Annotated in this window: 43 protein-coding genes and 3 pseudogenes; 28 read left to right on the top strand and 18 right to left on the bottom strand. The window is 37.9% G+C overall.

Annotated features, from left to right (window positions below; all coding sequences use genetic code 11):
* Nucleotides 1-648: 648 nt before the first annotated feature.
* From ACFINS_RS06880 to parA, 7 genes are all read right to left on the bottom strand, one after another.
* A complete protein-coding gene (locus ACFINS_RS06880) occupies nucleotides 649-867 on the bottom strand; it encodes an EexN family lipoprotein (RefSeq protein WP_375613558.1) in 219 nt (72 codons plus the stop codon).
* 3 nt (nucleotides 868-870) lie between these two features.
* Complete coding sequence (locus tag ACFINS_RS06875; RefSeq protein WP_375627922.1) at nucleotides 871-1,140, bottom strand: EexN family lipoprotein; 270 nt, start codon at nucleotides 1,138-1,140, stop codon at nucleotides 871-873.
* Between the two features lie 44 nt (nucleotides 1,141-1,184).
* Nucleotides 1,185-1,397 carry an EexN family lipoprotein gene (locus tag ACFINS_RS06870; protein WP_375621543.1) on the bottom strand — a complete coding sequence of 71 codons (213 nt, stop codon included), beginning with the start codon at nucleotides 1,395-1,397 and terminating at the stop codon, nucleotides 1,185-1,187.
* Nucleotides 1,398-1,400: 3 nt separating this feature from the next.
* Complete coding sequence (locus ACFINS_RS06865; protein ID WP_375651217.1) at nucleotides 1,401-1,667, bottom strand: EexN family lipoprotein; 267 nt, start codon at nucleotides 1,665-1,667, stop codon at nucleotides 1,401-1,403.
* 189 nt (nucleotides 1,668-1,856) lie between these two features.
* Nucleotides 1,857-2,144: an EexN family lipoprotein gene (locus ACFINS_RS06860; RefSeq protein ID WP_375638604.1), complete on the bottom strand. Its 288-nt coding sequence runs from the start codon at nucleotides 2,142-2,144 to the stop codon at nucleotides 1,857-1,859.
* A gap of 1,089 nt (nucleotides 2,145-3,233) precedes the next feature.
* On the bottom strand, nucleotides 3,234-3,464 hold the full coding sequence (locus tag ACFINS_RS06855; protein WP_375613561.1) for a plasmid partition protein ParG: 231 nt from the start codon (nucleotides 3,462-3,464) through the stop codon (nucleotides 3,234-3,236).
* Nucleotides 3,461-4,090, bottom strand: coding sequence for a ParA family partition ATPase (parA, locus tag ACFINS_RS06850; RefSeq protein WP_375613562.1), 630 nt, complete (start codon nucleotides 4,088-4,090; stop codon nucleotides 3,461-3,463). The genes ACFINS_RS06855 and parA overlap by 4 nt, the downstream gene beginning before the upstream one ends.
* 996 nt (nucleotides 4,091-5,086) lie before the next feature.
* On the opposite strand from parA, the gene ACFINS_RS06845 reads away from it, so the two are divergent.
* Nucleotides 5,087-5,416 (top strand): TIGR01244 family sulfur transferase, encoded by a 330-nt coding sequence (locus tag ACFINS_RS06845; protein WP_375612199.1) that lies wholly within the window; start codon nucleotides 5,087-5,089, stop codon nucleotides 5,414-5,416.
* 2,112 nt (nucleotides 5,417-7,528) lie between these two features.
* Here the strand turns inward: ACFINS_RS06845 and ACFINS_RS06840 are convergent.
* Nucleotides 7,529-8,530 (bottom strand): bifunctional riboflavin kinase/FAD synthetase, encoded by a 1,002-nt coding sequence (locus ACFINS_RS06840; protein WP_375706021.1) that lies wholly within the window; start codon nucleotides 8,528-8,530, stop codon nucleotides 7,529-7,531.
* Nucleotides 8,530-9,375, bottom strand: a complete 846-nt coding sequence (locus ACFINS_RS06835; RefSeq protein ID WP_375681978.1) for a TIGR01459 family HAD-type hydrolase — start codon at nucleotides 9,373-9,375, stop codon at nucleotides 8,530-8,532. Before ACFINS_RS06835 ends, ACFINS_RS06840 begins: the two co-directional genes overlap by 1 nt.
* Before the next feature lie 1,194 nt (nucleotides 9,376-10,569).
* On the opposite strand from ACFINS_RS06835, the gene ACFINS_RS06830 reads away from it, so the two are divergent.
* Entirely contained in the window at nucleotides 10,570-10,929 is a 360-nt protein-coding gene (locus ACFINS_RS06830) for a helix-turn-helix domain-containing protein (RefSeq protein WP_375686163.1), read from the top strand.
* Nucleotides 10,930-11,942: 1,013 nt separating this feature from the next.
* Here the strand turns inward: ACFINS_RS06830 and ACFINS_RS06825 are convergent.
* Nucleotides 11,943-12,071 (bottom strand): annotated as a pseudogene (locus tag ACFINS_RS06825) (hypothetical protein); the annotation flags it as partial.
* Nucleotides 12,072-13,220: 1,149 nt separating this feature from the next.
* A complete protein-coding gene (locus tag ACFINS_RS06820; protein WP_375638527.1) occupies nucleotides 13,221-13,946 on the bottom strand; it encodes a hypothetical protein in 726 nt (241 codons plus the stop codon).
* Nucleotides 13,947-14,344: 398 nt separating this feature from the next.
* Here ACFINS_RS06820 and ACFINS_RS06815 point away from each other — a divergent pair, with 398 nt between their 5' ends.
* From ACFINS_RS06815 to ACFINS_RS06715, 21 genes and pseudogenes are all read left to right on the top strand, one after another.
* Nucleotides 14,345-14,668, top strand: a complete 324-nt coding sequence (locus ACFINS_RS06815; protein WP_375613587.1) for a TrbC/VirB2 family protein — start codon at nucleotides 14,345-14,347, stop codon at nucleotides 14,666-14,668.
* Complete coding sequence (locus tag ACFINS_RS06810) at nucleotides 14,669-14,977, top strand: type IV secretion system protein VirB3 (RefSeq protein WP_273723684.1); 309 nt, start codon at nucleotides 14,669-14,671, stop codon at nucleotides 14,975-14,977.
* 22 nt (nucleotides 14,978-14,999) lie between these two features.
* Complete coding sequence (locus ACFINS_RS06805) at nucleotides 15,000-17,354, top strand: VirB4 family type IV secretion/conjugal transfer ATPase (protein WP_375706020.1); 2,355 nt, start codon at nucleotides 15,000-15,002, stop codon at nucleotides 17,352-17,354.
* Nucleotides 17,351-17,836 (top strand): type IV secretion system protein VirB5, encoded by a 486-nt coding sequence (locus ACFINS_RS06800; protein ID WP_375646890.1) that lies wholly within the window; start codon nucleotides 17,351-17,353, stop codon nucleotides 17,834-17,836. The genes ACFINS_RS06805 and ACFINS_RS06800 overlap by 4 nt, the downstream gene beginning before the upstream one ends.
* Nucleotides 17,823-18,809, top strand: coding sequence for a type IV secretion system protein (locus ACFINS_RS06795; RefSeq protein ID WP_375610597.1), 987 nt, complete (start codon nucleotides 17,823-17,825; stop codon nucleotides 18,807-18,809). Before ACFINS_RS06800 ends, ACFINS_RS06795 begins: the two co-directional genes overlap by 14 nt.
* A 210-nt stretch (nucleotides 18,810-19,019) precedes the next feature.
* Complete coding sequence (locus ACFINS_RS06790; protein WP_375706019.1) at nucleotides 19,020-19,322, top strand: type IV secretion system protein VirB7; 303 nt, start codon at nucleotides 19,020-19,022, stop codon at nucleotides 19,320-19,322.
* Nucleotides 19,276-19,980: a virB8 family protein gene (locus ACFINS_RS06785; protein ID WP_375610599.1), complete on the top strand. Its 705-nt coding sequence runs from the start codon at nucleotides 19,276-19,278 to the stop codon at nucleotides 19,978-19,980. The genes ACFINS_RS06790 and ACFINS_RS06785 overlap by 47 nt, the downstream gene beginning before the upstream one ends.
* Nucleotides 19,977-20,843: a P-type conjugative transfer protein VirB9 gene (virB9, locus tag ACFINS_RS06780; protein WP_375612192.1), complete on the top strand. Its 867-nt coding sequence runs from the start codon at nucleotides 19,977-19,979 to the stop codon at nucleotides 20,841-20,843. Before ACFINS_RS06785 ends, virB9 begins: the two co-directional genes overlap by 4 nt.
* Complete coding sequence (gene virB10, locus ACFINS_RS06775) at nucleotides 20,836-21,996, top strand: type IV secretion system protein VirB10 (RefSeq protein ID WP_375627908.1); 1,161 nt, start codon at nucleotides 20,836-20,838, stop codon at nucleotides 21,994-21,996. Before virB9 ends, virB10 begins: the two co-directional genes overlap by 8 nt.
* Nucleotides 21,993-23,063, top strand: a complete 1,071-nt coding sequence (gene virB11, locus ACFINS_RS06770; RefSeq protein ID WP_375706018.1) for a P-type DNA transfer ATPase VirB11 — start codon at nucleotides 21,993-21,995, stop codon at nucleotides 23,061-23,063. Before virB10 ends, virB11 begins: the two co-directional genes overlap by 4 nt.
* A 65-nt stretch (nucleotides 23,064-23,128) precedes the next feature.
* Nucleotides 23,129-23,344, top strand: a complete 216-nt coding sequence (locus ACFINS_RS06765) for an antitoxin VbhA family protein (protein WP_375646341.1) — start codon at nucleotides 23,129-23,131, stop codon at nucleotides 23,342-23,344.
* Between the two features lie 10 nt (nucleotides 23,345-23,354).
* Nucleotides 23,355-24,989: a BID domain-containing T4SS effector gene (locus ACFINS_RS06760; protein WP_375706017.1), complete on the top strand. Its 1,635-nt coding sequence runs from the start codon at nucleotides 23,355-23,357 to the stop codon at nucleotides 24,987-24,989.
* A gap of 155 nt (nucleotides 24,990-25,144) precedes the next feature.
* Nucleotides 25,145-27,061, top strand: coding sequence for a Ti-type conjugative transfer system protein TraG (gene traG, locus ACFINS_RS06755; RefSeq protein ID WP_375706016.1), 1,917 nt, complete (start codon nucleotides 25,145-25,147; stop codon nucleotides 27,059-27,061).
* 516 nt (nucleotides 27,062-27,577) lie between these two features.
* Nucleotides 27,578-29,206 carry a BID domain-containing T4SS effector gene (locus ACFINS_RS06750; RefSeq protein WP_375706015.1) on the top strand — a complete coding sequence of 543 codons (1,629 nt, stop codon included), beginning with the start codon at nucleotides 27,578-27,580 and terminating at the stop codon, nucleotides 29,204-29,206.
* Between the two features lie 247 nt (nucleotides 29,207-29,453).
* Nucleotides 29,454-29,636 (top strand): annotated as a pseudogene (locus tag ACFINS_RS06745) (type IV secretory system conjugative DNA transfer family protein); the annotation flags it as partial.
* A gap of 1,196 nt (nucleotides 29,637-30,832) precedes the next feature.
* On the top strand, nucleotides 30,833-32,431 hold the full coding sequence (locus tag ACFINS_RS06740; protein WP_375706014.1) for a BID domain-containing T4SS effector: 1,599 nt from the start codon (nucleotides 30,833-30,835) through the stop codon (nucleotides 32,429-32,431).
* A 310-nt stretch (nucleotides 32,432-32,741) separates the two neighbouring features.
* A complete protein-coding gene (locus ACFINS_RS06735; RefSeq protein WP_375638521.1) occupies nucleotides 32,742-33,953 on the top strand; it encodes a BID domain-containing T4SS effector in 1,212 nt (403 codons plus the stop codon).
* 342 nt (nucleotides 33,954-34,295) lie between these two features.
* Entirely contained in the window at nucleotides 34,296-35,120 is an 825-nt protein-coding gene (locus ACFINS_RS06730) for a BID domain-containing T4SS effector (RefSeq protein WP_375638520.1), read from the top strand.
* Between the two features lie 354 nt (nucleotides 35,121-35,474).
* Entirely contained in the window at nucleotides 35,475-36,761 is a 1,287-nt protein-coding gene (locus tag ACFINS_RS06725; RefSeq protein ID WP_375706013.1) for a BID domain-containing T4SS effector, read from the top strand.
* A 304-nt stretch (nucleotides 36,762-37,065) separates the two neighbouring features.
* Nucleotides 37,066-39,030 carry a BID domain-containing T4SS effector gene (locus tag ACFINS_RS06720; RefSeq protein ID WP_375706012.1) on the top strand — a complete coding sequence of 655 codons (1,965 nt, stop codon included), beginning with the start codon at nucleotides 37,066-37,068 and terminating at the stop codon, nucleotides 39,028-39,030.
* Nucleotides 39,031-39,347: 317 nt separating this feature from the next.
* The gene (locus ACFINS_RS06715) at nucleotides 39,348-42,578 is read left to right on the top strand and encodes a BID domain-containing T4SS effector (RefSeq protein WP_375706011.1); all 3,231 of its coding nucleotides are present in this window, start codon (nucleotides 39,348-39,350) and stop codon (nucleotides 42,576-42,578) included.
* Nucleotides 42,579-42,793: 215 nt separating this feature from the next.
* Here ACFINS_RS06715 and ACFINS_RS06710 read toward each other — a convergent pair whose 3' ends face one another.
* Nucleotides 42,794-42,973 (bottom strand): hypothetical protein, encoded by a 180-nt coding sequence (locus ACFINS_RS06710; protein WP_375706010.1) that lies wholly within the window; start codon nucleotides 42,971-42,973, stop codon nucleotides 42,794-42,796.
* A 394-nt stretch (nucleotides 42,974-43,367) separates the two neighbouring features.
* Here ACFINS_RS06710 and murJ point away from each other — a divergent pair, with 394 nt between their 5' ends.
* From murJ to ACFINS_RS06690, 4 genes are all read left to right on the top strand, one after another.
* The gene (gene murJ / locus ACFINS_RS06705) at nucleotides 43,368-44,939 is read left to right on the top strand and encodes a murein biosynthesis integral membrane protein MurJ (RefSeq protein ID WP_375700949.1); all 1,572 of its coding nucleotides are present in this window, start codon (nucleotides 43,368-43,370) and stop codon (nucleotides 44,937-44,939) included.
* Nucleotides 44,940-44,999: 60 nt separating this feature from the next.
* Nucleotides 45,000-46,070: a tryptophan--tRNA ligase gene (trpS, locus tag ACFINS_RS06700; RefSeq protein ID WP_375706009.1), complete on the top strand. Its 1,071-nt coding sequence runs from the start codon at nucleotides 45,000-45,002 to the stop codon at nucleotides 46,068-46,070.
* Nucleotides 46,071-46,132: 62 nt separating this feature from the next.
* Complete coding sequence (locus ACFINS_RS06695; RefSeq protein WP_375612177.1) at nucleotides 46,133-46,624, top strand: universal stress protein; 492 nt, start codon at nucleotides 46,133-46,135, stop codon at nucleotides 46,622-46,624.
* Nucleotides 46,625-46,683: 59 nt separating this feature from the next.
* The gene (locus ACFINS_RS06690) at nucleotides 46,684-47,262 is read left to right on the top strand and encodes a NifU family protein (RefSeq protein ID WP_375612176.1); all 579 of its coding nucleotides are present in this window, start codon (nucleotides 46,684-46,686) and stop codon (nucleotides 47,260-47,262) included.
* A gap of 470 nt (nucleotides 47,263-47,732) precedes the next feature.
* On the opposite strand, the pseudogene ACFINS_RS06685 reads toward ACFINS_RS06690, so the two are convergent.
* The 3 genes and pseudogenes from ACFINS_RS06685 to ACFINS_RS06675 all read right to left on the bottom strand — a co-directional run.
* A pseudogene (locus ACFINS_RS06685) lies at nucleotides 47,733-47,813 on the bottom strand (DUF4102 domain-containing protein); the annotation flags it as partial.
* Nucleotides 47,814-48,689: 876 nt separating this feature from the next.
* On the bottom strand, nucleotides 48,690-49,025 hold the full coding sequence (locus ACFINS_RS06680) for a zinc ribbon domain-containing protein YjdM (RefSeq protein WP_273790940.1): 336 nt from the start codon (nucleotides 49,023-49,025) through the stop codon (nucleotides 48,690-48,692).
* 1,076 nt (nucleotides 49,026-50,101) lie between these two features.
* Complete coding sequence (locus ACFINS_RS06675) at nucleotides 50,102-51,730, bottom strand: alpha-D-glucose phosphate-specific phosphoglucomutase (protein WP_375706008.1); 1,629 nt, start codon at nucleotides 51,728-51,730, stop codon at nucleotides 50,102-50,104.
* 217 nt (nucleotides 51,731-51,947) lie between these two features.
* Between ACFINS_RS06675 and ACFINS_RS06670 the strand changes: the two genes are divergently transcribed.
* Nucleotides 51,948-52,472 carry a peroxiredoxin gene (locus ACFINS_RS06670; protein WP_375621555.1) on the top strand — a complete coding sequence of 175 codons (525 nt, stop codon included), beginning with the start codon at nucleotides 51,948-51,950 and terminating at the stop codon, nucleotides 52,470-52,472.
* Between the two features lie 882 nt (nucleotides 52,473-53,354).
* Here the strand turns inward: ACFINS_RS06670 and ACFINS_RS06665 are convergent.
* From ACFINS_RS06665 to pyrF, 3 genes are all read right to left on the bottom strand, one after another.
* A complete protein-coding gene (locus ACFINS_RS06665; protein WP_375613583.1) occupies nucleotides 53,355-53,888 on the bottom strand; it encodes a replication protein in 534 nt (177 codons plus the stop codon).
* Nucleotides 53,889-54,478: 590 nt separating this feature from the next.
* The gene (gene hisS, locus ACFINS_RS06660; RefSeq protein WP_375706007.1) at nucleotides 54,479-55,963 is read right to left on the bottom strand and encodes a histidine--tRNA ligase; all 1,485 of its coding nucleotides are present in this window, start codon (nucleotides 55,961-55,963) and stop codon (nucleotides 54,479-54,481) included.
* Between the two features lie 348 nt (nucleotides 55,964-56,311).
* Nucleotides 56,312-57,157, bottom strand: coding sequence for an orotidine-5'-phosphate decarboxylase (pyrF, locus tag ACFINS_RS06655; protein WP_375612171.1), 846 nt, complete (start codon nucleotides 57,155-57,157; stop codon nucleotides 56,312-56,314).
* Nucleotides 57,158-57,671: the final 514 nt, after the last annotated feature.

Genomic DNA, 57,671 nt, shown 5'->3' with positions numbered 1-57,671 from the left:
ACAATTAAGATAAAAAAATAACAAGGAAAACCCTTGTAAACTCAGAAAAGAGAGAGGAGAAAAATGAAAAGATGTGGAGAGCGCTCAATTCCTCACACATCCAGCAAAACCGTCCTAGCAAAACTGTCTCACAACTTAACTAATGTTATAATATTCTCAAATCAAAAGAAATTTTTTAAAAATAGTTCGAGAAAAACATTTGAGTATGAAACAATAATAATTCTATTCAGAATGTTTTTCTCTTTATTAAAACAGAGAAAGTAATTTCCAAACAAATGTTTCCTCCTAATTTTTCCGAAATTAGCCGCAACACTTAAAGACGATCTTAGTGTGATGAAACATTTATTTGTGATAAACGCAAAAAAACACCCCAAAGATAGATTTAATCTCATATTTTAAATACATGTAACCAAAACATTAAAAAATTAGCAGTAACACGTAACAACTCATTGGGAGGCAATACTATCTACAATTGAAAGCACTTTTGAGCTGAACAAATGACAGTATAGCATACGTTTACACAAAGAGTACTGATCGTAAACGACTAATTCTTGAAGCCATAAAAAGACTCTCTAAAAGTTAGAGAGAGCCTAAAAACGCAATAGAATCAAGAACTAAAAAATTCCTTATTTATTGAACTGTATGTTTTTAATTAATGCCAAACATAAGTTCCATATATGCTTGTCTGGCATGTTGGCAATTTTTAGATTTCTCCATAGAAGATTGATCCAGCTTTTCACATTTTTTTGCCCACTCTTCGAGTAATGTTTTATCTTTCTTAAATTCCGCTACGCTGTAGTTTTTTTCGCAACCAGCAACGACAAGTCCAGTACAAAGCAGCAATGCTGTAATAATAACTTTATTCATGATTTAATTTCCTTCCTTTTTCTCTTCAGTTTTTTTCTCGTCATCATGTACAAAGCTTGAACCAGGCCAATCTCGGGCATGAACTTCACGATACGCTTTATCTGCGTTTTTACAATTTTGAGAATCTAAATCCTCTGATATCATGCATTTCATTGCCCATTGCTCGAGTAATTTGGGATCCTTCTTAAATTCCGCTACGCTATAAGTTTTTTCACAACCAGAAACGACAAGTCCAGCACAAACCAGCAATGCTGTAATAATGGCTTTATTCATCAATAAATTCCCCTTTTTCAAATTTACAAAGTTTAGGACACAATTTAGGGCCTTAAAAAAAGTTCTACATATGCTTGTCGAAGGTTTTTACAATTTTGAGAGGATTTGAGCGGTGAATCATCGTTCTCACATTTCTTTGCCCATTCCTCGTATAATTTTTCATTTGTTTTAAATTCTTTTACACTATAAGTTTTTTCACAACCAGTAACAGCAAGTCCAGTACAAAGCAGCAATGCTGTAATAATGACTTTATTCATAATTTAATTCCCTTCCTTTTTATCTTCAGTTTTTTCTTGGTCGTCCTTTCCAGAGCCAAAAATTCCCCATTTTTTACGAGTTTCTAATTCAGCTTGTTCTGCGTTTTTACAATTTTTTGAATCAAAACTTCCTGCAATAAAACATTTCTCTAACCACTGATTGAGTAATTTTGGATCTTTCTTAAATTCCGCTACGCTATAAGTTTTTTCACAACCAGCAACGACAAGTCCAGTACAAACCAGCAATGCTGTAATAATGGCTTTATTCATCAATAAAATTCCCCTTTTTTCAAATTTACAAAGTTTAGGACACAATTTAGCACCCGATTAAAATTGTACATTCGGTTCATTGTGCATTTTCAAAAATTTAAAAATCTACTTCTGTACGCGATTTTTCCGAACCTATGATGATAAATCGCGTACAAAGAAAAATACCGCTATCAATATATTTTTTATGATTTAATTGTTGTCCTGCTTTTTTTCAGTTTCATTCCCCTTTTTGCTACTTTCACGAAGTTCCTTTGCAAGATTTCTATAATGCTCTTGAAAAAGTTCCATATCGGCTTGCATGACATTTTGACAATTCTTGGTTTCAAAAGCAGAGGGGCCCATTTTATCGCATTTCTTTCCCCATTCTTGCATCAATTTTTTATCTTTCTTAAACTCTGCTACGCTATAAGTTTTTTCACAACCAGAAACGACAAGTCCTACGCAAAGCAGCAGCACTGTTATAATGATCTTGTTCATGATTTAACCCCTCTCTTTGTTTTATATTTTATTAACAATATCTTTGGATTCACATCCCCTCCTATATTGTGACCTTGCGTCTAATTTTCCTTTGCAAATACGCACATTTTCAACGCAAACATGTTAAATCATGAGAGCCGCTTTCATTTATCAGACTTGCATTTGTAACATTATCTGCACGGCAGCTCTTTGTATTTGAAGTGTTAAAACTTCAGCAAAAATTCTGATATCTTGACATTCTCAAAAAGCTTTTTAATCATTTCTTTTCCTTCAAGAACCTCTTGGTAACGAGAAGCAGCACGATATCTTACCCCAAATTCGTCATGCCTATACCCATTGCAAATTCCCTGCAAACGAAAGAATACAGCTTTTAGTCAACTAATTGCGCTCTTATCATTTCTAAACCACCGGAAAAGAAAGAAAGCTTTAAGTCCCCCTGCACTTTTTAAAAGCCAATAGAAATGCTAAAAAAGCAATCTTATACATTCCAATTGAAGAAAAAAGCCTATTGCCTTGCGTACCATTACAGCTGGCATTAACTATTTAAGACTATAAAATCATATAAATGTAAGAAATATTGTCTATAATATGCTCAATGACTTCTTTTGTTTATTAGGAAAAATTATAGCGCGTCAATATCAGTAAATTTTACTTATTTTTATCCCCCCCTTTATAAACATGAATATAATTTAATAAAACGGATTGCTGAATAACAGAAAAAAATAATCAACGCTACTCTTAATTACATTATTTACGCATGTATTAAGTACAATAAACAAAAAAATAACCTGATGTTTAAAATCATTATCAAGATAATTTTTATGGAAGAATAAACTTATCTACTCATCTAGCGGATAAGATCACAAGTAGTATGATGATTATCACATTTATAGGGAAAAGTTTGAAACGGAGAATTTTTCGCAAACTCATAGCTCTTTCATGCGATGATACAGAACCTTATGAAAAACAACTTGAATGAAGCAACCATCGTGAAAAAAGAAGAGCACTTTTATTATTAACTTCGTATAAAAACAATCGATATCATCTCTAGAAAAAGCACTCAAAGCAATGAAATTATCGTATCATTTTTTACACTTTTCCGTATTTTTGTGAAAGCAATTCGCGGACCTCATCAGCTATTTTAGTTCCACGACTTGCACAACTGACCTTAATCAACCGATGCAAACTTTCTGGTATATCAATCGTGAGGCGTTTCATACCTCCACTCATGCTCCCTTTGTGGCTTCCTATCCATGCATCCGCTGTTAAAGGAATTGATTTATTGGTTGGTTTTGTGCCAATTTTAATTTTTTTACTCATCGTGCTAACTCCTTGATTTCCGCTGCAACCGCTTCAATCTCTGCCGCTGCGGGTCCTTGCTTATCAACTTCATAAACGGCCTTCCCCTGTGCTGCTGCTTCTGCAAAAATCACGCGCTGCGCAACACTAGAAGAAAGAACATGCACAGGGTATATGCCAAGAGCTTCGTTCACATCGCGCCCTATCGCTGTATTGACGATTTTACGATTAATAACAAAAGCAGATTTGAGATTCTCTTTATAAACGCGTGCTTCATCAATCAGCTTTACAATTCCATCCGCTGCCCAAATATCATAGGGACTAGGCAAAACAGGGATAAGCACCAAATCCGAAGCCATAAGAGCACTACGAGCAAGATCCGTCACACGCGGAGGACCATCGATAATAATATGATCATAACCATGACCAATCTGTGTAATCTCTTTGTGAACCGTTGCACGCGGTAAACCAATAACTGAAAACAAAGGAGCATCTTCACGTACAGCAGCCCAATCCAATGCGCTTCCCTGTGGGTCAACATCAATAAGCAATACCCGTGTACCAGTACGTGCAAAACTGGCAGCAAGATTAACACTCAACGTCGTTTTTCCGACACCTCCCTTTTGATTCAAAAGTCCAATGATCATCCATTACGCCTTTCAGTATTATCGTTTTTACGATTATACTGAAAGTAATAAAAGAAACAAGCATCCAATACGTGCAAAATAATCATTTCTCCCATTTTCAGGATAAATAATAATAGCCCGCAATTTTTTATAATATTCTTTAACATGAGCAAAACATTATGAAGATGATATTCTTGAAAATAACAAAATAAATTTAAAAGAGGCATGCTCTTCTCCCCCCCCCACCCTAAAACGAAGATTCTTAAATCCATGTCGATCTGTAAACAATGCGCTGTAAATGATCCAGCTTCTTATTTTGCACTGGCCTTTTGGGATTCTCCCTTCATGCAATCCACTTAATGCAACTCTACAAACAAGCTCCACTCTGAATATACAACAAACTATAAGGAGAATTCATTGTTTTGCACGTTGAATGAGAGAGCCGAAATCAGGAAGATTCTCTCATTTCATGCCTCTTATATTAAATTAATCAAAATCATATCTCTTGTACGTACAATCAGGGCTGGCGTGTGGGTAAAAACTGTACAAGAAAGGATTTAAAATGCTTCTTATGCAGAATCTCAAGTATCAAGAACTATTACAATATTGGGGGTTGGCAAATATAACAATGGTACCGACTTCCTTCTTCATAAGCGTAAAAAGGGTGGTGATCCATGAATTTTATACTCTTTGACGCTCGACAGAGTAAAATGGGCTTAAGAGAAATAAGGGGGCCTCTAGCAAGCGCGTAAACAAGCAACACAATGAAATGTCTATGTTTAGTAAACACTATAGATTATCCACAAAGACCAAACATCCGTCTTTCATAAATCGCATAACGAACATGTTGCGAAGTGAGATATTTTGCATCTTATAGCTCATTTTTCCCAAATAGATTTTCTCGACAAAAAGAATATTTTTGTTAAGATGCCACTGAAAAACTTACCTTCATTATGTTCTTTCTATATACCAGACCAGAGGGTATCGTGAAGATCGTGCAATTGAGAATAAATAAAAATGAATTTACAACAAATTGAACCTGATATTTTTATCAGCGCCCAACTTAGCATAGAAAATATCAAAATATTGGCACAAGCTGGTTTTAAAACAATTATCTGTAACCGCCCCGATCACGAAGAGCTCCATCAACCTGACTTTTCTAGCATTAAAACGGTCGCAAATGAATATGGCATAAAAGCCTATCACATTCCCATTTCTCCTCCAACTATAGAAAAGTCAGCTGTTGAAGCCATGCAAACAATTTTAAAAACAGCCTCTCTGCCTCTTCTTGCCTATTGTCATCACGGATCACGCTCGCTGCATCTTTATCGCTTAGCGCGTCTTTAAACAGAGGGTTCGCACACTTCCTCCTCGCCTTAAAAGACGAAGATTCTTAAATATACATCGATCTGTAAAAAAATAATCAGTCAATAATCTTTGTCTTGCACCTTTCCACTCAGGCTTCACATTTCATAAAACTCTATGAGCAAGCTTTGCTCCTCAATATACAACAAGCATGCACACCCGAAGCCATAAAAATGCATGAAAATTCATATGATGATCAAAGAAAATTATTTTCACCTCACTTTTTATCACTGCTCCACCTTCTTTTTCTCTTCCTTTACCAATACGAGCTCATTCGTACGCCACAGACACCTGAAACGACAGTAAAACCACTAAGAAAACCCATATTCCGAATAAAAGGCATGCAGAGTATTTTATAAAAAAGCCGTAAGCCATAATCTATGATTAACTGCGACATATTGATTTATAACAATTAATTATTTTGCACGTTGAGTGATAAATCCTAATACCGTAAGATTCTCTCAAGTCTATTTATAGTGAATCAATCAAAAGCGTGTTTCTTGCATGTCACAAGCAAGAAATATTCGTGTGAAATAAAACGAGTTAAGAACAAACTCTCATAAACGCTCTCAAATAGCTAAGACTGTACAACACTAAAGGCTTGTCAATATAACGGATGGTGTCGGATTGCTCTTTTATTAGGCATAAAGATGATAGCGCTCAACGGAGCTTTCAAGATACCATTCATGAGAGCCATCATGAAAATGAATATGAGAAGCGTTGAGAGATATTTCTTTAAAAGAAGTGCATAAATTAGCAAAACAAGGATATTCCAGCATTTTATTTTACCTGTAGGGCGTGATATCCTATTCAAAGAACAACAAAAGCCTGAAGCTGTTATTTTCATGATTTAAGAGATATTGCTCTGGACCCTTTTGAAAGTGGCAAACCCGAATGTAAAAAAGACTGTCATCTGGACTGATTTTCCCCTTTATAACTTCATATTTTTCCCCAATAAGGCTGTAAACCGGTTTCAGAGATTACGCAAATGGATAATGCAATAGGGCTCTCCCCATCTGGTATACAAAAGCTGTAACAGCAGAGAGAGCACTAAAGCGTTTTAATCTTTGTCTCAAACATACTGCTCGCGTTGAGGAACACTAAAGAAAAAGTTTTATAAGAAAAACAATACGATACAGTCACGAATAGACCGAACATAGATTGGAAAGATGTTCTAACTTTTATCCAATATTTCTATCAAAAAACAACAAAACATTATTGGCTTTGTATTTTCATATCCTTACAAGACTGTCTTTCCTTTTCATTATGGGCGTTACATTTGTGAAAGACAAAGGAAATATATGGATAGTTTTTAACTTGAAAATCTGAAAGATTGACGTGTTACGACAACAAAATTGTGCCTTTATCCATCAAAAGCATTAGAAATTTTGAAACAATACACCTGCTTTCTCGCAATGATTTCTTTTATCTACAATCAATCGCAGTCTCCTTAATATGCATTCCCCATCACAATATACAAGAGAAACGAAACTTAAAGCATTTTCCAGCAGCTTCATTCTCGTTTACGTGATTGGTCAGCACGAAAACTGCTGCTGACCACTAATCTTCTTCACAAGACTCGACAAACAAAACTTTTTTAAAAATATTCATTACATAATACAAAATATCACATGCGTAAGGTTACACGAACCAACTCTCATCATAAACGATGATACAGCATAAATGACATAATAAGCCAAATTAGAAAAAAGAAACAATAAACTTTTAAATAAAAAAAGTCATCAATTAAATTTTATCAAACTATAAGCTTAAGATCGCAAGAAATTTTAAAAACAGCCTTTCTCCTTCTTCACGTCTATTAGTGCTAAATAGGCTGGTTGCTTATTCTTTACTGCATCTTTTATGATAAGTTTTAACGGATCAGAAAGAAACAAGCAGTAAAGTTTTGAATGACAACAAAAACCATAACGTTAACTTTGAAAAAAATGATGCCAAAATCAGATCTTCAGATATTCGATTCTCCCTCTCAACAACGGAAAAAACATATATTCCACGATGTTTTGGAATATATCTTTGTGATTATAATCACTTTAAGTGCTATTTTTACGGCTCTTCTCTCTTTTTCAGATCAGTTTAGGACATATTTTTAAAAGTAAGCAGCCTATCCAACGTTGATAATGGTTGTACTGTCTTTAAAATTTCTTTTGCTTTTTTTTCATCACGATGCATTTGCGCAATCAAAGGTTCAAGCCCATCAAATTTTTCTTGTCCTCGCAAAAACTGGAAAAAAGAAACGGTACAGCTTTCCCCATAAAGGTCGTCGTTAAAGTCAAACAAATAGGTTTCCAAAAGGGGCGCCCCATCCTTAACAACCGTTGGACGACAACCAAAGCTTGCAACACCATCATACAAAACACCGTTCGCACGACGCAAACGTACCGCATAAACACCATGAGCCAAACGAACTTGGGGAGGCAACATTTGATTAGCGGTAGGAAATCCCAAAAGACGTCCAAGTTTTTCACCTTGAATAATATTGGAGCGTATCCGATAGTGATACCCTAACAAATGGGCTGCTTTGCCCACTTCCCCTTGTGAGAGAAGTTGCCGAATAAAACTCGAGGAAATGATCAAAGATTGTGACTCTTGAGGACGAGCAACGCAAGGAACTTGCACAACCTCAAATCCATATTTCTCTCCTCTTTGGCAAAGAAGATGTACATTTCCACTTTTCTGATGACCAAATTGAAAATTTTCGCCTGTCACCACAACTGAAACATCAAAAACTTCCTTTAAAAACGACTTAATAAATTCGTCCGCTGAAAGAGCGGCAAACTGTGCATCAAAGGGCTGTTCAATCACGCCGTCAAAACCAAGGGTTTTAAAAATTTCAGCTTTTTCAGCTGCCTCTGTCAAACGATAGACAGGAGCTGAATGTTGAAAAAAACTTCTTGGATGGGGTTCAAAAGTTAAAACAACAGCTGGTTTCTTTTTTATACGCGCGAAATCAAGTGCTTTTTGCAACACCACCTGATGCCCACAATGAACACCATCAAAATTTCCAAGTGCCAACACTGCTCCCCGCCAAGCCGAGGGAAACATATGAATTCCCTGAAGACGCAAAAAATTAGTCATTACTGAAGTGCCCACATGATTGCTTGTGGTTTATAACCATGATGTTCAAGAAAAGAATGCAAAGCTTGCTTATCAACCACACCCTTTTGCGTATAATCATAATGATGAATCCCCCCCATAATATAAAGGGCATCAAGACCAAAATGAGCCGCCCCCTTAATATCCGTTAAAAGACCATCACCAATAGCTAAAACTTGACTTTTTTCTACTGTTCCCCGTATTTTTTGAAGTTTTTCAAAGGCACATTCATAAATAGGCGCGTGAGGTTTTCCAGCAATGCGCACTTCCCCCCCTAATTGTTGATAAAGACGAGCCAATGCACCAGCGCACCAAAATTCTTTATTTCCATAATGGACAATCACATCTGGGTTCGCACAAATAAAAGGTAAATTCCGCGACCGCATACGACGAAACATCTCCTCATAAGCAGAGGGTTCTTCGTCAAAATCTTCAAGAAAACCGCTACAGACGACAACAGAAGCCTCCCATTCTTCAACAAATTCACACTCTAACCCTTCAAACAGCACCAAATCACGTTGTGAACCAATGAAAAAAACTTTACGTGGAGCAGTCTGAATGAGATCGCGCGTTACATCCCCTGAAGTGATAATGGCATCATAATAGTCGCTATGAACATTCATGCTTTGTAATTGAGCAGCAACATCTTCCTGTAGCCGAGGAGAATTGGTTAATAAAATGACAGTTTTTCCCATTTGTCGGATTTTATACAACGCCTTCAACGCTGGTTCAAATGCATGTACACCGTTATGCACAACACCCCACACATCACAAAAAATAGCATCATAATGCGCTATAATAGTCTCAATATGGGTAAGTTCATTCATGGAGCACCTATCTCTATTTGTCATTTAAAGCTGTCTTTTACTTCAAAACTACTTACCGAAAGATAATACTTGTGTCATCTGCTTTCTCAAACCATATCCCAACTTTTTATCGTCTATAGAGATCATAAGAAATAATAAAATAACTAAGTTATCATTAAGTTGTGCAAAATTCTAAAATGCTTGATAGCAAAAGCTTATCATTCCCCAATGCTATTTTTCTCATAAAAATTTTAATTCTAACAACAACGACGTTGATAGAGTTTTTTATCTAAAATACTCAAATTCTTCACTGAGAAAATAAACGTATCCCCCTCTTAAAAATATGCATCATGAGAAAGCCCAATATATTTTCTCATTTCAAATTTGTTTATATTGAATCAATCAAAACCTATTCGCTTACATATTATAAGCAGAGAGCGTACAGATAAAAACACGTGAAGAAAGAAAAAATAGCTCTTAGGCTCCCTTTCAAAGGCAAAAACTGTCGTAATATTTTGAACTGGCAGAGAGTATGTGTCGTCCGAGCATCTTTTTTTCAGTAAAGATAGCAATATAGCTTTTATCCCATTCATAGAGGCTTTTACGCTATATACTTTACGAAGCACCATTGTAAAATAGGCGCTAACATTGAGAAATATCTTCTAAAACAAACATGTGAATATACAACAATAAGATCTATAATGTTTTGAGTTTATTTTGCATGAGGGCTCTTTACTCATAAAAGCTTTCCCCTATCATCATGATATCTCAGACGCATCAAAACAAATCATTTTGATTATTGGTTAAGGACAGCACCGTAAGCGGTAACTTGAGCTTAAAAACCAAGGTTTACCTTCGTAAAATGCATATCTGATGTCATGAGTTGAGTAAGCAAACCTTAAAACTTTGAAAGGCAAACAACCTCCTATTTAAAAAAATCTATCCGTCTCAAGAAAAACTATTTTTATTGCCAATCTCCTAAAATTACTTTATGAATCGAAAAATGTTTTGATCGCATACGCAACGATCAAAAGGGGTCTTGAAAACCCGAAACCCTAGCGTAAAAATAAACCCACTATGTGGGTATCCCGGAATTCCGGGAGATTTTGCTATGTCCAGGTGCTCCAAGCACTAAAAGCAAAATGCTGACTAGGGTTCAGTGTTTTCAAGCTCCCGGAATACCAATGCGAGGGCGCTCGCACCTGGAGGAGGAAAATGCAAGCTCAAAATCTTAATATTGATCTTTTTGTAGGCAAAAAAATTCGCTTTAGGCGAAAAGTGCTAAAAATGTCTCAAAAAACATTAGGGCATCATTTAGGTGTCACTTTTCAACAAATCCAAAAGTATGAAAAAGGCTTAAATCGCGTGAGCGCAGAACGTTTAAAGGAAATTTCCGATATTTTGAATGTTCCACTTGCCTTTTTTTACACTGATATCATCAAAAAAGACAACGCCCCGTACCATTATGATGAAATCGCCTCGAGCAAAGAGGAATATTTGCTTTTAAAAAGTTTTAGAGTCCTCACATCTGTCAAGCAGAAAGCGATTTTAAACTTAATTTGTGATCAAAATTAAAACGCTTTAAAAGCATAGCTATAAAGTGCTACACACCCTATTCTTGTCTTTCTCCCCACACCCCAAAAGGATGCCCCCCTCCTCAAACCGGTTGATAAACGATCCGCCTTTTCAAAAATAGCTCCTTCTCAGCTTCCCATTTCATATGGTTCCTTTCACAAAATTATATAAACAAGCCCTCCCTTGAATATTCATCACACTCTCTTATCAAAACACCCCATGTATAAAGTTTTATGTCTTATATCACCACACCCGCAAACAATAGCGTTTTACAGCACAACAGAATAAGTATTTATCTGTATTTAAAGAGTGTCCCCCTTTTCGCTATGGACGCTCTATTTATTTTAAATGATGTACATTTAATATACCTGCTATTAAAGACTTAGTATCTGTTATAAAGTCTTAAAGGCATATTTTCCCTCTAAAATCTCAATGCTACACCAACTCTATCATAAGGCAACACATTGATTTATAAAGATAATTTATTATTTTACATGTTGAATGAGAATCCAGAATATCGTAAGATTCTTTCATTTCAGACTTGTTCCATGTTGAATCAACCAAAACTATATCTCTTGCAGGTTACAAGTGGGAAGAGGCGTATGGATAAAAACTATTAAGTAAGAATTAAAAATGCCTCAAACGAACCGTCTCAATTACCAAGAGCTGTAAGCAACACCCACAAGCTGACAAACTGTGTGATGGTGCAAGGCTTACTCCGTTATGAAGCGTAAAGATGGGGGCTCAATGGATTTACCCTTATACCCTTTACGAACAGCGTCGCAAAATAGGCTTGAATACCTTGAGAGATATTTCTATAAGACAATGCTATCCTGTTTTCTCATGATCATAATCCTCAATCTAACAAAGATGAAACAAACAATAGGATTGCGAATATGATTTGGGGAGCTCATCTGAAAGATAAAAAATGATAAAAAATCCGCTATAACAATTGAAGAAGCGAGCATTCGTTGAGCCGTAACTTCTTTATTTTAGAATTTTTATATCACACTTTACTGTTGAGATGCATGACCACGGTCTGTAACATCAAGCTTTGGCGAGAAAAACATTTCAGTATCTGCTTGTAAAACATTTTGACAGTTTTTAGATTCCTTAACAGCTTGTCCTGAAAGAGAACACTTCGTTCCCCATTCTTCTCTTAATTTTGCATCTTTTTTTAAATCTTCTACGCTATAGGTTTTTCACACCCCACGACGAATAATAGAGTCATGCATAATAAATAATTTTTTTCATTTTACTCCTCTTTAAATACCTTATCTGTTAATATCATCCCCCCAAATGAGGGTTGAATTTTCACACTGTATGAGAATACAGCCTCACTATCACTTGCTTGCTTTTAAAGTGAATACTCTGAGTAAAATAACGCAAGAAGAGCTCACAATAGCCATCGTATGAGTTTGTCATAAAATACAATGAGAAGGGAAAGAGCCCAAACTGAATACAAATGATGAAATCAGAAGACGCATTAATGCTTTTGTCCAACTGATTTCAAATAGTTACATTGCAATAGGCATCGCCCCTAACCCTATAGAAAGCCTATGAGCATTATAATACTTAAGTCTCACGATCAATGGACTATGCAGCCATAACAAAAAAGTATGAACTCTTTTTACCTATTTGTATGTTGATTATTGTTCCTCCATCGAGGCCTAAATAGAAACGTTTTGTGATATATAGAAAACAATCAGCAATGCAAATCATTTTACGAAGATTTCTTCGTGTAGAGTCTATTTGAAATCCATCCATCATTTGGAAATCTGAATTTAAAAGCAGATAATTATGAAAGCTTTTCAAGGAATGCAACAGATTGATCACTTTTAAAGAAGTAAAAAACGTGATCCAATCCTGAAGACAAAAATTCTGATGAAAAAACTTTTGCTATGAATTCTTTTAAGGCATTGTGAAAGATTTTATCCGTTATATCAAACGTTACACCATTTTGGGGTCTGTTTATTTTTTACTTTTATCAACACCGCTCTAGAAATCCGTTTCTTGAGCGTTTTTTATCGCCTCACTTTCTCCTTCAAACACAAATACTCAAAAATGCTTTGCCACCAACAATGACATTTTCCTGCTTTTATAAAACACATAAGTAAAAATAGAGAAGCGATTTTGAAAGCAACCCTCCCTTGAAAAGGGAAGTACCATCCATTTACTTCCTAAACGAAAATAATCTCACCGTTTATTCAAATTTGCTCTACGATTTGGTACAATTTTATTGATAAAGTTTTCTCTATAAAAATTTAAGTAAATATGTTCGTTAAAACCAATCATGGACTAGCAAAGGGGTTATAGGATCCATTATCTCGCCGCCATTTTAAAGGTTCAGTGAAATCACTCGACCAAAGACCAATCTTGTTGCCACGTGCTTTTTCTTCCGCATGATGATACTGGGCTGGAATAGGATTTTTCCCCTCTTTTGAGAGTACCAACATACCTTCTTTAAGACCTTCCTCAGCTAAATCAACCCCTTGAACAAAACATTGCGCATAATAAACACCATTGTGCATCAAAGCCTGTTTACAGGATAAATCCTGCCCAAGTGTTTTGGTGACAAGCCAAGCCGTTGTAACCGCACCACAGGGCCATTCTTGATCATTTAATCTTGCTTTTTGACGGGGTGCACATGTGTCCACACCATAAAGATGAATATCACGGGAGATATGTGAGCGCCAAGATTGTGCAGCAGGCGTCAGTAATTTAAATGTAACCCCACTTGTAACAGAAGCCTTACCATGAAAAACAACAGCATTATTTGCAACATCATTTAATGAAACACTCTTCTGCAAATCGAGAGCTGGTTCATTTTTTTCTAATTGCTGTTTGGTGATAGATCTACCCAACTTTTTTTCTTCTCGATAGAGATCGACAATATCTTGGATATCTTGCGTCTCAAATGTTTTAAGAATGCTGAAATCCATTTTATCTTTATATTGGCTTAATCCCCACACCGTAGCCCCCATAATGTAAATAATAACAATCAATTTAAATAGCATCTCTTAACACGCTCGCTCAAAAAATTCGTTTTTTTCCTATCATGTCAGATTATTGATCAGCAATCCCCTTGTTTTTAAAGAAAAAATCCAAATATAAGTGTTGCAGATTAACTACATTTTGTAAAGAATGATATTCTTTCTTTCATTATTTTAATATTGTTATTTTTACCAATATACACAACTTAAAATTGCCATTTTCATGTAACACAATCTCAATTTGAAAAGACTTCTGTCTCTTTACGAAGAAGAGCTTGAGAGTGAACAGATCCGCGATCAAGGCTTTTAAAACAAACAAACGAGAAGAATTAAACTGTCATCAAATGACAGCACTTTCCAGTTTGTTAGAGGCAATGGAATGTCGACATATGAACAAATATTATTTGTTAAAGAGAGGTAAAATGACAGATAATAGATTCCAAAACATCATTTTTATCGTGACCATGCTGCTTTTTACGGCAGTTTTTGTATCTGATTTTTCTTATGCTGCTTCTTCTACTACTGGTGGAGGTGGTCTGGGAAATCTTGATGGTGTTTTAGGCAACATTGTCACAATGATGACGGGTCCAACGGCAAAGCTTATTGCTATTATATGTGTTGCTGCTGTGGGGATTGGCTGGATGTACGGCTTTATTGATTTACGCAAAGCAGCTTACTGTGTTCTGGGGATTGCTATTGTTTTTGGTGCCCCTGCTCTTGTCGGTAAATTAGCGGGCACAACATAAATGAACGAAGATACTCTTTTCCTTGCCTGTACGCGCCCAGCCATGTTTGCTGGTGTTACAATGGAAGCCATGGCGCTCAATGTCATGGCGACATCCATTCTTTTCATTTTGACCAGTGATTTTACCATGTTTGGTCTTGGGATTGGGATACACTTTATTTTGCGAGAAGTGACAAAGTACGATCACAACCAATTTCGCGTATTATTTGCATGGCTCAATACCCGAGGAAAACAAAAAAACCTCAACCGATGGGGAGGAGGTTCAACCTCCCCTTTACGCCTTATCCGCACTTATAAGGAACTAAGCTGAAGGAACGAAATTGGTGAAACAGATGTCAATAATGAAACGGGAAACTTTGCCTGAAGAATATATTCCCTATATACGCTACATCAACCAACATGTCGTTGCTTTAAATTCACGCTCTTTAATGGTTGTGATGGCTGTTGAGGGTATAAATTTCGACACCGCGGATATTGATCAATTAAATTCTTTACACAACCAATTAAACACCCTTTTAAAAAATATCGCAGATGAACGGCTTGCTTTATATTCTCACATCATCCGCCGCCGTGAAACGATATACCCAGAAGGTCATTTTCTTTCATCTTTTGCAACAACATTAGATGAAAAATATAAAAAGAAAATGGTTTCGCAAGAACTGTATAGAAATGATCTATTTATTTCACTGGTTTGGAATCCGGCTGCGGATAAAACAGAAAAGCTGGTTTCATTTTTTCAGCGCTTGAGCAAAGCGAAGAAAACACAATCTGAGCCCGATGAAGAAGCTATTCGTAAACTCGAAGAGTTAAGTCAAGATCTTATGCAAGGTTTGGAAGAGTATGAAGTCCGTCTACTATCAATCTATGAACATGAAGGACTTTTATTTGCCGAACAAAGTGAATTTCTCCACCAGCTAGTGGGGGGAAGACGTGAGCGTATTCCTCTCACATTTGGAACTATTGCTTCAACAATTTACTCGGATCGTGTTATTTTTGGGAAAGAAATTATCGAAATTCGCCATGAAAGCAATGAACGCTTTGTGGGCATGTTTGGATGGAAAGAGTATCCTTCTAAAACACGCCCAGGTATGACTGATGGTCTGCTTACGGTGCCATTTGAATTCATTTTAACACAATCCTTTGTCTTTAAAAGTAAGGCAGCCGCCAGTGCGATTATGAGCCGCAAACAAAATCAAATGATCAATGCAGCTGACCGTGCTAGCTCACAAATCGATGCACTGGATGAAGCGCTAGATGATTTAGAATCAAACCGTTTTGTTTTGGGAGAACACCACATTTCTTTAGCTGTTTTTGCTGATCATCCCAAAATATTGTCTGAAAACTTATCAAAAGCACGTTCCCATTTAACCAATGGGGGAGCCGTGATTGCCAGAGAAGATTTAGGATTGGAAGCAGCATGGTGGGCACAGCTTCCTGGAAACTTTAGCTATCGTGCGCGTTCAGGCGCCATTACCAGCAGAAATTTTGCTGCTTTATCGCCCTTCCATTCTTTCCCTGTTGGCAAACTGAACGATAATGTTTGGGGAGCTGCTGTCGCATTGCTAAAAACACAGGCTGGTTCACCTTACTATTTTAATTTTCATTATGGCGATCTTGGAAACACATTTGTTTGTGGTCCATCAGGATCTGGTAAAACAGTGATTGTTAATTTTCTTCTTGCACAATTACAAAAACACAATCCAACTATGGTTTTTTTTGATAAAGATCAAGGAGCAGAGATTTTTGTACGGGCTGGAGGAGGGAAATACAAACCTTTAAAAAATGGGCAGCCCACGGGTATTGCTCCCTTAAAGGGCATGGAATACACCGAAAAAAATAAAATCTTTCTTCGTAATTGGATCTTAAAGCTGGTGACCGCTGAAGGGCAAATCGTAACAGAAGAAGAGCGACAAGATATCGCCAAAGCCATTGATTCCTTGGAAAACTTACCCCCAACCCAGCGCTCTCTTGGTGCCCTTCAACTGTTTTTTGACAACACATCCAAAGAAGGAATTGCCATACGGCTGCAACGCTGGATTAGAGGCAATGATTTAGGATGGGTTTTTGATAATGACCAAGATGATCTCAATTTAAATGCGCAGTTCATTGGCTATGACATGACCGATTTCTTAGATAATGAAGAAATTCGGCGCCCCTTAATGATGTATCTCTTTCACCGCATTCTTGATCTGATTGATGGGCGGCGCATCATTATCGTCGTTGATGAATTCTGGAAAGCTTTAGAAGATGATTCATTTAAAGCTTTTGCGCAAGATCGGCTAAAAACAATTCGTAAACAAAATGGCATGATGCTCTTTGCAACACAAAGCCCTAAAGATGCTTTGAACTCAACAATCGCGCACACAATCATTGAGCAATGCCCCACCCAAATATTTTTTCCAAATCAAAAAGCAAATTACAATGATTATGTCGAAGCTTTCAAACTTACTGAGCGTGAATTTGAACTGATACAGTCAGAGTTAAGCAGAGAATCCCGTCGTTTTCTCATCAAACAAGGACAAAGTTCCGTCGTTGCAGAACTTAACTTACGTGGAATGAATGATGAGATCGCCGTTTTAAGCGGCACAACAAAAAACATTGAACTCATGAATGAAATTATCAACGAATATGGAGCTGACCCTGACAAATGGCTGCCCATATTTTATCAAAGGAGAAAAAATCAATGAAAAAATATGGCTTAGTTACACTGTTATCTTTTTCTTTTATTTCTCATGCAATATCACAAACGCCACCCGATGTAGATGAATATTATAAACAAGCACTCGAGAACACACAAAAATTAAATGCTGCAAAATCAGAAACAGCTGAAACTATTTATAAAACAGCAACTGACACTGCAAATAAAATCAAAGAAATAAATCATCAATTTGAAAATATTCAATCAAAAAAAGACACTAAGCCTGAAGAATTGCAAGCCCTTCAACAAGAGCTTCAAATAAAACTTTCTCTTCTTCAAGCCGATCTTCAAGTGAATTCTTTAAAACTTCAGTCTCTTGATATGATTCAAGCAAGAGATACGAAAACAAAAGACGAATTGCGTGAAGAAAAGGAACAACAAAAGCATAAACATATTGAAAAACAGTTAAAAGAAAAAGAAAAACAATTAAAAGAAAAACTTGAAAGTGCGCGTACAGATGTCAGACTTTAGTTTTTCTCCCTTTGAAAGCGTTTCTGGGTATATTTTAAAACCCCTCGATAATGTGATGGACACAACGGTGAGTGGGCTATCTTCTGCTATTTCAGCGCCCTTAAATCTCGCCGCAATCATTTTTATCTTTCTTTATGGCTATAATGTTATGACAGGTCGCGTTGCGCTTTCCATGCATAGTCTTCTCAATAATGTTGTTAAAATCGTTGTTGTTACAACAATGGCAACGAATGCGGATACATTTAATACTTATGTCAAGGATATTTTCTTCAATGATTTATCCAATGCTATTGGGAATGCGCTTAACAGTAATCCTGCAAGCTCCAATGTTTTTGATTATATTTTGTTAAAGGCAAGTTCACGTTATCAAGAAGTCTTATACAATGCTTGGTTTTTTGAAAAGATCATTGTGGGTCTTCTTGGTTCTATCATGCTTCTCGCGGTTATTCTTTTTTGTATAGGTGGTTTTATTGTGCAAATGTTTGCACAAGTTGCACTCGTCATGATTATAGGTCTTGGGCCTCTATTCATTAGTTTGTATTTGTTCAATGCAACGCGAAAATACTCCGATGCATGGATTACAACTTTGATCAATTTTACCATTTTACAAGTTCTCGTAATCATGCTTGGAACCATTATATGTCAAGTTATCCTACAGGTTCTCAAAGTTTCATATGAATCAATTTATGTTCTTTTTCCCCCTGTCATCGTCATTTCGATCATAGGAGTTATTATCTTCCGTGCGCTTCCTGGTATTGCAACAGCGCTGGCCTCTGGCGGACCATACTTTAACGCTGGTGTCTCTTCAGGAGGACAGATTTTTACAATGCTTTCCAATGGTGCAAGAGCGAGTGGCAATGCAGTAAAAAGTGCCACTTCACAAATCTCAGGAGCTGCCGGTAACGCTGTTAGAAGTGCGGCAGGGGCGGCAGCAAAAGCAGGTAAATCTGGAGGCGGTCGTGGTCGATTTTAAGATAAAACACCTCTTTAAAAGAATAAGCATTTTTGTTTTTGCCTTGTGTGCGCCCTTTGGCGTACACGCCATGATCCTGTTCCAGATAAGATCTAACATCTTGGGTCTAACAATAAAACCAATCAAAACCTTGCATCACATAAACTTGTAAAAATGTTCAGAACAAAGGCTCTCATGCATTGTATTCCAAGATATTTGTGAGTTCAAAAAATGAAACGAAAAATAACTTTTGTTATGGTCCTAACAATCGCTCTTACTGGTTGTGCCTCTTTGAGTGGCCCTAAAAAACCACCACGCTGTAATGGCAAACATACACGCGCTTTAAATAAAGATAAGTGGAATTGGGACAATAAAAACATTGTCTACCCAGAAAAGAGTGTAAAGCCTGTTACCACTCCCATCATTCTCAATACTTTGGAAAGTGAAAAAGTAACAGCCAATTCAGCTTTATTAAAGTCGGTTATTCATGAAGCACGATCTGATAAAACTGTGGAGGTTATGCGTGAAAAGTGATGCCCTTGAAGAATATATAAAAGAAGCGCGCTCATTTGACATTGATCGCATGCATAGCATGCGCGTGCGGATGAAAATCTCCATGGCTTTAACAGTGCTTTTTGGATTGATGACAATTGCGCTGGCTTTAGCTGTCGCAGCTTTGACACCTTTGAAAACGGTAGAGCCTTTTGTTATCCGCGTTGATAACTCAACAGGTATTATTGATACTGTAAGCGCCCTAAAAGAATCCCCTAACGACTATGATGAAGCGATAACGCGTTATTTTGCCAGCCAATACGTTCGCGCTCGTGAAGGTTTTCAAGCATCAGAAGCAGAAAACAATTTTCGCTTAGTCTCTCTTTTATCTTCTCCAAAAGAACAAAACCGTTTTGCAAAATGGTACGCGGGCAATAATCCAGAAAGTCCGCAAAATATTTATCATAACATGATTGCTACGATCACAATCAAATCAATCTCTTTTATAAGTAAAGATCTTATCCAAGTTCGTTACTATAAAACGATCAGAGACTTGAATGAAAAAGAAAATATTTCCCATTGGATTTCAATCTTAAATTTTTCCTACGTGAACGCACACATTTCAACGTCTGATCGTCTTATCAACCCTCTTGGTTTTCAAGTATCGGAATATAGATCTGATCCAGAGGTGATAAAATGATCAGACTTTTACAAACAATCTCTTTAATTTTTACGATCACTGTCAGCTTTCACACAGCTCTCTCACTTGCGGAAACAGCGCCTGTCAGTGCACGTAAAGATAACCGCATCAGATTTGTCAATTATGACCCCTACAACGTCGTACAAATCATTGGCTCCATTCGCTCTTCGGTTCAACTAGAATTTGCCGTTGATGAAGAAGTAACCTATGTAGGAATTGGAAATTCGGTTGCTTGGCAAGTTGCACCGGCTGGACACTTTGTTTTTCTCAAACCACGTGAAGTTCAGCCTGTGACAAATTTACAAATTGTCACAAGCCGTCAAGATGGAACACAACGCTCTTATCAATTCGAGCTACAAGTCCGTGAAGGCGATGTTTCAGCCGGCAATGAGACGTATTTCTTGGTAAAGTTTCGTTATCCAGAAGATGAAGCCTTACGTAAGAAATTAGCCGAAGCAGAAAAAGAAAAACAACGTGAAGAAAACTTTGTCAATGATATTTTAAATATCCATGAAGATTTTGGACCACGCAATTGGGCTTATGAAGCTCAAGGCTCATCTCTTATTGAACCTGCTTCTGTCTATGATAATGGGAAAACAACAACCTTTACCTTTTTAGGCAACATTGAAATCCCTGCCATTTACATTGTATCGCCTGATGGGCAAGAAGCGCTTATTCCCAAATCGATTAAAGGCAACAAGGTTATTGTTCATGCAACAGCTGCACAATTCACGCTACGACGTGGGAATGAAGTATTGTGCATCTTTAACAAAAGGTTCGTACCAAAAGGAATTAATCCTGAAACAGGTACGACATCACCATCTGTACAACGTAAAGTGAACCTAGGAAGCAGCCATGAATAACACCGTGGATGAAAAAAGCATTAATGATCGCGATACAATAAAAAATGCTCAAGGGAAAAGTCAACAGAACAATGTGGGGAAAGCTATTGCTCTTATTATTCTTTTCAGTGTCTGTCTTTATTTAGCCTATTCAACACTTGTTACAGACAAAAAGCAACCAATTGAATCTTCAAAAGAAGGAAAAGTTATAAAACAAACAGAGCTTTTTCGTCCTGCAAAGCCTACCCCTCCCCCCTTTGAACAGCCTCAACGAAATAACGCTCTATTACCAAAAGTCGAGCTACCAACACCAAACATCAATCAATTAAATTCTGATAACTCACTGCTGGAAGCAGCACAACGTGCTCCTGTATTAGCTTATGCAAGTACACAACAAGGCAAAATAGATTCACAAACAAATAATGGTGCTTTGCCTCACCAACTTGAAAGCAAACCTGATGAAACGACACAACGTTTTAATCATCTTCTCAAACCCACAGTGCTTGAAGGTATTCGTGCTTCAACCCTTGGCAATCGAAACTACATCATCGCGATGGGAACTTCTATTCCTTGTATTTTAGAAACAGCCATCAACAGTGATCAACAAGGTTTTGCCAGTTGTATCATCTCCAGAGATATCTTATCAGACAATGGTCGTGTTGTGCTTCTTGATAAAGGCACCCAAATTGTTGGTGAATATCGCGCCGGATTGAAAAAAGGCCAAACACGTCTCTTTGTACTATGGAATAGAGCAAAAACCCCCAATGGTATCATTATATCTTTAGCTTCACCGGCAACGGATGCTTTAGGGCGTTCTGGTATGGATGGAGATATTGATAACCATTGGCTCGAGAGGATTGGGTCTGCGCTTCTTGTCTCACTAATAAAAGATGCAACACACTATGCCAATAAACGTTTATCAAAAAAACAGGAAAAAGAAGAAACTGAAACAATCTCTTCAGGACAAAACATCGCAAACATTCTCGTAGAAAATTACGCCAATATTCCTCCAACATTATCCAAAAACCAAGGGGAAATGGTGAATATCTTTGTTGCCCGCGATTTAGATTTTTCCAGCGTTTATAAATTGAAAGTCATCGAAAACAAAAAACAGATTATCAATCGAGCTGTTTCAAGAAACTTTTACAAAAATTCGGCGGTAACTTTAGAATGAACTCAAACTTACATACCATGAGCGATGAAACCGTTGCGATTGTTCTCACAAAACTTGAACCCATCAGTGCTTTTTTGAAAGATGATAGACTCTTTGAAATTGTTATCAATCGTCCCTATCAAGTCATGACTGAAGGATTTGATGGATGGAAAACAATAGAAGCACCGGGGCTCTCTTTTAATGAGCTTATGGGGATTGCGAAAGTTGTAGCATCCTATTCCAAGCAAAACATATCGGACAAAAACCCAATATTATCTGCAACGCTACCAGGCAATGAGCGTATTCAAATTGTCATTCCACCCGCTGTCGAAAAAGACACGATTAGTATGACAATTCGCAAACCGTCATCGCAGAGTTTTTCTCTCGAAGAGCTCGCAAATAAGGGCCTCTTCTCGCTCTGTGAACAGGTCTCTTTCACGCCCTTGCATGACTATCATTCTCGTTTTAACGAACTCAAAATCATCGAGCATAACTTAGCTCATGCCTACTGTAATAAAGACTTTGTCTCTTTTTTAAATCAAGCTGTAGCATGCCAGAAAAATATTTTAATTGCGGGAAAAACCGGTTCGGGTAAAACAACATTATCAAAAGCATTAATCGCCAAAATCCCTCAAGAAGAGCGTATTATCACCATTGAAGACACGCAAGAATTGGTGATACCACACCCTAACCATGTCTCAATGTTCTATTCAAAAGATGGACAAGGCTTAGCCTCCGTTGGCCCCAAAGAGTTGCTTGAATCATCTTTACGGATGCGTCCTGATCGTATTCTTTTGCAAGAACTTCGAGATGGTACAGCCTTTTATTATATCCGCAATGTCAATTCAGGCCATCCAGGTTCCATTACGACGGTTCACGCATCAACAGCCCTTGCAGCCTTTGAGCAGATGACCCTTTTGGTCAAAGAAAGTGAAGGCGGTGGTGATTTAGAGCGTGATGATATTCGAGGACTGTTGATTTCAATGATTGATATCATCATCCAATGCAAACGGATTGAAGGAAAATTTAAGGTCACAGAAATTTATTACGATCCCTTCAAACAACGAAACATCTTTGGAGGTGACTAAAAGAAGATTACACCGGCTGCCAAAGGCTCTTTTAAAGCAACGATTGCAAATAAGAGAAAAAATGCATGAAAATCAACGAAACAGAAAATAGAGAAAACCTTTTATCGATGACAGAAGAAGAATTAAAAAAACGCCGTGAAGCCGTTGAAGCAGCCATCAGCACCCATGCGATAGAGGGAATAGCGCTTCATCCTACAACACTCAAAATTTTAGAAGAATACGCAAAGGGGAATATTTCACTCGAGGAATTTAACACTCTTATGGATAACGTAAAATTATAAGGAAGCTACAATGCCAAAAGCAAAAGCAAAGACAAAAAATATACAGACAGTTTCTCCCCATCATTATGTCTACCCAAACACCACAACACTCAAAAATAAATATGGAATAAAAGACTTAAAATCCTTTCTGGAGAAATGCTCACATGATACAGCAGAAGCAATGGTTAATCTGCGTGAAGCCCCCTTACCAGAAAAGTTTGATAGCTCCTATCTATGCTCTATTCATCACCACTTATTTAAAAATACCTTTGAATGGGCTGGATATCTGCGCCATATCCCCTTCGCATTTACAGACGATAGCATTGCCGCCATGCCCGAAATGAAAAGAACAGGATGGGAAAATCCTTTTGCACTCGGCGATGAAATCCAAGACGGTTTACAAAAATTAGATCAAACGCTTGCCGAAAAAGATAATTTGCAAGGCTTAACGCGTGAGAAATTTAACGCTGAAGCAATAAGCTTATTTAACTTCCTTCACCAACTCCATCCTTTTAGGGGAGGAAATGGACGTACACAACGGGTCTTTTTTGAAAATCTCGCCAAAGCCGCAGGGCATCAGCTTGACTTTTCACTTGTTACAAAAGAACGCATGATGCTCGCCAGTGTTGCTGTAGCAGAAAATGGTGACCTAGAGCCAATGCAACATCTGTTTGAAGATATCTCTAATCCCAATAAAATACTTCTTTTAAAGGAATTCATGGACAACATGAAAGAACTTGGGCGCAATGTTAATGATCGTCCTGTTATGCTTGCAAAAGAAGGTGAAACTTACACAGGTACCTATAGGGGTGCTGGTTATGATAGCTTTGCTTTCAATGTGAAAGGCGCTTACATCATCGGCAATAAAGAACAGCTCACGCCAGAACAACTCAAAACATTAAAACCTGGTGATAGATTTACCTTTACCGTTCCCAAAACAAAAAAGCTTGAAAGCATTCTCATTCCAGAAGAAAGATTAGCCCCTTTGACAGAAAATGAAACGGCCCAAATGGTTGCAGAAGATTCTTGTGTCCACGCAAGCCTAAAACAGGTTCAGCAATTGTCAAAAATTGTTTATGGTAGTACAAAAATATTAGACAAACAGATGGTAGAAATCATCAAAAATCCAAACTTAGGCCAACCGCTCGCCAACCAGATTGAAAGAGCACCGCACTCTATTTCTCATCTTGCCGGTTTCAGTTTATGTGGACTACAAAATCAGGCACGTGCAAACGCTAAAAATCATCTTGAGATGCTCTGTACTGCCGTTGTAAATTTTGCCCATGCAGTGAGACATGCTGAAAAGGAAATTACGCAAGAACATGCAACAGAACAAAGTCGCCTTGCAAAAATGGTAGAAATGCCAAGTCAAAGCTTGCAAAACCTCTTCGCCTTGCCAAAAGAATTACAGCAAGAAGCTTTAGCAAAAAATCCTTTATGTCAAAAAGAGCTCAGCAACTTTGTAAAAAAGATCAACACCCGTCTCTCACCAAATGAACATAACGCAGTTCAAAATAATGATTATGGAACATTGACTCAAAGCATTGGTGTATCAGAAAATAAAGCCAAACAAATTACACAAATTATTAAGCAAACCAAAGAAGTACACCAGCAAGCACAAGTATGCACAATGCACCGTTCCAAAGCATTCGCTATGGCCTGCTAAGAATAGACAAAACCTTCCTCCTTAATGAGAAAGGCTCATAAACGAAAACTGTTTGGCGTTATCTGCACCTTTGCAAAAAGAGATGAGAGTTCATATCACACACTTGGAAAAGAGCACTTCGCAACATATTCTGACAGAATTGAAAGTAAAATACAATGAAATATACCAAAACACAAATGGTACTTATTTTAACACCAATCGCTTTAGGTGCTTTAACGATATTCCTTGTCCCTCATTTTTTACTGTTAATAACAAATGGACTAAAGAGCGATCAAATTTATTGGACTCTTCGTTCTGAGCCTTTATTAGTCTTAGCACTAACGGCTGCTGTTTCATTGTTGTATAGTCTGTCGCAAAAACTGCACTTACGTAAAATAATCACTTTTGTCTCGGTTGTCTTTTTTGGAACAACCGCTCTTTACTATATTGGTGGTGAAATAAAACGTTTAAGTCCCTATGTTGGCCAACAAGGAATAACATGGGGCTATGCTCTTCAATTCATGGACCCCATGGTTGTCTTTGGCATCATCATTGGTGTTTTTTTTTCCATCATTCAATTCGTAACAACCCTTCCCCCTAAAAGTAAGGTCAAGCGTGCAAAAAAAGGTATTTTTGGTGAGGCCGCTTGGATGAATTTAAGAGAGGCAGCAAAAATCTTTCCTGCCAATGGGCAAATTGTTGTGGGTGAAAGATACCGTGTCGATCAAGATAATGTGTGCAACATTCCCTTTGCACCTGGCAATAAAACAACATGGGGAAAGGGTGGAACAGCCCCTTTGCTAACCTTTAATCTTGATTTTGGTTCAACTCATATGATCTTTTTTGCTGGTTCTGGTGGCTATAAAACAACAAGTACAGTAGTTCCTACGTGTTTAACCTATCCAGGGTCTATTATTTGTCTTGATCCTTCAACAGAAGTTGCCCCAATGGTCAAATTTGCGCGTCAAAAAATGGGAAATAGAAATGTCATTGTTCTCGATCCTAACTCATTGTTAACAAAAAACTTTAATGTCATCGATTGGCTTTTAGACGACAGCGTACCACGCACACAACGCGAAGCAAATATTGTAAGCTTTTCAAAGTTGCTTCTTACAGATAAAAAATCAGATAATTCTTCAGCGGAATATTTCTCAACACAAGCCCATAATCTATTAACAGCTCTTCTTGCTCATGTTGTATTTTCTGATGAATATGAAGACAGCGAGCGCAATTTAAAAACATTGCGTGGTATTCTCTCTCAATCAGAAACAGCTGTTGTTAATCAATTACGCATGATTCAAGAAACAACACCTTCTCCTTTTATTCGTGAAATGGTTGGTATTTTTACAGAAATGGCAGAGCAAACCTTTTCAGGGGTTTATACCACCGCCTCAAAAGACACCCAATGGCTTTCTTTATCCAATTATGCAGATCTTGTCTGCGGAGATGATTTTTTTTCCTCAGATATTACCAATGGCAATACAGATGTTTTTCTCAATCTCCCCGCAAGCATTTTAAACAGTTATCCAGCTATTGGACGTGTGATTATTGGCGCCTTTCTCAATGCCATGGTTACAGCAGACGGTAACTATAAAAAGCGTGTTTTATTTGTCTTAGATGAAGTTGATCTTTTAGGCTATATGAATATTTTAGAAGAAGCCCGCGACCGTGGACGTAAATACGGTACATCCTTGATGCTCTTCTATCAATCCTCTGGCCAGTTGGTCAACCACTTTGGAGAAGCAGGAGCACGTTCATGGTTTGAAAGTTGTTCCTTTGTCAGCTATGCTGCCATTAAAGATCTCCAAACTGCCAAAGACATTTCAGAACGCTGTGGCCAAATGACCGTTGAAGTAACCGGAACAAACAAATCAAGAGGTTTATCTTTAGGAAAGAGTTCATACAACGTCAATTACCAACAAAGAGCCCTGATTTTACCCCACGAAGTTATTCAAGAAATGCGTCAAGATGAACAAATTATTCTGATGCAAGGACAACCCCCTTTACGTTGTGGTCGAGCGATCTATTTTAGAAGAAAAGAAATGTTAGCCGCAGCTGCAAAAAACCGCTTTGCTCCACAAAAGAAAAACTAAAAAACACCCTCTAATGGAGGCAATGCATCAAAACAAAAACATCAAAGGATAAAAGCAGAGATTCTATCTCATAAAAGCCTATAAAGAAGGAATTCCCGCTTGATACAACAAGAAAAATATGGGGAAAAGTCTTTAAATGATGGTATTATGCCTGTGCTTACCAATGCCAATTTTCTTTATAAAGCACTCTCCTCATCTCCAAATAATAAATACCAATCATATCTATGCCTTGAGAATCCTATCAGGAAACTTTTGAAGGCACCGCTTTTATAGGGAAATTTTTCTACAAAAAAATTAAAAGACAATATGCATGAAAACAACCCAAATGAACCATTCTCTCTCAGTAAAAGAAAAAAGTGCCAAGATAAAGATTGATACACTCAAAAACACCTACGAATTTGAGGGATTTTTTCCTCACCCAAGTCTCAACATCTCAAAACAATATGCGTGGGGGATTTTCAAACAAAAAGTTTAACACACTCTCATAGACAATGTAACATTATAAGGAATATAACAATGCCCAAAGCAAAAGAAAAAACAAAAGGAATTCCCTCACCCCATAATTATATCTATCTTGGTACCCAAATTCTCAAAAATAGATATGGAGAAACAGATTTAAAACGTTTTCTGGAAAAATGCTCACATGATAGGCAAAAAGCCATGATCAATCTGCGTGCAGAACCCCTGCCAGAATATTTTAATTCAACTTATCTATGCCATATCCACCAACAATTGTTTAAAAATACCTTTGTATGGGCTGGACATCTGCGCCATATCCCCTTCGCATTTACAGACGATAGCATTGCCGCCATGCCAGAAATGAAAAGAATGGAATGGGGCAATAATTTTGCAACCGGTGAAGAAATCCCTGAACTCTTACAAAAATTAGATCAAACGCTTGCCGAAAAAGACAATTTGCAAGGCTTAACACGCGAAGAATTTGTCAAGGAAGCAACGAGTCTATTTTATTCTCTTCACAAAATCCACCCATTCATAGATGGCAATGAGCACACAGAACAAGTCTTTTTTGAAAATCTTGCCAAAGCTGCAGGACATCAGCTTGACTTTTCGCTTGTCACACAAAAACGTATGATGGCTGCCTGTAGCGAAGCAATGCAATATAGCAATACACAACTGTTGAAAGATCTTTTTGAGGATATCTCCAATCCCCCCAAAATACGTCTTTTAAAAGAATTTATGGACCACATAAACAATACGGGACGCAACGTGGATGATCGCCTTGTTATGGCAACAAAGGCAGGAGAAACCTATATAGGAACTTATAAAGGTTGTTATTCAGAAGGTTTTATACTCGATATGCAAGGAACTTACATCATTGGTAGCAAAGATGATCTCACACCAGAACGATTAAAAACACTAAAACCTGGTGATATCATTACCTTTACCGCCCCCAACAGCAAAGAGCTTGAAAACACGCTTATTCCAAAAGAAACATTAGCGCCTCTCACAAAAAGTGAATGTGCCAAAACAGTTGCGCTAGATAGTTACGTTCTCAAAGCTCAAAAGCAAGTCCGAGCTTACGCAAAAGCTGTTTATGGTGACGCAAACGTATTAAACGAACAGATAGAAGAGATTATTAAAAATCCAGAATTAGGCAGACAGTTTGCTAATCAGATTAAACAGGCACCGCACTCTGTTTCTCCTCTTGCAGGTTTTAGTATATGCGGTCTACAAAATCCGGCACGTGTACACGCTCGAAATTATCTTGATGTGTTCTCTCTTGCAATTGAGAATTATGTGTATACTGTAGAAGCTACCTATAATATAGTCACTCGAGACCATAAAATTAAACAAGAACGCCTTGGAAAAGCGGTAGAGAATCCCAGTCAAAACTTGCAAAATATTTTTGCTTTATCACCGGAAAAACAAAGAGAAATCTTGTCTCAATCTCCTCAATTACACCAAGAGCTCCGTACTTTTATAAACAGTTTAGAACATCGTCTCTCATCAAACGAATGTAGTGCGATCACAAATAAAGATTATGAAACACTTGCACAAAGTATTGGTATATCAGAACAGAAAGCACGAGAAATTACCGACATTGTTCAAAAAGCAAGGAACACTCATAGCCAATTCTACACACGCACACAAAATCGTTCAAATACACTTGCTATGGCCAACTAAAAATATGAAACTTTGTTTTTTTGATTTAAACACCTATGTGAAAGAGATATTTTAATATTCTTATCATACATGCAAAAAACAGACTACTTAAGCGCCCTACCACCAATTTTGCACATAGCATATACACCATGTCCAAAGCAATTGGACAGGATAATTGTTAATTCCTTTTAAACGTCATGATTACTACCAACGAAAGCTACAAAAGCCTATTTTATTTGTCTTAGATGGAGTCGATTTTCGTGGTTATATGAATATTTTAAAAAGAGCACTCATTTTACCCCACGAAGTTATTCGAGAAATGCGTCAAGATGAACAAATTATTCTGATGCAAGGCTCCCCTTCGCGATGTGGTTGCGCCATCTATTTCAGAAGGAAAGAAATGTTAGCCGCAGCTGCAAAAAACCGCTTTGCTCCACAAAAGAAAAACTAACTTCTTATTACGAGATCTTGACTATGAAAAGACCAACCACAAAAACAACATACATTTCTATTTTTTAAAAACCCGTTAACAAAAAGTTTTTGACCGCTTCTTCATACATAAGGAAAACATGATAAAAAATCCGTGTTTTTTCCTTTTTGTATTTTGTGTATCGTTTTACCAATACCCATCGTCTTTACAAGAAAGTCCCCCCCCTCAAATCACCTATAACCAAACCAACATTTCCACTTGAGAGCGTTCTGAAAATACATTCCTACAAAGCTTTTTGTTTATAATTTATCCCCTACAAACAAGCAAAAACATTTCACAACGCTAATCACCAATATCAAGACTTAAGAAAAAAAAACGGTTGATCTTTGAGACAACAACTCTCAAAACACCTACACTCAAGAACATCGATTTTTCCCAAAAAATATTTAAGATATACATCAAAATGAATAAATCATTCTTATACAAGCTTTTCCCTCTTTACGATATCATAAAGTGTTCTATTTTAATGATAAAGCGCTGAAAAAGGCTTTTCTCCCCAACCAAAGAAAGGGTTTCCTCTCTTATGGATCTTAAAGCAGCGCAATATAATAAGAGCAACAATACAAAAATAAAAAACATTTTGTTGCAAAAATACACAAAAGAGATGTTCGTATGGCAAGATATTCATATGGAACAATAAGAAAAACATAATGGAGAAAAATTTTTGATGACTGCTTTTGCCCATAGATTCACCAATCTGAGAGCTGTGTATGAAAAGTACCAGCACCATCCGCTAACCAAGAGCGATTACACCCGCTATATCCACGCTCCTCATCAAAGCGCTCTTGCAAACAACTTTGTTAAAGGAAAAAAACAATTTTAAGCAACATTTTTCTTTTTGACCTCTTCCTTACACCTCAAAAAACGAAGATTTTACCCAGAGTCAATTTATAGAAAATCCATTTTCTGACTACTTATGGGATTCATATCAGCGTCCTAAATACCAGCATTTTACAGTACAAGATAATAAACAAAGGAAACATCAGAAAAGCTTTTCAAAAGCATCACAAAACGATTGATACATCCCATACACTGGAGGGAAAAGTGCTCCCTCTCATAACAACCAAAATCTCAAAAGAATACGCGAAGGGGAATTTTTCACATGCAGCGTTTAAGACGCTCATCAACCACCACCCTACCTACTTAGGAGAGATTACATGTTAGAGCAAAATTATCTATATAAAGGAACCAAAACACTCAAAAATAAATATGGCATCAAAGACCCTAAAAAACTGTATCAACGCAGTACCCATGACGTCACTAAAGCAGCCGTAAATTTTCGCCATGAACCACCCCCACAAAAATTTGATGCTTCCTATCTAAAACTAATCCACTGGAGCCTCTTCTACGAAACTTTTGAATGGGCGGGCCACACCCGCGATACATCCTTTACATTTGAAGACGGCACCTCTGCCCATATGCCGGCGATGCGTCCCAAAGGTTATGAAATTCCTTTTGCTATTGGAACGCAGATTCAAAAAGAACTCACACAACTCGAAAAAATACTTAATGAAAAGAACAATTTAAAAGGTTTATCGCGCCAAGAATTTGCTGAAAATGCCGCTGAAGTTTTTATGGCGCTAGAGCACGCACATCCTTTTAGAAAAGGCAATGGGCGCGTCAATCGAATGTTTATGGAAAAACTTGGACAAGCCGCAGGACATACCATTGACTTTTCTTTCATCACAAAAGGACGCATGACAGCAGCTTGTATTGAAGCCATGCAATATGGCAATCCCCAACCGATGAAAGATCTTTTTGAAGATATCACGCATCCGCAAAAATCCCTTGTTTTAAAAGAATTCATCTCCCAAATGAGAAACGCTGGATTGGATGAAATTAACAATCGTGTTGTTGTTGCTGCAAAAGAAGATGTAACCTATGAAGGCATCTTTAGAGGTTTTTCAGCAGAAGGTTTTGTCATGGAAGTAGAGGGAGCTTTCGTCGTCGGACACAAAGATGATCTTCCCCCAGAACAAGTCAAAACATTACAAAACGGTGCCCGCCTCTGCTTTCAAAAAACCAACGTTCAAAGCTTAAAAGAAACACTGATCCCAAAAGAAACATTAGCCCCTCTTACCGATGAAGAGTTATTTGAAAGGATTTCAAATGACGCTTATGTTGAAGGGAGCCGAAAAGAAATCGAAAATTTATCAAAGACTGTTTATGGTAAAACCCACACCTTAAAGACAACATTAGATATCATAACGGTAGCTCCAAACTTAGGAAATCAGTTTGCCGATGAAACTTTACAAAACCCTCAATCAATTTCTAAATTTGCTGGGAGTAAAATACTTGGCATGAAAAGTTCAAATCGCAGACAAGCCGAACAGGCTGTTCCACAACTCAGCCAAGCCCTTAAAAATTATGGCGCAATAACACAACAAACAAAAGATGCAATTCTAGAGCAACACCAAAGAGAACAAAATCGCCTGAACCACACTGTCGAAAAACCTAGAAAAAATTTACAAAACCTTTTTGCCTTACCAGAAGAACAACAAAGGGAAGCTTTATTGCATTCTCATTCACTGCGACAAGAACTCCATACCTTTTCACGACAACTACACAATCGTCTATCCTCAGAAGATCGTAAAGCCATACAAGAAAAAGACCATACCAGACTAGCGTGCCTCCTTGGGACATCGGAAAGCAAAGCAAAAGAAATTGCGAATACAGTAAAGAACACCCAAGAAGCACAATGCCAAGCTCGCAGCTTGAAAGTTAGTCGTTCCTCATCGCTGGCTCTTACCGGCTAAAAACGCGTAAACTTTTGCCTTCCAACAGAACTCTTTATGCCAATCATTTTATCTCCATTGCGCCCACCAATTGTTTTAAAATGTTACAAAAGATAGTCCTAAAAATGAATCCTATAATTTACTATAACTTATTGATAATATTTCATAAAAAAACTGTATAAAAGACATAAATATCCATTACATATCAATATGAATAGCGTGAAGTCTTTGGAGACCATTCAGTTTGATATTCTTCTTTTGTCCTAAAAAATATCAAAAAAGTGGGGAATGCGCCAAAGAGGTTTTCTAAAAATATTGAAAGGAAACAGCCATGAAAAAAAGTCATCCACAACCAGCTCCCCAGAACCCAGAAGCTCTATACGCACAAGTGGATAAATCACAAAGAAGCGGAGGTCGGCGCATACCAAGCGAAGCATCTCCTTACGACAGACCGAGAGGGAGAACAAATGAGCAAAAAAATTCTCCCTACAATACACCAAGAACAGGTGCATATAACACGCCCCCTTCTCAACAGCCACTAGGAACTATCTATGCCCCCCAATACCCATTAGGAGCTACCCATGCAGCGGTTGGCAGAGGTTCGCGTGAGCCTTCTCCGGAAAACCCTACAAATCCCTATGCAGTCGTTAATCTAACATCGGGTGAAACAGAGTTCCAAGAACAAAGAAACCCCCTCTACGATACATCGAGGGAAAGTACTCAGGATTTGCAACGTTCCCCAAAACCAGAGGAACATCTTTATACCGAGCCTGATTTTAGCAAAAATAGTAGACGCTCTCCTCAAAAACCACTAGAATCTGTCTATGCAAAACTTGGCATGGGCGCTGAAGACGGTCAAGAACCTCAAAAACCAGAACATCTCTACGCAGAGCTTGATTTTGGTGCAAATGGTGGACTCTCTCCCCATAAACCACTCGAATCTGTCTATGCAACTGTTGGCATGGGGGCTGAAGGCGGGCAAGAGTCCCAACAACGAGAAAATCCCATCTATCAAGGTGTTGGCAGAGGAGCAACACCCCCTCCCAGAACCCCAAAAGATGTGGTTACAACAAAGCTTTTACAAAGCAGAGAATTTCAACATGGTATAAGAGTAACCCAAGAATGGTGCACAGTTGTTTATGGTAACGCACATGCTTTGAATGAACCACTTGCTCAGATTCTTGACGATCCCAAGAATGCAGAAAGAGTCTTATGGGACCTTGCAGAACATCCTGAAAGCCCTGCTAAGCTCGCTGGTAGGCAAGTGCTTGGCGTAAAAAGCCCCAATCGCAGAGCAGCTGAAGATGGTTTTTCTCCCCTTTGCTCAGCTCTTGAGAAGCATATACGTACGGTACAAAAGCTCCATAAACAGTTTACACGTGAACAGGAAAGAGATCAAAGACAAGAAAGTCCAGAAAGAGACGCAGAACACAGACACCACCACCACCATCATCGTCACGCAAGAGGACAAGAACAAAATAGTCCAGAGCACAGCCCACAACGACAAAGACATGGAGAAAAAGGAATGGCTTATGCCATATAAGTGGACATAAACGTAAAAACAGATAGTTTTTGTTTTTCATGTAATCTTTTTTTCAGTGAGTTTCTTGGTGCAAATCATTTTATCGTGATTGCACCAAGAGTTGTTTTAAAATATTACAAAAAATAGTTCTAAAAAAGAATCCTATAATTTATCATAACTTATTGATAAAATTTCATAAAAAAACTGTATAAAAGACATAAATGTTCATTACATATCAATATTGAATAGCGCGAAATCTTTGGAGGTCATTCGGTTGGATATCTTCCTTATATAAAAGTTATCAAAACTAAAAGTGGGGAATGCACCAAAGAGGTTTTCTAAAAATATTGAAAGGAAATATGTATGAAAAAACATCATTCACATCCTTCTGCAAATCCAGAAGCCCTCTATGCAACAGTTAATAAACCAAACAGAGGAAACCAGCGCACCCAAAACCAAGAAGAAGAGCTAATATACGCATCAGTTAGCGAAATTGACCCTCTTTCAAGAGGGAGACACCCTAAGCAAAGACAGCGAGAAACTGAAACCGATTACACAACGGTTGCTCCCCCAAAACGTGAAGAGGAAGTTCTATACGCATCAGTGAGCAGCGTTTCTCCTCTTTCAAGAGGGAGACATCCTGATCGGGGAAGAGAAAGTCCTGAAACCGACTATACAACGGTTGCTCCGCACCAAAGAGGAAGATCTCCATCTTCCCTCACAACGGAGCAAATAACTGTCATACTTTTAAAAGATCCACATGTTAAAGCATATGGGGAAGAGGTCATACATTGGGGTGCAACTGTCTATGGAAAGGACAATATTTTTCAGAAACACTTGCAAGACATACTTACAGATCCCCGTAAAGGAAAAGACCTTTCAAATCAACTTGCTGAAAATCCTGAGTCTATACATAAGCTTGCGGGCCACCAAACACTTGGCATAAAAAGCCAAGCACGAAGAGCAGCTGAAGATGGTTTTAGATTGCTCGTTGATGCCGTTGATGGTTATACGAAAGCTGTAGAAAACGCAAAAGAACAGCTATTGCAAACCCCTCTAGCGGAACAAAGACGCCATCATCACCATCATCATCATCGTCATCACGAAAGAGGACAAGAACAAAATAGTCCAGAACACAGTCCACAACGACAAAGACACGGAGAAAAAGGAATGGCTTATGCCATGTAAAGGGGCGTAAACATAAAAACAGATAGTTTTTGTTTTTCATTTAATCTTTTTTTCAGTGAGTTTCTTGGCGCAAATCGTTTCATCGCGATTGCGCCAAGAATTGTTTTAGAATGTTACAAAAAATAGTCCTAAAAATGACGCCTGTAATTCACGATAAATATTGATAACTTATTGATAATATTTCACAAAAAAACTGTATAAAAGACACAAATATCCATTAAGCTGATTGCAAATAGCGCAGATCTTTGGAAGCTCATTCAGCTCGATATTTCTTTTGTCTCAAAGCGATCCAAGCATAAAAGGCAAGAATGCACCAAAGAGGTTTTCTAAAACAATTTTTGAAAGGAAACATGCATGAAAAAAAAACACCCTCATCCTTTTCCATCCTCTTCAATACAAGAACTTATAAAGCTCTATGAACAAGCGGCGGCAGAGGTCTCAGGCGCTGCAGCCCCCCTTCCTAAAGAAACGCCTTCAAAAAGCAAAAGACTGTCATCCATACCGGAAGAAGATGAGGAAAGACAATCTCTTTTAAGCGAAGAAACTGTATATGCATCAACAAATCCAACAGCTTCGTTAACAAGAGGCGGCTCTACCAAAAGGCAGAGAAAACCTGAAACGACACACGCAACAATTCCTTCACAAGCAGCATTACAAAGGGCAACAAGAGTTCTCTCAGAGGAAGAGATCATTCTATTGCTTCCACACCATTCATTGGTTCGAACCTATCAAGAAGAAATCCAACATTTATCCGCAAGTGCCTATGGTAACCCAAACATTTTGCAAGAAAAAATGCAGGAAATTCAAAGAAATCCCGCTGCAGGAGAGGAGCTCTCATGGCGCATGGCAGCCCATCCTGAAAGTCTTGCTAAACTTTCCGGCACCAGCATGTTGGGCTTTAAAAATCGAGTGCGTAGACAAGCGGAAGAGAGTTATTCCGCTCTCAGTATCACCATTGATTGTTATACAGAAGCTGTAAAACAGGCAAGAGAGAGCCTCGTACAATCTCCAGAGAAAGAACTCAAAAACTATGAACGCTTTATGGGGAAGGAAGCCGTCGCTGAACTTCTAAAAAAACCGGATCATCGTGAAAAAGAAACGCTTTCAGAGACAGAAATTTCTACCCAAATTCAACAACATTCAAAAGTCAGAAGACACCATGCCCAAATCCAATATTGGTGTAAAGTTGTTTTTGGTAACGCAAACATTTTGCAATCACAAACAGACGAGCTTTTCCAAAACCCTGAAACAATAGAAGCACTCGCACAACAACTTGCCGGAAATCCTCAATCTTTTCACAAGTACGCTGGTCGTAACTTTTGTGGCTTCAAAAATAAAGCACGCAGACATGCTGAAGCGGGTCTTTCTCACCTCATTGACGCCACTGACAATTATGCAACAGCTGTAACACAAGTAAGAGAGAGCCTTTCAAAAACTCAGCAGGCAAAACAAGAACACGATGAAGCATCTTCTGACAGAGCGCAAAATTTGCATCAACAACAAAGCGTCTCACAGTCTGCTCAACGCCCTGAGCCTTCAATAGTAACGCATGAAGGAGCAACACCCTCTACGCAACAAAGAGAAACAGATATTCGTCCTCGTAAAACTGCCGCCCCAAAAGCGATGGCTTTTGCCAGCTAAACAGACATAAGTTTTCACGTTGAATCTAACGTCTTGGCGCAACACAGGAAAGAGGTGTTTGCGCCAAGAAAGAGAGAAAATTGAAACAAAATTTATTTTTCCGTCCCTTAACCCAAACACTGGAGAAAACAATCTTTAGAGAATGATTATGATCTGAGCCAAGAGAGTCAAATCATGCGAAGCCATTCAGTTTCATATCCTCTCTCATAAAAGCAAATGAAAAAGCATAAAACAGAATAAAAACCAACGTACATTTTTAAATAGTATTTAAAAACAATATTGGAAGAGTTTGAAAGGAACATGCATGAAAAAAAGAAATCCCTCCCCTTTTATCACCGAAATGATGGAAAAATTTCAACAACCGGCTGAACAATCCCCCACCAGAACCCCTCCTTCCCAAGTTTCTCAAAGTTTGCCAAAAGCAACTGTAGAAAAACGCCCAGAAAATTTATCCCCCCACCCAAAGGTTGCGCCACCGCCACCCCCCCGCATGAGAGCAAACACTCAAACCAGCACAATGCTTCCTAACGCCAAAAACCAAGAGACGCCTCCCCCACAAAAAAAAGCAGCTCCACCAAAACCTCCGCGTGTAAAAGAGAGACAACAACATAAACAAACAGTTCAAGAGTCCCCCTCCCTACAGACAAAAGTGGCTCCGCCCCCTCCTCCACGCATGAGAGAAAAAACACAAACCAGCACAACAATCTCCAACTCAAAAAACCAAGAAAGCTCCTCCACGCACACAAAAGCAGCTCCACAAAGACCCCCGCGTGCAAAAGAGAGGCAACAACATAAACCAACAGTTCAAGAGTCCCCCTCCCTACAGACAAAAGTGGCTCCGCCCCCGCCCCCACGTATGAGAGAAAAAACACAAACCGGCACAAAAATCACCAGCTCACAAATCCAAAAACATTCCTCTCCGCACACAAAAGCAGCTCCACAAAGACCTCCACGCGCAAAAGATAAGCAACAAAACAAAACAACAGCTCAAGAGGGAGAACATCTCTATGCAACGCCTGCTCCGCAAACACCCCCACGCATGAGAGACAGAGTGCAAAACAGCACAAAAATTCAAAATCCTGAAACACACGAACCAAGTGTTAGACCCAAAATATCATCACATATGAAAGTCAGGCAGCAAAGCAGTTCATCATCACAAGACAGTGGAACATATGCCGTCCCGCCTTCAAGAAAACCGCACCGTATACAAAACAGAAAACAAAGCGATACTGTCGTCCCAAAAACTTCCTCTCCACACACAGCAATTGAACAACCAAAACCGTCTCACGAACAAAAACCATCTATTAATACAATGGAAAGAGAGCTATTGCTCGTAGCATATCAAGAAGAAATACGATTTTTGAGTGAAAAGGTTTATGGCGAACGGCTTATTTTAAGTGAAAGAATAGAAGCAATCAAAGAAAACCCCGATATGGGAGAACAGCTCTTATGGGATGTTACAGAACGGCCTAAGTCTATTTCTAAGCTTGCTGGTAGAAAAGTTCTTGGCATAAAAAATCATGCGCGCAAACAAGCTGAAGAAACTCTTCCCACCCTATGTGCTGCTATTAACGGTTATGTGTATACTTCAAAATATACAAAAAGTGAAAATATTTCTCAAGGTCCTCACACGGAACAACAACATCAGCGACAAGCACAGGAGGAAGAGCTAACAAATCAACATTTACAAAATCCGCTCAATTCAGAAAAGAAAATAAAGCCTCTCTCAAATGAGGAAATTGCCCGCAGAGTTCAACAAGATCCATCGGTTCAATATGGTCAAAGAGAGATCCAATATTGGTGCCAAATTGTTTATAAGGATCCATTTATTTTGCAATATAGACTAGAAGATATGCACAAAATTCCAGATATAGGAGAAGAAATTGTATTTCAAATTGAAAAGGATTGTACATCTTTTGCTCCTCTTGCTGGTAAGCAAGTCCTTGGCGTAAAAAATGGAGCACGCAAAGCCGCTGAAGAAAATCTTCCTACTCTTTGTACCGTCATTAAGGAGTATGCTGAAACTGTAAAACAGTTAAGAGAAACCATTGTGCAAAACCATCAGGCAGAACAACAAAAACGTTATCAACCACCTACCGATTTCGATAAAAAATTACAAAAGCAGCAAAGCTTATCGCAGCCCCTGAAGCTGCCTGAACGCTCAACAGCAAAGCGGCATAAAGAGGTTACAGAAACTTCTAGACAAGAAGACCAGCCGCAGGTTCGACCGCGCAGAGCCGAAACATCAAAAGCAATGGCTTTGTCGTGATAAATCTCCTAATTGTTGGCTTTTTATCCAAAACTTTGGTGCAATTATCTTGCCAAGATTGCATCAAAGACGGTGTGTGAAATACAGAAAACTTTGAATAAGACACCCCATTATTTTACAGAATTCATTGATAAAATTTCACGATAATACTTCAAAATTATAAACTTTAACTTTGTTCCATGCGAATAAGGTCAATTTTTTCAATCATTCAAATAGGCATTCTTCTTTGAAGAAAACGCTATGAAAATAACATAAGGCAAAAAATGTAAACAAAGAAGATTTCAAAAAATAATGTTACCATTTGAAAGGAAATATGCATGAAAGAAAACACAGAACATTGTGCCTCCTCTACACAGGAAGAATTGCAAGAACAACACTCTGTAATTAATGCAGCCATTTCAAAGCAAATCAATGAAGAAGCGCAAAATTTTTTCTACCCCAATAGCAAAGTGCTTAAAAATAAATACCGCATCAAAGATAACGAAATATTAAAAGAATGCTGTTCTAATGATGTAAAAAAAGAAATGATAAAACTGCACCAAGAACCTCTACCAGAGCAGTTTAATGCCTCTTATCTAAAATACCTTCATCAACGCCTCTTTTCCCATGCATTTGAATGGGCCGGACAAACACGCGAAAAGCCTTTTACATTTGAAGATGGCACTGTTGCTTCTATGCCCATTTTGAAAAGAAAAGAGTTTACAAAAACTTTTGCGATTGGCAGAAAAATACAGGAGGGACTAGAAAAGTTAGATAAAACGCTTGCTGAAAAGAATAATTTACAAGGCTTAACGCGCGAAGAATTCGTTGAACAAGCAGCTGGTATAATGATAGATTTGCACCACTTGCATCCTTTCAGAGAGGGCAATAGGCGCACAAAGAGACTGTTTGTTGAAAAACTCTCTCAAGCAGCAGGACATGAGCTAGACTTTTCTCTTGTGAGCAAAAAACGTAAAGACTTTGTCCGCGCCGCTGCCATGGAACATGGCAACCCAGAGCCTATGAAGCATCTTCTTGAGGATATCTCAAATCCAGAAAAATTGCTCCTATTACGAGAATTCACCAACTCTATGAGAGAGCTTGGATTAGATGAAAAAAATTATCATCTCGCTGTCGTTGCAAAAGAAGGAGAAACCTATCATGGTACCTATAGAGGCAGTGGACCCAATGGCTTCATGCTTGATGCCAACGGCATTTTCATCTTGGGAAATAAAAAAGATCTCACCCCAGAGCAAATACAGACATTAAAAATCGGTGACGCCCTCTCCTTTACAGCACCAAAAGTTCAAAAACCAGAAAAAACCCAGAAAAAAACATTGCTTCCAGAAGAAAAAGAAGAAAAAAGAGCCACTCTTAAAAACGATGAAATAACTGAAAAGAGCAAAGACAAAACATCCATTCAAACAAAGAAAAAGGGAAAATCCTATTTTTCACCATGGATTGCCTCTCATGTTTTACATGACAGCGTTGAAGTTATGCCCAAAAGTTTGCAAGCACAAGAAAAAGAACAAATGGCACAACCAATTGTTCAATCGGCTTCCGCTATGAGGCAAATGCAAAAAGATTTTCAAAAAAATATTTTACAGAGCAGTAATACAGCGACAAATGATCCAATATCTGTCAAAATGACAAAGGAAACACGCTCTGATCATCCAGAAATAGAAAAACAGCCTATCAAAAAAGCAATGGCATACTGGGATACTGGTACAAGAAAAACGGACACCATCCCTCTCACCTTACAGGAGAAATTATCATCACCACCTGAAACCGAAGAAAATAAGACAATACACCGTAATTTCTTTTACCCCAATAGTATCACCTTAAAGAATAAATATGGAATAAAAGACTACGGAAAATTAAAAGTGCAATGTGCCCATGATACAACAAAAGCAATCATTCATCTGCGCCAAGAAGCACCACCACAAAAACTAACCTCCACATATCTCCAATATATTCATCACACCCTATTTAAAAATACTTTTGAATGGGCCGGACAAACACGCGAAAAACCATTTACATTTGAAGATGGTACCGTTGCTTATATGCCAATGATGAAAAAAGCTGGTATTTCTTTTGCCTCAGCAAAACAGATACAGGAGGGTCTAGAAAATTTAGATAAAACACTTGCTGAAACGAATAGTTTAAAAGGCTTAACCCGCGAAACATTTATTGAACATGTCACTGAAATGTTGATACAACTCAACTATACGCATCCTTTCAGAGAAGGTAATGGACGCACACAACGAATGTTTTTTGAAAAACTTGGGCAAGTTGCTGGCCACACACTCGACTTTTCTCTTGTAACAGAAAAACGCATGAATCTTGCCAGCATTGCATCGCTAAAACATAAAGATAAAGAAGAAATGAAACATCTGCTTGAGGATATCTCAAATCCAGAAAAAATACTTATTTTAAAAGAATTCATGGACAGTATGAAACATATCGGGCTTGAGAGTATTCATCATCATCTTATTATAACAGCAAAAGAAGGTCATACCTATAAAGGCTTTTACAGAGGCAGTGGACCCAATGGCTTTATGCTTGATGCTAACGGAACTTTCATCTTGGGAAATAAAAAAGATCTCACCCCAGAGCAAATACAGACATTAAAAATCGGTGACGCCCTCTCCTTTACAGCACCAAAAATTCAAAACCAGCAAGAAGTGCTTATCCCCGCACAAACAATAGCCCCCCTTACCAACAATGAAATTGCCACAAGGATAAAAAACAACGTTTCCATTCAAGCAAGAAGAAAAGAAATAGAAACTTTGTGCCAAATCATTTATGGCAATCGTCATATTTTGCGGGAAAGAATTGAGATGATCCATGAAAATCATACTGAAGGAGAACAACTCACCTATCAAATTGCCACCTCTCCCCAATCTATTTCTAAGCTTTCTGGTAGCAATGTATTTGGCATAAAAAACAACGCGCGCGCCCATGCTGAAGCAAATACTTTGCCCCTCTGTAGAGCCATTGATCGTTATATCAATATTTCTAAACAAACAGAAAGAGACATTCTCCATACCCATCATGTAAAACAAAGGCGGTGTGAACAGTCGGTAGAAATCCCTAAGGCTTGGATGAAAAATCTCCTTTCCTTGTCAAAAGCACAACAGCAAGAAACGTTATCAAACTCTCCTGAATTAAGGGGGGAGATAAGGGCTTATATCAAAAAAATCAATGAGCGCTTATCTTCAAACGAGCATGAAGCTATAAAAGAAAATAATCCTGAAAGACTTGCGAAGAGTCTTGGCACATCAACCATTAAAGCAAAAGAGATTATGGAAATAATCAAGCAGATAAAAGAGATAGAACAGCATATACAACCCATGTATTTTTATAACCATAAATTCGATGAGCGCTTCGCACCAAACCAGTATCAATCTATAAAGAAAAACAATGAAAAAAAATGTTCCAACACGCCTGATAAAGAAGCAATTAAAGTGCAAAAAATGACAGAAAACGTCAATCAGAGTCCCAAAAGACAAGAAAATATTCAACCTCACAAAACGGCGCACGCAAAAGCAACGGCAATGAATGTCTAAAAGGTTCATAAACTTTAACTTTTTCGCCCCCTCTGGTAAAAATGATAGCCTTTATCCCCTTGCCTTCATCGGCAAATCAATCGCACCTCAACGAGAATGGAAACCATGAGAGAGCAACTTTATCTTATTTTCTCAGATTTTATCCTCATCAACTGTGAAAAGAAACCTGAACAAGAAAAATGCTGTTGAAAGATCATGTCTTCCTATCCTCTTGTTTATGTAATCTCTAAAATGGGAAGGCAGCCACATTTGGGGAGAACATAAAGCCGTAAAAGTGAAAAGTAATCACCAGCTTTACCATCACCTTTTAGCTTAGCCTTACGACTTTTTAAAACATCTAAAGCGCTGTTTTTTTTTAATAATGAATAAATAATGGAAATTACGTATTGCTCCACGCTTTTATTTTATTTGCATTCTTTTAATAGGGTCACACCCCTCACATAAAACAGAACGGCATTGGGTTGCACTATTCACGACATCACACCATAAAGAGAAATTATCATTATATATCCCTACATGTCTCTTCAAACTGTTATGATATCACTCCCATATTTCAGTTTGAAAAAGAAATTTTAATTATTTTATGGCAACAATAAAAATTTTAATGCAACAGTAAACAAGGAGCATAAAAAAAGTCTTCAAGCACCATTGTTGACAGAAAGATAAACACCGTCGTAAAACGCTTTCAAAAAGTATCCTTGATTAGGATAGAGATCAGATTTTTACGATTTAAAACGCTTTATTTCTCCTGTCATCGCTTCTCTTTTACAACAAAGTTGATATATCTTTATGACATTGATTAAAAAAATTGCAACAGTTGCTTCCGGAACCCTCATGAGCCGTATTTTTGGCTTCGTACGCGAAATGCTTATGGCAGCAGCACTAGGAACTGGTCCTGTTTCTGATGCGTTTAATGCTGCTTTCCGTTTTCCCAACACATTCCGCCGTTTTTTTGCTGAAGGAGCCTTTAATGCTGCTTTCATTCCTCTTTTTGCCAAAAAAATCACTGAAGATGGTCACGAAACGGCATGCAAGTTTGCAGAAGAGGTGTTTGGCGTTCTCTTTTCACTGCTCTTACTGTTAACGATTGCGATGGAACTCAGTATGCCTTTTTTGGTACGAACCATTATTGCTCCAGGTTTTACCGAAGATGCAACAAAGCTTAACGCTACAATTCATTTTACGGCGATCATGTTTCCCTATTTAACCTGCATGTCGCTTGCTGCCATGATGGGGGGCATGCTTAATGCACTGCGACGCTATTTTATTGCCGCCATTGCCCCACTCTTTTTAAACATTATTCTGATTGGTGTGCTTGCCTATGCTTGGATCTATAAACTTGACGCTTGGCATATCGGCTTAAATCTCTCTTGGGGTGTATTGGCAGCAGGTCTTATTCAACTCACCTTAATTGCCCTTGCTTTGCGTCAAAGTGGCATGAAAATTTCCTTCCGCCAGCCCCATTTAAGTCCTAATGTTCGTAAGCTATTAACTTTAGCATTCCCCGCAGCCATTACGGGTGGCATCACGCAAATTAATTTGCTTATTAATACCAATATTGCTTCTAGTCAATCGGGTGCTGTCTCTTCTTTGATGTATGCTGATCGTCTTTATCAATTGCCTTTAGGCGTAATCGCCATTGCCGTTGCAACCGTTCTTTTACCAGAATTAACACGCGCTTTGCGAAGTAAAAAGCATGAAGAAACCCACCATTTACAAAACCGCTCTATTGAATTAACGCTATTTTTAACACTTCCAGCATCCATCGCTTTTTTGCTGCTCTCCACTCCCATAGTCAGTTTACTCTTTGAGCGAGGACAATTTACCAGTCAATCAACACACCATGTTGCACAATTACTAGAGCTTTATGGACTAGGACTTCCAGCTTTTGTTCTTATTAAGGTCTTTATTCCTAATTTTTTTGCCCATGAAGATACCAAAACACCGATGATTTTTACAGGTATTTGCGTTTTTATCAATATCGGTCTCGCCTTAACATTATTTCCTATTCTATCTGCACGAGGCATTGTTATTGCTGAAATTACCTCTGGATGGGTCAACACACTGTTGCTTTGGGGGGTCCTTATCAAACGCGGTTATTGGAAATACGACTTCCAACTGATAAAGCGAACATTATGTCTCATGATGGCAACTCTTTTGAGTGCACTAGCCCTCTATTACGGATTGAATGTGCTTGGTTTTTTGTCTTTTCCTTTATCCTCACAAGCATCCTTTTTCTTGCGCGCGATCACCTTAGTAGGGATTATGCTCGGCATATTCTTGATCTATTTTAGTGCCTATTTTTTATTCAACACCCGTTCCTTTTTTCACACGCTTAAAAATTTGAAAAAACGCTCATAATATCTATACTTTGTCAAAAACAATAAAATGAATAACCTTAATTGAAGAAAGAGCACTCCTATGGATACCTTCACACCACTTGTCTTTTCCGGCATACAACCGAGTGGTCACTTACATCTTGGCAATTATCTTGGAGCCATTCAGCGTTGGGTTGAACTACAAAACTCTCATCACTGTCTCTATTGTGTTGTGGATATGCATGCGCTCACCGTCAACCCAGATCCCCTTACTTTACGCGAATCCACCAGAACAGTGACAGCAGCCTTTTTAGCCGCCGGTATTGATCCTCAAAAACATATTATTTTTAATCAATCACGTGTTTTTCAACATGCTGAACTCGCCTGGATTTTAAATTGTGTTGCCCGCATTGGCTGGCTTCAACGCATGACACAATTTAAAGATAAAGCGGGAAAAGATCGTGAAAAAGCATCCCTCGGGCTTTTTGCCTATCCCACTTTGATGGCTGCTGATATTTTAGTCTATCGTGCAACGCATGTTCCAGTAGGCGAAGATCAAAAACAGCATGTTGAACTCACACGCGATATTGCACAAAAATTTAACAACGACTATGCACAGCGTATTGCCGAATTAAATTTTGGCATCTCTATGCAAACAGATGAAGAAAAAAGACAAGGCTTTTTTCCTCTTCCAGAAGCACTGATTGGAACAACAGCCACACGCGTTATGTCTTTGCGCGATGGGACGAAAAAAATGTCAAAATCAGATCCTTCAGATTTTTCACGCATTAATTTGACCGATGACGCTGATCTTATCGCAAAAAAAATACGCAAAGCCAAAACGGATTCGGCTCCACTTCCCGATACCCTTGCCGCTTTAAAAGAACGACCAGAAGTAGATAACCTGCTTGGTATTTATGCCGCCTTTGCCAAAGTTAGCAAAGAAAAGATTCTTTTAGAATTTTCTGGTCAACAATTTTCGCATTTTAAAACAGCTCTAGCCGACCTTGTTGTCCATAAGCTTGCCCCTATAACAGAAGAATTACGTCGCCTTCATCAAGAAAGCGGTTATATCGACTCTGTTTTGCATGATGGCGCTAAACGTGCTAGTATGCTCGCAGAAGAAAATATGAAAAAAATTCGTGAAATTATTGGATTTTTGCAAGATACATAAAAATAATAAAACTAAAAACTGTAGAGAGCAAAAAAATCGTTTGTACAAAATAGAGAAAGTGCATGATTTCCAAACCCCAAAATCCGAAAAAAGAACCAAAGAAAAAAAACTTAGTTATTATCGATGAAACACCAGAGTGTCGGCGTGCCGTTGCGTTTGCCGCACAGCATGCCCAAAATACCAGTAGAACATTGGTATTACTTTGTGTCGTTGATAGTGTAGAATTTCAACATTTTCTGGGTGTAAACAACGTTATGCGTACAGAATCAAAGCAAAGTGCTCATAAAATATTAGGAGACATTGCCAGTGAAGTCCGCACCACCCATGCGCTTGAAACAGAAATAGTAGTGCGTGAAGGAAAAAAAATTGATGAGATTTCTAAACTGATCGACGAAGATAAAAGGATTGCACTGATTGTTTTAGCAGCCAGTGGACATACAGAAGGACCAGGACCCCTTGTTCAATTAATCGGGAATAAAGGAACAGCTTTTTCAATCCCTGTCATTGTTATTCCTAGCAATCTTGCCGATGAAGATATTAGATCTATTGCCTAAAAAATATAATATTCTACAATGTAAGATCTTCCCAAGCCTTCATTATAAAAGGAGAATCTATGTTTATTCAAACTGAAACCACCCCAAACCCTGCAACACTTAAATTCCTGCCAGGACGCGTGGTTCTTTCTGAGGGCGTATTAGAATTTCGTGACCGTGAAGAAGCAGCTAAAAACTCACCTTTAGCGGCTAAACTGTTTAATATTCCCAATATCAATGGTGTCTTTTTAGGTTATGATTTTATCACCGTAAGCAAAAAAGAAGGGGAATGGCAACATCTTAAGCCCGTCATTTTAGGCACAATTATGGAACATTTTCTATCCAATGAGCCAGTGATCACCACCAACGCCACAACACAAGCACAAACCCATGCCCTTAACGAAGAGTTTTATGACGAAAAAGATGCTGATATTGTCTTAACCATTAAAGAGCTCCTTGAAACACGTATCCGCCCCGCAGTTGCCAACGATGGTGGAGACATTACTTTTCGTGGATTTGAAAATGGTATTGTTTATCTCAATATGCGCGGCTCCTGCGCTGGATGTCCCTCTTCAACAGCAACACTCAAACATGGTATTGAAAATCTTTTACGCCATTTTATCCCTGAAGTTTTAGGCGTTGAAGCCATGCCACAATAAATGTTGAAGCCATGCCACAATAAATATTGACCTCAATAGGTAAAATAACCACACCGATTGCCCCTCTTCAACAGCGCTCAAACATGGAGTGCAAAAATCTTACGTCATTTTATTCCTGAAATTTTCGAAGTAAGCCATGCAGTCATAAAAATAGAGTACTGTTAAAAAAATCTGTCCAATAATGATACCTTCACTCACCTTTCACCTCCACATATGCCTTAAAAAGATTTCAAAGCCCCCTTTAAGAAGCATAAGTTATTTCAACAAACCAATCGTACACAGAAGTACAATGCATGGGTGTGCACTTTAAATTTATTTTGTTTTATAATCTTGTCATGCAATTTTAACGAGGAAAACACGACCTCGTTAAAAAAAAGAAAACCCAAAAAAGAAAACATTGTAAGATAGAGTGCTCATTTGCTCTATCTTTCTCAGTGCTTCCAACGACAAATCACGCAAAATACTTCTTGTAGCAAGCCGGCACCATCATCATATCTGCCAGCCCCTAATGATGCGACAGCTCTTTCATTAAGACGATTCATAAGAGTCATTTTTAATCCTTTCTTTCCTCATTTTTACCCACACGCCAGCCCCGCGTGTGGTGTGCAAGCAAGTGATTTTAATTGATTCAACATGGAACAGATTTGAAATGAGAGAATCCCACGTTATTCGGGGTTCTAATTCAATATGAATAACGCTAATTTATTATTATAAATCAATATGTTGTTTCAGACACTCGACAAAGATCACATTTTGCAACTTGCAATGAGAATTCTGACATTCTTCTTATTTCAATTATGTTTTTATTGCATCAATCAAAATCGTCCGCTTACACAGCACAAACTGGATAATAACAAAAACTATTTTTAATAGCTCTTATGTACACTTTTATAAGAGACTGTTGCAGTACTAAGAGCTGGAAAATGCATGGCAATAAGACCTTATCAAGATCATAGCGTCCTTTTTCCATTCTTAAAATCAAGAATTTCCTCTATCATTTTCAATCTCATTTCCATAAATATGACGCAAAAGGTGTAACTATCCATAAAAAATAAATACATTGAAGCCAGATCTATTATGGTTGTTTGAGAAATTATCTGATTAAAAAAATGAGAATATTTTTTCAATTCAGCAGGAATAAGTTTGTCTACTTTACGGTATTGTTCTTCTCATAAAGCGCATACTTTTATTGTTGCTTATGAGTCAACATCCAGTCCCCTCATAACCGCATATTAAAAGAAAAGACAGAGTCGCTATTTCTCTGCTATACATGGCCTTACAATAAAGGAAAACATATTGCTCCTATCTGATTGGTGTAATCTATGAAACAAGAAAAGAAGCCATTGGAGAAAAATATGTCCAATTAGAGAAGAATGTAAAAATAGAAAACCAACGAAATGCAAAAACAATTGCAAGAGGACAAATGCTTAAACTTTTTTCACAAACTCCGACTTTAAACTCATCTGACCAATCCCTGGAATTTTGCAATCGATATTATGATCCCCATCCACCAAGCGAATATTCTTTACCTTCGTCCCCCCTTTTAAAACAGATGAAGCGCCTTTTACTTTCAGATCTTTTATCACCATAACGGTATCTCCGTTTGTTAAAATCTGACCATTGGCATCATAAACAGTATTGGCAAGAACCGTATCATCGTTTTTTTGTGGCCATTCATGCGCGCATTCAGGACACACAAAATTTTCACCATCTTCATAAGTATAAAGACAATCACAACGAGGACATTTGGGATATTGGGTCATAAATTCCCCTTTTTTAGAAAAAACATTCATTATGACTGGTCATAAAGCAAGAAGTGCTTATTGTCCATTATTTTAGAAAAATGTTTCCCTTTGTTTCAATCCTCATCTGCCAACTGTGTTCATGAATGCTATCATCACATACTATACACAAGTTTATAAAAATGATTGATCATTATACAACTCAAATAAGCCCCCCGCATATCATAAAATTTACGCACTTCATTCTCTCTAATAAATTAATCAAAATCATTTTCTTATACATCACCAATGCAATTAACGAATGGATAACAAAACAATTAGAAAAGGAACATCTCTGAATAAAACGTTCTCAGAGAGCTAAAAACTATTGCAGCATTGAGAAACAAGAAAATGATGTCCCCAACTTAACCTTTTATTTAAGTAAAGATAACAGTCATAATGTTAGAGAACAGACTGATCTATGATCATAGTTAATGGTTTTGTATATTGAATGAGAGCCGATAAATAAGCTGAGATTCTCTCAACCCCTTTTACATTGAAACAACCAAAGCCTTTTGTTTGCATGTTACAAGTAGGAAAATCCGTGTAAAACGATTATCCAAAATACTAAACACTCTCAAATATAAGAGCCAACATTGAAAGCGGGCAAAGTGAATGATGGTGCCGTCTTACTCTCTCATAAGCGTAAAAATGCTGCTGCTCAATGGATGGCCGGTTATACCTTTCAAAGCAGCACGCATAAGATGCGTTTTTAGCGTCTTGAGAGAGAAGCTTCTTTAAAACAAACATATGAAATGTGCAACAATGATCGTATTTTATTTTGCATGAGAAACATTCCCCTATTAAACAAAAATTTCTATCAAGCCATTGAGCAAACCCATTGGACATAAATGCTCCGATTATGCTCGATTATAATTTCCTACAGCATTTAGTTTTAAGAATCCGGCAGTTTGAGGAATCCGATTGATATGTAAGGGAGGAAAAAACAAAGAGAGCTTGAAAATGGAAGATCTCCCTTATGCACATAAAATCACACCCCTAAAATCACACCCATGTAATCAATCATCATACCTTTACAAAAAAACATTCCAATGATCTTAGGTGATAATATCAGGGTGATCTCTCCCCAATGCTTGTTGTATGTTTAACAGTTTTAGTGCCACCTGTTGCAAAGGTTGGAGAACTTCTTGCGGATTAAAATTGTGTTTGCGCGGATCACTTTCATACTGTTCAAAATAAAGTCGTAAAGTAGCACCTAGCGTCCCTGTTCCCGACAAACGAACCACCAACCGTGCGCCATTCTCGAAAAAAATACGTATACCTTGCCGCGTGCTAACGCTCTGATCAACGGGATCATGATATGTAAAATCATCTGCTTTTTTGACGAAAAATCCAGCAATTTCAGTTCCTGCATGTGGTAAGTGCGCACGCAAATACTCTATAAGTGCCAAGGCTTTGTCTGCTTCGACTTCTTCATAATCATGCCGTAACGTGTAAAAACGCCCATAGGTGAACCAATGCTGTTGAACAATCTGTGCGACAGTTTTTTCTGTTACCGCTAAAAGATTTAACCAAAATAGGACAGCCCATAAACCATCTTTTTCGCGGATGTGATGAGAGCCCGTTCCAAAGCTTTCTTCACCACAAAAGGTTACTTTCCCCGCATCCAAAAGGGTTCCAAAAAACTTCCATCCCGTTGGCGTTTCAAAAAAGTTTAATCCGTGTTTTTCCGCAACTAAATCAGCAGCACGCCCCGTTGGCATAGAACGCGCTATCCCCACAACACCTTTTCGATATCCTTTAATGAGGTGTGCATGTTCAGCCATAATAGCCAAAGAATCCGAAGGCGAGACAAATTGCCCACGACCAATAATGAGGTTACGATCTCCATCACCATCAGAGGCTGCGCCAAGATCTGGTCCTTGCTCTGACATCAATAAATCATAAAGAGCCTTGGCATAAACCAAATTGGGATCTGGATGACTGCCTCCAAAATCTGGCAAAGGAATACCATTAACCACTGTCCCTTCAGAAAATCCTAAGCATTTTTCAAAAATTTCATGAGCATAAGGCCCTGTTACCGCATGCATGGCATCAAACCGTAAAGTAAGACCTCGAGCAACGGCCTTAGCAATACAGTCAAAATCAAAAAGCTCTTGCATCAAAGCAACATAATCAGCGACAGGATCGATAATATCAATCCGCATGGCTCCCATAAAGACCGTACCTTGCCTATCTAAATCAATATCTGGTGCTTCAAGAATTTTATAAAAGGAAAGACGTTGCGATGTTGCAAAAATAGCATCACATAAAGAATTAGGAGCCGGTCCACCATTGGAAACATTGTATTTGATACCACAATCTCCCTCTGGACCACCAGGATTATGGCTTGCAGAAAGAATAAGTCCACCATGGGCATGAGTTTTACGAATAAGATGCGAAACAGCAGGTGTAGAAAGAATACCGCCCCTTCCCATTTTAATACAAGAAACACCATGCGCCGCCGCCATCTTCAACACAATCTGAAGAAGAGTACGATTAAAAGTGCGCCCATCCCCCCCAAGAATCAACAGTTTTCCTTCAAGAGGCCCAATGTTATCAAAAAGAGACTGTATAAAGTTTTCTACATAATGGGGTTGTTGAAAAACAGACACTTTTTTGCGCAAACCAGACGTTCCCGGTTTTTGCCCCTCAAAAGCCGTGGTTAAAACTGTCTTTATGGTCATATCAATACCTTTATATTCTTTCCTATAATTTTAAGGTGAAGAGTATCCAAAGTCGACCATTAATTCTACTTGACGGAAGTGTGAAATATTTGCACACTCGTTAGAAGTAAGAATTTTTAAAGAAGCCCTTTTGTTTAAAACGCTTTTTACCATATGTTTTTAAATACGAAGGCTGTTTTAAAACAAAATTTTCGTAAAAGAATACAGGAGCATCATGATGATGAAAAAAACAGTTCCCAATGTAACATTCCACACACGCGTACGCGATGAATCAATGGCTGGAGACAATCCTTATCGGTGGCAAGAAGTTAACAGCGATGCTTACTTTAAAGGAAAGCGTGTTATTCTTTTTTCTCTTCCTGGAGCTTTTACCCCTACTTGCTCAACCTTTCAGCTGCCTGATTTTGAAAAACTCTATGATGAATTTAAACAAGCGGGTATTGATGAAATTTATTGTCTTTCCGTCAATGATGCTTTTGTCATGAATGCTTGGGGAAAAGCACAAAATATCAAAAATGTGAAATTAATTCCCGATGGCTCTGGTGAATTCACACGCAAAATGGGTATGCTGGTTGCAAAAGACAATGTTGGTTTTGGCATGCGATCATGGCGCTATGCAGCTGTTATTAATGATGGTGTGGTTGAACAATGGTTCGAAGAAGCAGGTTTTTCAGATAATTGTGCAACAGATCCTTATGAAGTTTCTTCACCACAACATGTTTTAAAAGCCTTGAAAAGCTAATTCCCCCAATCGTCTATTTAAACAAAATTTTACGACACAAATCTCCCTCCTCAGGGAATTTGTGTCGTTTACTTTTTGCAACCTCTATTCGTGAAAACAGACCCGATAAGTTGATTGTACGCCTTCTGTGAAAAAAGATTACAGCAATAATTTTTTCAATAAATATTTTATGTTTTAACTGCTTTGAAAAAGTTTGAAAAATTGCTGATGAAAAATCTGGACCCGTTGTGGGGCTAAAAAATCAAAGAGTTAAAAGCTGTTGCACGCTATCAAAAAATGGGGATGCAATTGCCAAATGCGCAAATTCATGCAAAACTCTCTCAGAAACATCAAGGACTAACGTATTGATGAAATATGCAAGATCAATGCTAAATTTCTCATACTGAGAAAAACTTTGTATTAAACAATACTTTGATTTATAAAGATAATTTATAATTTTGCATATTGAATGAGAGGAGCCGAATATCATAAGATTGTTTTATTTTATCCCTTCTTATATTGAATCCCTTAAAACTATTTTCTTGCTCATTAGCAAGCGGGATTGGCATATGAATAAACGATTAAAAAGAGTAAAAATACCTCTCGTAAACGCGCCAAAATACAAGAGCTATGAACATCATTACTGCAAAGTTCACAAAAGTACCAAGAAAGAAAATACAGATCAAACATTTGTTTGAAGAGGTGCACAGTTCAAATTAACTTATGTCTCATAAAAAGAAGAAAATATGGCATAAAAACCGCTCTGCATAAAGAACCATTCATGGAGAATATTAAATCAAAACAGATCCCGCAAACATTCCAATTCACATACCCTAAACAGACTCATTGCTGTTCTCATAGCCATTTATTCTAAGCCTTTATTTTTCTCTAAGAGAAAAACGATTAAAGGAGTTGTTTATTCGGGTATTCTACCGTAAAGTGTGCTTCTATCTCTTCCTCTTCATCGAACTCAAAATCTTCATCACATTCAGGAAGACCAAAAATATCTGGATTGATGAAATAACAATCTTTTTTTGTCCCCTTCGCTACAATTTTATTCTTTTCTAATTCTTTGATACCTTCTTTAAAACTTTCAAAATTAAGATATTCTGGTTCTTGAATTGAAAGATCGCAAGTCAAAAATTCTTCAAGAATATCATGATCCAATGTTATCTGATCAAACCATAAATCCACATCATCCCCCTCATCTAACATTTTCCCTACCTGCCACAACATCACAAAAAATGCTTTCATACCACTAAATGATAGCCCAAAAATCATACGCCGACACGACGAGGCGCCTGAAAAGGTAATTTGCGGAAGATCTTCAAATCCGAAATTTGAAGGAGGAAGTTTAAATGATTTTCCAATATTCTCAGGTCTTTCAAGAATAAAGGGATTTCGTTCATAGAGCAGAGTAAAATCATATTGGACCATTTTCATTTCTCCGTTAAAGAATTGACTTTATGAAAAATGCATATTATCAGTAAGTTACCATTATGGCAGCTTACAATTCATCCAAACATGCTCCTGTAAAAAATTGTTCGATTTAAGTCATTCCATTGTTTTTTGAAGCTTAAAAAGTCTTTTAGGATAAAACGCTCTAGTTCTCCCTCCTTTTGCAATAAGGCTAGATTTTGTAATGTCCAAGAAGAGAACATCAAAGGATTTGATACTCATAGATGAGAATTCAAAGATAAAGCCAATATGAACTTGTCAATATTTTTATAAACTTTTTCAGAAGCGTTACGTGAAACCCTTTAATTTTCTCAGAGTTTTTGTTCGTTACAATTTTTTTTGCTCATTTTAACGCATTACCATCGCATCCTCAGAAGGGCACGTTTTATAGCAAATAGCGCTTATTTATCTCTTAAAAAATCTCTCTTTTATGCCGCACACACTTCAAAACCGCGCTTTTGAACGCGTGCACCAACACGTATAAACGAGCAAAGCACAAATTTTAAAAATTGAATTTCAAATTTCCAAAATATTTCAAACAATCACTTCGATAAAGACTTTTACCATTATCATTTTTGGGCGGCTAAAATATCCTGTACTGTTTTGACCAATTGATCTTCATCAACCGTCACTTGTGCTGGTCGACTTTCACGCCATGTTTGATTATCCTTAATTTCATGAGACAAACGCGCCCCTTCAATCAAATCTTTAATCTGTATTTTTCCGCTCTCACGTTCTTGTGAGCCTTGGATAACCACACAAGGCGCTTGGCGTCGATCTGCATATTTCATCTGCGCTTTTATCCCCGATGCCCCCAAATAGAGCTCAGCACGAATTCCCGCACCACGCAACTGCATCACCATTTTTTGATAACCAGCAACCGCCTCTGGCTCTTTATCCATCATCAGCACCACAACCGGCCCTGTTGTCTCCTTCATAGGCAACTTTTCAAGATTTTGCAAAGCAGCGATCAAGCGCGAGACCCCGATTGAAAAACCTGTTGCTGGAATGTTTTCACCACGAAAGCGTGCCACCAATCCATCATAGCGCCCACCACCACCAACGGAGCCAAAAACAACTTTCTGCCCATCATCATTGAAAACATCAAGCAGCAACGTAGCCTCAAAAACAGGACCTGTATAATAATCCAGTCCACGCACCACCGATGGATCAATCTTGATACGATTCTGAAAGCCATTTGCGGCAAAAATTGCTTGCATTTCCTCAAGCTCACGAATTCCCTCACACCCTTGAACATGATCACCAACCACTTCTTTAAGAGCCTCAAGCGTTTCTTCTGCTGTTTCAGCTCCAGCAGCAGTTAAGGTAAGAATACACTCAATCTCTTTATCCTTAAGCTCCGCCCCTTTTGTAAAGTCACCACTTTCATCCAAACGCCCTTTTCCCAAAAGCAAACACACCCCTTCAGAACCAAATTTATCCAGTTTATCAATTGCTCTTAAGACAGTTAAGCGCTTTTCAACCTGCTCATTTCCCCCCAAACCAATTTTCTCTAAAACGCAATCGAGAATTTTTCTGTTGTTCAGACGAATGGCATATTCATGATGCTGAAACCCTAGTTTTTCCAAACTATCAGCTGCCATCATACAAATTTCGGCATCAGCTGCTACCGTTGGTGTTCCAACAATATCCGCATCAAACTGCATAAATTGCCGAAACCGCCCTGGACCTGGTTTTTCATTGCGAAAAACAAAGCCAAGACGATAACTGCGATAAGGCTTTGGCAAAATTTCAAAATTCTCGGCAAAATAACGAGCAAGAGGCGCGGTAAGATCATAGCGCAAAGACATCCATTGCTCATCATCATCTTGTAGCGAAAAAACGCCCGCATTTGGACGATCTGAATCCGGTAAAAACTTACCCAGCACATCTGTATATTCAAAAATTGGAGTTTCTAGCGCTTCAAAACCGTAAAGTTCATAAACTTCACGAATTTGCGCAATCATTGTTTCAGTTGCATACAACTGTGCACTTGTACGATCAACAAACCCACGGGGTAAACGGGCTTTGGTTTTTTCTTGTTTTGATGACATGTTTTTCTCTAACAACAATATATATTCACCGATAACGTGTGTCTATCTTATAGAAACAAACGCTGCAATAACTTTATCAACTGGAAACTGGTAACAATATGCATAAGCTTTTGCTTTTAAAAGATGCAAACCTTTACCCTTAAGGCAATCTACTGAAAATATTTGCATTTTCAATAAGAACATAGCCCCCGCTCAACATGAAATGCCCGCTTAACATTCAATGAAAAGACATCTGTGCTTGTTGAAAGAAACCTCAAAGCGACAGTTGATTCTTGATAAATCGAAAGCATCCCCCTCAAAACCCCTCCCTCTCAGAATTCTTCAGATTTATTACAGATGCAAAAATCCTCAAGACATCAGTGTGCTTTGCGCTTGTTCTGCAAAATGATTGATAACATTTTTTAAATCAACAATATTTCGTCCAGCATCTGTAATAGAGCGTGATACAGAGGGAATAACATTCTGCAAAAGTCTTTGTGGAAATTGATTTGCTAGTTGTGTCATTGTTCCACCTTGAGCGCCAATACCCGGAACGAGAAACAGACTATTTTTTAACTGCTCGATTGTGTCTTTTGATTCAGATCCTAATGTCGCTCCTATAACCGCACCTATGGGGCCAATATTATGATGAATAACCGAAGACTGACTATTATAATCACAAATACACTGTGCAAGATGAAGAGAGAGTGTCTGATCACCAATAAGGGCATTTCGTATTTGTTTCCCCTCTGGATTAGAAGACTGAACAACCACAAAAACCCCTGCTCCTGTTTCTTCTGCAACCTTTATCAGAGGAATAAGAGCATCAAAACCCAAAAAAGGATTAACTGTCATGGCATCCACCTTGAACGCACTACTTGGACCAAGCCAAGCCTTACCATAGGCTTCAGCAGTAGAGCCAATATCCCCCCTTTTTGCATCCGCCAGAACCAATATGCCTTGTTCGTGTGCATTTTCAATCAGTTCTTTGAGAGCTTGAAGACCTTCCACACCATATAATTCAAAAAATGCGACTTGCGGCTTTATAATACCTACTTTACCAACAACTGCTGTTAAGAGAATATCACAAAAATCTTTTAGACCTTTATAATCAAAGCTTAGTTTCCACGATTGCAAAACTTTATGGCTCGGATCAAAGCCAATACAAAGAGGTCCATAGATTTCACGATTTTTAAAAAAAGTTGAACGAAACATTTTATATCCTAACAAGATCTCTCTTTAAACTTTTTGATACAATCAAAAAGAAAAGCATTTGTCAAAAGAATACAATAGCGAAAACACAAAGAAAGATCTCTCTATACAAAATGTGCTTTTATTTATGAAACATAAATATATTCCCATTCGTAACGCTTATCATATGTTTATCAACCAAAACATTGTCATGAGATAAAAATTCAAATTTATGAAAGAATATAAACAAAACAGCATCTATATTATAATGACCTCATAAAGCCCTATAGACATGCCTTGTCGTTTTCACCCCCCTTTTTTATGATCAACAAAAACTCTCTATGAACGCGCTTTAAACAAAGTTTCAAAAGAAAATGCCCCACCATGATGATCTCGATCTTAGCTTTAGATTTTTCCTATTCCTTTTTGGCGCATATCTATTCACTTTTGGAACATAATTTGCAAAAAGGCATTGTATCTCCAGCATATTCAAGGAGATAAAACATGGAAACTCGCATTCCTGAAAACACACCATTCG

The organism is Bartonella sp. AA2SXKL, from assembly GCF_042197205.1.
Lineage (GTDB): Bacteria > Pseudomonadota > Alphaproteobacteria > Rhizobiales > Rhizobiaceae > Bartonella.
This window is presented reverse-complemented; position numbering and strand designations above follow the sequence as displayed.

What these genes read in the sequence shown, in the direction of transcription:
- ACFINS_RS06880 (WP_375613558.1), bottom strand. Translation starts at nt 867, where the DNA reads ATGAATAAAGTTATTATTACAGCATTGCTGCTTTGTACTGGACTTGTC.
- ACFINS_RS06875 (WP_375627922.1), bottom strand. Translation starts at nt 1,140, where the DNA reads ATGAATAAAGCCATTATTACAGCATTGCTGGTTTGTGCTGGACTTGTC.
- ACFINS_RS06870 (WP_375621543.1), bottom strand. Translation starts at nt 1,397, where the DNA reads ATGAATAAAGTCATTATTACAGCATTGCTGCTTTGTACTGGACTTGCT.
- ACFINS_RS06865 (WP_375651217.1), bottom strand. Translation starts at nt 1,667, where the DNA reads ATGAATAAAGCCATTATTACAGCATTGCTGGTTTGTACTGGACTTGTC.
- ACFINS_RS06860 (WP_375638604.1), bottom strand. Translation starts at nt 2,144, where the DNA reads ATGAACAAGATCATTATAACAGTGCTGCTGCTTTGCGTAGGACTTGTC.
- ACFINS_RS06855 (WP_375613561.1), bottom strand. Translation starts at nt 3,464, where the DNA reads ATGAGTAAAAAAATTAAAATTGGCACAAAACCAACCAATAAATCAATT.
- parA (WP_375613562.1), bottom strand. Translation starts at nt 4,090, where the DNA reads ATGATCATTGGACTTTTGAATCAAAAGGGAGGTGTCGGAAAAACGACG.
- ACFINS_RS06845 (WP_375612199.1), top strand. Translation starts at nt 5,087, where the DNA reads ATGAATTTACAACAAATTGAACCTGATATTTTTATCAGCGCCCAACTT.
- ACFINS_RS06840 (WP_375706021.1), bottom strand. Translation starts at nt 8,530, where the DNA reads ATGACTAATTTTTTGCGTCTTCAGGGAATTCATATGTTTCCCTCGGCT.
- ACFINS_RS06835 (WP_375681978.1), bottom strand. Translation starts at nt 9,375, where the DNA reads ATGAATGAACTTACCCATATTGAGACTATTATAGCGCATTATGATGCT.
- ACFINS_RS06830 (WP_375686163.1), top strand. Translation starts at nt 10,570, where the DNA reads ATGCAAGCTCAAAATCTTAATATTGATCTTTTTGTAGGCAAAAAAATT.
- ACFINS_RS06820 (WP_375638527.1), bottom strand. Translation starts at nt 13,946, where the DNA reads ATGCTATTTAAATTGATTGTTATTATTTACATTATGGGGGCTACGGTG.
- ACFINS_RS06815 (WP_375613587.1), top strand. Translation starts at nt 14,345, where the DNA reads ATGACAGATAATAGATTCCAAAACATCATTTTTATCGTGACCATGCTG.
- ACFINS_RS06810 (WP_273723684.1), top strand. Translation starts at nt 14,669, where the DNA reads ATGAACGAAGATACTCTTTTCCTTGCCTGTACGCGCCCAGCCATGTTT.
- ACFINS_RS06805 (WP_375706020.1), top strand. Translation starts at nt 15,000, where the DNA reads ATGTCAATAATGAAACGGGAAACTTTGCCTGAAGAATATATTCCCTAT.
- ACFINS_RS06800 (WP_375646890.1), top strand. Translation starts at nt 17,351, where the DNA reads ATGAAAAAATATGGCTTAGTTACACTGTTATCTTTTTCTTTTATTTCT.
- ACFINS_RS06795 (WP_375610597.1), top strand. Translation starts at nt 17,823, where the DNA reads ATGTCAGACTTTAGTTTTTCTCCCTTTGAAAGCGTTTCTGGGTATATT.
- ACFINS_RS06790 (WP_375706019.1), top strand. Translation starts at nt 19,020, where the DNA reads ATGAAACGAAAAATAACTTTTGTTATGGTCCTAACAATCGCTCTTACT.
- ACFINS_RS06785 (WP_375610599.1), top strand. Translation starts at nt 19,276, where the DNA reads ATGAAGCACGATCTGATAAAACTGTGGAGGTTATGCGTGAAAAGTGAT.
- virB9 (WP_375612192.1), top strand. Translation starts at nt 19,977, where the DNA reads ATGATCAGACTTTTACAAACAATCTCTTTAATTTTTACGATCACTGTC.
- virB10 (WP_375627908.1), top strand. Translation starts at nt 20,836, where the DNA reads ATGAATAACACCGTGGATGAAAAAAGCATTAATGATCGCGATACAATA.
- virB11 (WP_375706018.1), top strand. Translation starts at nt 21,993, where the DNA reads ATGAACTCAAACTTACATACCATGAGCGATGAAACCGTTGCGATTGTT.
- ACFINS_RS06765 (WP_375646341.1), top strand. Translation starts at nt 23,129, where the DNA reads ATGAAAATCAACGAAACAGAAAATAGAGAAAACCTTTTATCGATGACA.
- ACFINS_RS06760 (WP_375706017.1), top strand. Translation starts at nt 23,355, where the DNA reads ATGCCAAAAGCAAAAGCAAAGACAAAAAATATACAGACAGTTTCTCCC.
- traG (WP_375706016.1), top strand. Translation starts at nt 25,145, where the DNA reads ATGAAATATACCAAAACACAAATGGTACTTATTTTAACACCAATCGCT.
- ACFINS_RS06750 (WP_375706015.1), top strand. Translation starts at nt 27,578, where the DNA reads ATGCCCAAAGCAAAAGAAAAAACAAAAGGAATTCCCTCACCCCATAAT.
- ACFINS_RS06740 (WP_375706014.1), top strand. Translation starts at nt 30,833, where the DNA reads ATGTTAGAGCAAAATTATCTATATAAAGGAACCAAAACACTCAAAAAT.
- ACFINS_RS06735 (WP_375638521.1), top strand. Translation starts at nt 32,742, where the DNA reads ATGAAAAAAAGTCATCCACAACCAGCTCCCCAGAACCCAGAAGCTCTA.
- ACFINS_RS06730 (WP_375638520.1), top strand. Translation starts at nt 34,296, where the DNA reads ATGAAAAAACATCATTCACATCCTTCTGCAAATCCAGAAGCCCTCTAT.
- ACFINS_RS06725 (WP_375706013.1), top strand. Translation starts at nt 35,475, where the DNA reads ATGAAAAAAAAACACCCTCATCCTTTTCCATCCTCTTCAATACAAGAA.
- ACFINS_RS06720 (WP_375706012.1), top strand. Translation starts at nt 37,066, where the DNA reads ATGAAAAAAAGAAATCCCTCCCCTTTTATCACCGAAATGATGGAAAAA.
- ACFINS_RS06715 (WP_375706011.1), top strand. Translation starts at nt 39,348, where the DNA reads ATGAAAGAAAACACAGAACATTGTGCCTCCTCTACACAGGAAGAATTG.
- murJ (WP_375700949.1), top strand. Translation starts at nt 43,368, where the DNA reads ATGACATTGATTAAAAAAATTGCAACAGTTGCTTCCGGAACCCTCATG.
- trpS (WP_375706009.1), top strand. Translation starts at nt 45,000, where the DNA reads ATGGATACCTTCACACCACTTGTCTTTTCCGGCATACAACCGAGTGGT.
- ACFINS_RS06695 (WP_375612177.1), top strand. Translation starts at nt 46,133, where the DNA reads ATGATTTCCAAACCCCAAAATCCGAAAAAAGAACCAAAGAAAAAAAAC.
- ACFINS_RS06690 (WP_375612176.1), top strand. Translation starts at nt 46,684, where the DNA reads ATGTTTATTCAAACTGAAACCACCCCAAACCCTGCAACACTTAAATTC.
- ACFINS_RS06680 (WP_273790940.1), bottom strand. Translation starts at nt 49,025, where the DNA reads ATGACCCAATATCCCAAATGTCCTCGTTGTGATTGTCTTTATACTTAT.
- ACFINS_RS06675 (WP_375706008.1), bottom strand. Translation starts at nt 51,730, where the DNA reads ATGACCATAAAGACAGTTTTAACCACGGCTTTTGAGGGGCAAAAACCG.
- ACFINS_RS06670 (WP_375621555.1), top strand. Translation starts at nt 51,948, where the DNA reads ATGATGAAAAAAACAGTTCCCAATGTAACATTCCACACACGCGTACGC.
- ACFINS_RS06665 (WP_375613583.1), bottom strand. Translation starts at nt 53,888, where the DNA reads ATGGTCCAATATGATTTTACTCTGCTCTATGAACGAAATCCCTTTATT.
- hisS (WP_375706007.1), bottom strand. Translation starts at nt 55,963, where the DNA reads ATGTCATCAAAACAAGAAAAAACCAAAGCCCGTTTACCCCGTGGGTTT.
- pyrF (WP_375612171.1), bottom strand. Translation starts at nt 57,157, where the DNA reads ATGTTTCGTTCAACTTTTTTTAAAAATCGTGAAATCTATGGACCTCTT.